Genomic DNA, 57671 nt, shown 5'->3' on the forward strand with positions numbered 1-57671 from the left:
ATCTGCTCGTGAACCATCGTGTGATAGGTCACGGTGTCGACGAATTCCTGCTTCTCCTTGACGTTCGGCAGCTCGCCCTTGAGCAACAGGTACGAAGTCTCGAGGAAGTCGCAGTTGGTGGCCAACTGCTCGATCGGGTAGCCGCGGTACAGCAGCTCGCCCTTGTCGCCATCGATGTAGGTGATGGCGGAATTGCACGACGCCGTCGACATGAAGCCGGGGTCATACGTGAACTTACCGGTCTGGCCGTACAGCTTGCGGATGTCAATCACATCCGGGCCCATCGTACCCTGATAAATCGGCAGCTCTACGCTGGGCGAATCGTCAGAGAAAGATAGGGTGGCTTTAACATCAGACGGAGTCATATCGCTTCCTCAAAAAATTTCTAAAACCCCTACACGGCACGCAAAAGCGCCAGCAGGCGCCGCACGTCCGGCCCGTCCAGATCCGCCTCGGGCTCTTTACGCGCTAGCAGCAGATCCATCAAATCGTTATCGCTCAAATCGAGCAACTTGGTGAGGGCGCCCACATCCCCGTCAGTCAGCGACGCTTCGTACTTGGCGAAGAATCGTTCGAGGATAAGGTCGTTTTCCAGCAAACCGCGGCGTGCCCGCCAGCGCAGGCGGGCACGTTTTACCGGATCGGACTGGTGAGTGGTATCCGGCATGATCGTCAGGTCAGACGGCGCGACGCACCATCAGCTCCTTGATCTTGCCAATGGCCTTCGTCGGGTTCAGACCCTTCGGGCACACATCCACGCAGTTCATGATCGTGTGGCAGCGGAACAGGCGGTACGGATCTTCCAGGTTGTCCAGACGCTCGCTGGTTGCCGTATCGCGGCTGTCAGCGATGAAGCGGTAAGCCTGCAGAAGACCGGCCGGGCCGACGAACTTGTCTGGGTTCCACCAGAAGCTCGGGCACGACGTGGAGCACGATGCGCACAGAATACACTCGTACAGACCGTCGAGCTCGTCACGCTGTTCGGGCGACTGCAGACGCTCCTTCTCCGGTGCCGGCTCGGGGTTGATCAGGTACGGCTTGATCGAGTGGTACTGGTTGAAGAAGTGCGTCATGTCGACGATCAGGTCGCGAATGACGGGCAGGCCCGGCAGCGGCTTCAGAACGATCTTGTTCGGCAGGTCATTCATGTTGGTCAGGCAGGCCAGACCGTTCTTGCCGTTGATGTTCATCGCGTCCGAACCGCACACGCCTTCGCGGCACGAGCGGCGGAAGGCGATGCCTTCGTCGATCTTCTTGAGCTTGACCAGGGCGTCGAGCAGCATGCGCTCGTGACCGTCGAGTTCGACCTCGTAGGTCTGCATGTACGGTGCAGCGTCCTTGTCCGGATCGTAGCGGTAGACTTCAAAAATGCGTTTCATGATCTTGCGAATCCCTTAGAACGTCCGCGCCTTGGGCGGAACCGAGTCGACGGTCAGCGGCTTCAACTGCACCGGCTTGTAATCCAGACGGTTGCCTTCGCTGAAGAACAGCGAGTGGCGCATCCAGTTGGCGTCGTCGCGCTCCGGATAGTCGCTGTGCGCGTGTGCCCCGCGGCTTTCCTTGCGGGCTTCGGCTGCGATCATGGTGGCCTTGGCCACTTCGATCAGGTTGTCGACTTCCAGCGCTTCCATACGCGCCGTGTTGAACACCTTCGACTTGTCCTTCAGGTGGACATGCGACACGCGCTCGGCCACTTGCTTGATCTCGTCCACGCCTTCCTTGAGCAGTTCCGAGGTACGGAACACGCCGGCGTGCTTCTGCATCGTCGCGCGGATATCGTTGGCGATGTCCTGTGCGTACTCGCCCGAGCTCGACCCTTCCAGACGCCCCAGACGCGCCAGTGCGTTCTCGCCGGCATCGGCGGGCAGCGGCTTGTGGTCGCCGTGATTCTTCACGAAGTCGACGATGTGGTTACCGGCAGCGCGGCCGAACACCACGAGATCGAGCAGCGAGTTCGTGCCCAGACGGTTGGCACCGTGGACCGACACGCACGAGCATTCGCCCACAGCGTAGAAACCATTGACGGGGACCGACGAGCCGTCCTTCTGCAGGACGACCTGACCGTTGTAGTTCGTCGGAATACCGCCCATCTGATAGTGGATGGTCGGCACGACGGGAATCGGTTCCTTGATCGCGTCGACGTTGGCGAACTTCAGCGCGATTTCGCGAATCGACGGCAGGCGCTTCATGATCGTCTCGGCACCGATGTGCGAGAGGTCGAGCAGCACGTAGTCGCCATTCGGGCCGCAACCACGGCCTTCCTTGATTTCCTGGTCCATCGAACGCGACACGAAGTCACGCGGCGCCAGATCCTTCAGCGTCGGGGCATAGCGTTCCATGAAACGCTCGCCGTTCGAGTTGCGCAGAATACCGCCTTCGCCGCGCACACCTTCGGTGATCAGCACGCCCGCGCCAGCCACGCCGGTCGGGTGGAATTGCCAGAATTCCATGTCTTCGAGCGGAATGCCTGCACGCGCAGCCATGCCCAGACCGTCACCGGTGTTGATGAACGCGTTGGTCGAAGCGGCGTACACACGGCCGGCACCGCCGGTCGCGAACAACGTGCACTTGCCTTCGAGCAGGTAGACGTCGCCGGTTTCGAGTTCCAGTGCCGACACGCCGAGGACATCGCCCTCTTCGTTGCGGATCAGGTCGAGCGCCATCCACTCCACGAAGAAGTGCGTCTTGGCAGCGACGTTCTGCTGGTACAGCGTATGCAGCAGCGCGTGACCGGTACGGTCGGCAGCCGCGCAAGCGCGCTGAACGGGCTTCTCGCCGTAGTTGGCCGTGTGACCGCCGAACGGACGCTGGTAAATCGTGCCGTCCGGGTTACGGTCGAACGGCATGCCGAAGTGTTCCAGTTCGTAGACGGCGTTCGGTGCCTGACGGCACATGAACTCGATCGCATCCTGGTCGCCGAGCCAGTCGGAGCCCTTGATGGTGTCGTAGAAGTGGTAATGCCAGTTGTCTTCGCTCATGTTGCCGAGCGAAGCACCGATGCCGCCCTGAGCAGCGACGGTATGCGAACGGGTGGGGAACACCTTGGACAGCACTGCCACCGACAGACCGGCCTTGGCCAGTTGCAGCGAAGCGCGCATGCCCGAACCACCTGCGCCCACGATGACTACGTCAAAGCGGCGGCGCGGCAGCGAATTTTTAATTGCAGCCATTCTTTACACTCTCCACAGAATCTGCGCGGCGTAGCCGGCACAAGCCAGCAGCCAGACGATCGTCAGCGCGTACAGCGCCAGTCGCACACCGACGGGCTTGACGTAGTCCATCCAGATGTCGCGAATGCCGACCCACGCGTGGTAGAACAGCGCGAGCAGCGTGACGAACGTGGCCAACTTCATCCACTGATGCGAGAAGATGCCGGCCCAGCCTTCGTAGGAGAAATCCTTGGCGGTGAAGAACCACACCAGCAGGATCACGGTGTACACGGCCATGATGACCGCGGTCATGCGCTGCGCAATCCAGTCGCGCAGGCCGTAGTGGGCCCCGACGACGAGGCGCTTCGAACCGATATTGTTCTGTGCCATCTTAGAACGCTCCGAACAGCTTGAGGGCGACGGCCAGCGTCAGTACCAGCGACACGGCCAGCACGACCACTGCCGAACTCTTACCGCCTTCCTTGCTCACTGCATCGTGATTGAAGTCCATGCGCAGATGGCGCACGCCGGCACAGAAGTGGTGCAGGAAGCCCCACGACAACGCCAGGATGACGAGCTTGACAAACCAGTTGGAGGCGACGCTTCGAAGCGTGTCGAAGGTCAGTTCCGACGTGAGGCTCTGTTCGAACAAGTACAGCGCGAACGGCAACAGAAGGAACAAGATTACACCGCTAATACGGTGCAGGATGGAAACGATACCAGCCGGCGGGAGACGGTACGAGACAATCTGTCCGATACCGATATTCCTGTAGACTGGCCGCTCTTTTTTTACCACTTCAGCCATGCTAGACCCCATGTAGTTACATCAGCTCCGGATTTTAGCGCCGATTCTAGTGCGTTGCACCATACCGGTTCCAATGCTCCGGAAATTCCTGCCAACGGCGCACGACACGCCGCCCCTCATGCTTCGACTCTCAGACACTCGCCGGCCACGACACCGGCTCGCTTCTGGGAAAGTCGCCCTACCCTCTCAACTCGAATTCAACTCAATTCGTTCTGATAATGATGTTCCGTGGTGACATACCAGCCCCGGCGCACTTCCACCGGTTTATCGCCGTAAGTGTACGAGACACGCTCCACACTCAGCAGCGGAAACCCCTTCGGCACTTTGAGCAGATCCGCGGTCATGTCGTCCGCGGCCACGGCGCGAACTTTTTCCACGGCGCGGATCATCCGCGTGCCGAATTCGTCTTCGAACAGGCCATACATCGGCCCCTTGTATTCGTTGAGCCTCTCCGCCGTCAACCCGCGGAACAGCGCCCCCGGCAGCCAGATTTCGTCGAGCACCGTGGGACGGTCCGAGAAATCCATCATGCGACGAATCAGAATCACGCCATCGCCCGCACGCAGATCGAGCTGACGCGCGATCTCTGCCGGCGCCCGCATGCGGCGGCACTCGATCAGGCGGCTGGGCGGGTGATGGGGTTCGCCCGAGTCGGGCGCAAGACGCAGGAACCGGAACTGCACCCGGTCCTCGTGATGGGTAGCGACGAACGTGCCGCGACCCTGACGGCGCACGAGCAGATTCTCGGCGGCCAACTCGTCGATGGCTTTACGTACGGTCCCCTGACTCACCTTGTAACGGGCGGCCAGATCGACTTCGCTGGGGATGATTTCGCCGGGCTTCCATTCGCCGGCCTGAAGGCTCTGAGTAATGAGCCCCTTGATCTGCTGGTACAGCGGGCTGAACGTCGGCGACGCTCCGGCGACGGTACCCTGCAAAGCCTGAGCGGCTGGTACTGCGTCGCGCGCGCTGTCCGATCGCTGCGGGGCATCGACAGGCGGCGTGGTGTTGGATGTGTCGCGAACGTTCGCATTCATGGCGGGGATTTGACCACAAATCAAGGCCTTCGTCCATCGAATAACAGCAATAATCCTATGTCTTATATAAGACATAAGATAGAGTTGACATTCGGTGTAGCGACTCCTACACTGGCGCGGGCTAACAGGGGCCTGCAGCCGCAGCACCGCAATCTTATAAGATAAGAGAGTCCGGTGCTTCGCACATGTCGACGGCAGCACACCCCGCGCAGCCCGCAAGCTTCCGTAGGTCAAGGAATTTTAGAAGCTTCATGTGACGCGGCGCTGTCAGCCTGGCAAAAAATGCCACCCGGACGGCGAGCCCATCCTGAGCTTCGCAGGAATTTGTACACGTCTGGAGAGATTCTCATGGCAAAACCCGCAATGCGTGTCGCCGTCACCGGCGCCGCTGGCCAAATCGGCTACTCCCTGCTGTTCCGCATCGCCAATGGCGACATGCTCGGCAAGGATCAGCCCGTCATCCTGCAACTGCTCGACCTCCCGCAAGCTCAAGCCGCCGTCAAGGGCGTCGTGATGGAGCTCGAAGACTGCGCGTTCCCGCTGCTCGCTGGCGTGGTCGTGACCGACGACCCCAAGGTCGCCTTCAAGGACGCCGACGTTGCCCTGCTGGTGGGCGCCCGTCCGCGCTCGAAGGGCATGGAGCGTAAGGATCTGCTCGAAGCCAACGGCGCAATCTTCACGGTGCAGGGCAAGGCCCTGGACGAAGTCGCCAGCCGTAATGTCAAGGTGCTGGTCGTCGGCAACCCGGCGAACACCAACGCCTACATCGCCATGAAGTCGGCCCCGAATCTGCCGAAGGAAAACTTCACCGCGATGCTGCGCCTGGACCACAACCGTGCCCTGTCGCAACTCGCCGCCAAGACCGGCAAGCCGGTCGCCAGCATCGAAAAACTGGCCGTGTGGGGCAACCACTCGCCGACGATGTACGCCGATTACCGCTTCGCCACGATCGACGGCCAGAGCGTCAAGACCCTGATCAACGACGACGTGTGGAACAACGACGTGTTCCTGCCGACCGTCGGCAAGCGCGGCGCCGCCATCATCGAAGCTCGCGGCCTGTCGTCGGCCGCTTCGGCTGCCAACGCCGCCATCGACCACATCCATGACTGGGTGCTGGGCTCGAACGGCAAGTGGGTCACGATGGGTATCCCGTCGGATGGCTCGTACGGCATTCCGGAAGATGTGATCTACGGCGTGCCGGTGATCTGCGAAAACGGCAAGTACAAGCGCGTGGAGGGCCTCGAGATCGACGCCTACTCGCGTGAAAAGATGAACTTCACGCTCAAGGAGCTCGAAGAAGAGCGCGCCGGCGTGGCACATCTGCTGGGCTAATTTCCCAGGAGTACCCCGGGGAATCGGCCCCACGCGATGCCAGAAGCGTCGCAACGGGCCGAAACTGCGCCGGCAGCTTACCCCCAGTGCCGGCGCAACTCCCCCTCGAAGCAAGCAGTGCCCGAACGTTCCTTGAAACCAGAGTGACGACATACCGCGCCCGCTCACCAGCCAAAGCGCTATGATCCTGCCACTAACTCACGCAACATCGAGCGATTTCTTGGCCAAGCGAATGCAGCGCCTCATTGCCGCCAGCAACGCACCGCTCCGGACAGCCCGTGCCGGCGCATTGCCCGCGGCGAGCGCACTGAGCGCCACTGCGCGCAGTCGCCCACGCAAACCCTCGCGTTCTCTTGGCCAAGCATCCCGCCCGCAGCGCCTCATGACCTCTCCCGGGAGCAGGCTCGTGACCCGGCGCCGTCCGATCCGGCGAGACGCCGAATTCCGCACCGCACCACAACTCGCAGCGACGCCGGTCCAGACCGCCGTCGCCGGACGTGCTTGTCTGAAAGGAATTGAAAAAATTTGTATGGTGACGTCGAACCACGCAGACTTCGTACGATAATCTGCGCTTTTGTCATTGTCCGCCCGTACCCTCGACTTTCTGGAGACTCACCATGAAAAAGCTTTGCCTGACTGCGCTGGTTGCCTTGTGCTCTGTCGCCCTTGCCCCGACGGCATTTGCCGCCGACACGACCACCAAGACAACGGCCAAGAAGCCTGCGCCGAAGAAGAAGGCACCGGCCAAGAAGAAGGCTGTCGCTGCCGCACCGGCGCAACCGGACGAAGGCTCGGAACTCTGGAGCTGCAAAGAGAACAATAACTTGTACATCAAGGGCGACATGAAGCGCGACCAGGTGTTGACGATGTTCTGGGAAGGTCGCAATTACAAGCTGCCGCGTCAACAGACGACCACGGGCGCTGACCGCTTCTATGACGCCGCGAGCGGCATGGATCTGGTCGTGATCCCGGCCAAGGCAATGCTGTTCACGCACCGCGATGGCGGCAGCCGTCTGGCTGACGAGTGCATGACGAAAGAGATGTCGGAGCAGAACAAGCTTGCCCCGACTCAGTCGAACGAACTGATCAAGATCACCAACTGAGCTCGCGCTCGGTGGATACCGATACCGACATCGTTCGCGTGATGCGCCAGCCGCTTTCCTGCCGCAGCTTCAGCATTATCTGTAGTACCCGGTACGCCGGACATTCGACGTACTGGCATCGCGGCGAGCACTCACGTAAGTGCCCGCGCGATGCCGGCCCCCGCTAATCGCATCACCACCGCTTTGTTTTTCTGTATCACTCAAGGAAAGATCATGGCCCACAACCTCCACAAAACGCTTAAAGAGTTCAAGCTCAGCGGCGACAAGAAAGGCAAGTTCTACTCGCTGCCCCAATTGGGTAAAGCCCTGGGTGTAAACGTCGACCGCCTGCCGGTGTCGATCCGTCTCGTTCTCGAGTCCGTTCTGCGCAATTGCGACGGCAAGAAAGTGACCGAAGAGCACGTCAAGCAACTGGCGAACTGGAAGCCGAACGCCGAGCGCACCGACGAAATCCCCTTCGTCGTGGCCCGCGTCGTGTTGCAGGATTTCACCGGCGTGCCGCTGCTGGCCGACCTGGCCGCCATGCGTAACGTCGCGGAGCGTCAGGGCAAGAACCCGAAGCGCATCGAGCCGCTCGTTCCGGTAGATCTGGTTGTCGACCACTCGGTCACGATCGATCACTTCCGCGAGAAGAAGGCGCTCGACCTGAACATGAAGCTCGAATTCCAGCGCAACAACGAGCGTTATCAGTTCATGAAGTGGGGTATGCAGGCGTTCGACACGTTCGGCGTTGTGCAACCGGGTTATGGCATCGTGCACCAGGTGAACCTGGAATATCTGGCGCGCGGCGTGCACAAGAAGGACAACGTGTTCTACCCGGATACCCTGGTGGGCACGGACAGCCACACGACCATGATCAACGGTATCGGCGTGGTGGGCTGGGGCGTGGGCGGTATTGAAGCCGAAGCCGGCATGCTGGGTCAGCCGGTGTACTTCCTGACGCCGGACGTCGTCGGTGTGGAACTGACGGGCCGTCTGCGCGAAGGCGTGACCGCCACCGACCTGGTGCTGACGATCACGGAAATGCTGCGTCGCGAGAAGGTCGTTGGCAAGTTCGTCGAATTCTTCGGCGAAGGCACGTCGAGCCTGGCGCTGCCGGACCGCGCAACGATCGCGAACATGGCGCCGGAATACGGCGCAACGATGGGCTTCTTCCCGGTCGACGAGAAGACGATCGACTACTTCAAGGGCACGGGCCGCACGAAGTCGGAAATCGACGCCTTCGAATCGTACTTCAAGGCACAGAACCTGTTCGGCGTGCCGAAGACGAACAGCATCGATTACACGAAGACGCTCTCGCTGGATCTGGGCACGGTGGCACCGTCGCTGGCCGGTCCGAAGCGTCCGCAGGACCGTATCGAAATCGGCAACGTGAAGGCAACGTTCAACGACCTGTTCACGAAGCCGGTCGCCGAGAACGGTTTCAACCTCACGCAGGAACAACTCGACTCGACGTACAAGACGGCCAGCGGCATCGACGTGAAGAACGGCGATGTGCTGATCGCCGCCATTACGTCGTGCACGAACACGTCGAACCCGAGCGTGCTGCTCGCCGCCGGTCTGCTGGCGAAGAAGGCGGTGGAAGCCGGCCTGAAGGTCGCGCCGCACATCAAGACGTCGCTCGCTCCGGGAAGCCGTGTGGTGACGGAGTACCTGGAAGCTGCCGGCCTGCTGCCGTACCTGGAGAAGCTGGGCTTCGGCGTGACGGCTTACGGCTGCACGACGTGTATCGGTAACGCCGGCGATCTGACGGCGGAACTGAACGAAACGATTACGAAGAACGACATGGTCGCGGCGGCGGTGCTCTCGGGCAACCGTAACTTCGAAGCGCGTATTCACCCGAACATCCGCGCCAACTTCCTGGCGTCGCCCCCGCTGGTGGTGGCCTACGCCATCGCAGGCAACGTGACGCGCGACCTGATGACCGAGCCGGTCGGCAAGGGTAAGAACGGCCGCGAGATCTTCCTGGGCGACATTTGGCCGACCAGCGAAGAGATCCACAAGCTGATGAAGTTCGCGATGAATGCGAAGGTCTTCAAGACCAACTACGACTCGGTGAAGGAACCGAGCCCGTTGTGGGCGAAGGTCAAGGGTTCGAAGGGCCAGGTCTACGATTGGCCGACGTCGACGTACATCGCCGAACCGCCGTTCTTCGACGGTTTCGCGATGGACCCGAAGGTCGACATCGAGCCGATCCACGGCGCACGCGCCCTGGGCGTATTCGGTGACTCGGTCACGACCGACCACATCAGCCCGGCCGGCTCGATCAAGGAAACCTCGCCGGCTGGCAAGTGGTTGCTCGAGAACGGCGTGCTGAAGGCCGACTTCAACAGCTACGGCTCGCGTCGTGGTAACCACGAAGTGATGATGCGCGGCACGTTCGCGAACGTCCGCATCAAGAACCTGATGATCCCGGCAAAGGCCGACGGTTCGCGCGTCGAAGGCGGCCTGACGATCCACCAGCCGAGCGGCGAACAGCTGTCGATTTACGACGCCGCAATGAAGTATGTCGGCGAAAACACCCCGACGGTGGTGTTCGGCGGTGAAGAGTACGGCACGGGCTCGTCGCGTGACTGGGCAGCCAAGGGCACGCAGCTGCTGGGCGTGAAGGCCGTCATCACGCGTTCGTTCGAGCGCATCCACCGCTCGAACCTGGTCGGCATGGGCGTGCTGCCCCTGCAATTCAAGGGTTCGGACAGCGTGGAATCGCTGGGCATCACGGGCGAAGAAACGTACGACATCGAAGGTCTGACGGCCGACATCAAGCCGCAACAGGATGTCACGCTGGTGATCCATCGCAAGAACGGTGAAACGCAGAAGGTGCAAGTCCTGCTGCGTATCGACACACCGATCGAAGTGGATTACTACAAGCACGGCGGTATCCTGCCGTTCGTGCTGCGTCAACTGCTTGCCGCTGCCTGATTCCGGCAGATGCTGTAGTGATGTTTGCTCCCGGGTGAAGTTTTTTCGTCACCCGGTGGCTCTGGAAACCCGGCCGCAGTGCCGGGTTTTTTGTTTACCCTTGAACACCCTCTGGCCGTCCTCGCCTTCGCCCTCCCACAACGCAGCGGGACAGCCGTCAGGCGGCACTTCCCGGCCCTCCACTAAAAGTCGCACCGGTAAGCGCCCCCTGACGGCTGCCTGTATTGCCCACGGCTTTAAACCATCCGCTTTGCTGCGCCTTTCTCTTTTCTTGTCATGTCCGAAAATGGCTAGCCGAACGTAGGGCTCGCGCGTAGAGTGACGGCAATGGTCTCCCCCTCTTCCACCTCTTCCACCTCTTCTCCCCCCATGACGCTCGATCCGGAAGTCTGCTACAAAGCCGTCTCCGCCCGCGACCGTCGCTTCGACGGCTGGTTTTTTGTCGGCGTTTCCTCGACCGGTATCTATTGCCGCCCGGTCTGCAATGTGCGCACGCCCCGCTTCGAGAATTGCTCGTTCTACAGCAGCGCCGCCGCCGCAGAAAAGGCCGGCTACCGGCCCTGCCTCAAATGCCGGCCGGAACTCGCGCCCGGCAGCGCACGCTTCGACGCCTCCCGCGAACTCGCCGACGCCGCCGCTGCCATGATCGACGAAGGCTTCCTCAATCACGCCACCCTCCCCGGTCTCGCCGCCCGCATCGGCATCACGGAACGACACCTGCGGCGCATTTTTGCCGACGAATTCGGCGTGTCTCCCGTCGAATACGCGCAAACGCAACGGCTGCTGCTCGCCAAACGTCTGCTCACGGACACCGCTTTGCCAGTGACGGAAGTGGCGCTCGCCTCGGGATTCGGCAGCGTCCGGCGCTTCAACGGCCTTTTCAAGTCGCGCTACGGCTTCGCCCCCGGACGCCTGCGTCTGAGCGCTCACAACGCCCGTATCGCCTCTATCGCCTCCCTGCCGGACGGCGATCTGGTGTTTCAACTCGCTTACCGCCCACCCTTCGCCTGGCACGCCCTGCTCGATTTCCTGGGCGATCGCGCTATCGAAGGGGTTGAGTTGCGCGAGGGCGATGTTTATACGCGCACGCTGAACATCGAGCGTCAGGACGGGCGGACGGTCGCAGGCTGGTGCCGCATTTCCCCCCTGCCGGAGCGCCACGCATTGCAGGTGACGCTTCCCCCCTCGCTCGCCGGCAGCGTGCCGCAGGTGCTGGGAAAGCTGCGTCATCTGTTCGACCTGGGCGCGCGTCCCGACGTGATCGACGCCCATCTCGGCGCCCTCGCCACCGCCACGCCCGGTCTTCGGGTGCCCGGCACGGTGGATGGCTTCGAGATCGCCGTGCGCGCCATCGTCGGCCAGCAAATCACGGTAAAAGGCGCCCGTCGCTTGCTCGGACGCCTCGCTCAGCGCTTCGGCACGCCGCTGCCCACGCCCGTTCACGCACTGACGCACACCTTCCCGAGCGCCGCACAGATGCTCGCGGTGCCCGCCGATTCGCTCGGCGAAGCCGGTATCATTCGCAGTCGCGTCGCCGCAATTCACGGCGTGGCGCAGGCGATTGTCGACGGCCGTCTGCGGCTCGATCCTCTGGCGCCGCTGGAAGCGACGATAGCAACGCTGCTCGCGATCAAGGGCATCGGCCCATGGACGGCGCAGTACATCGCGATGCGCGCCCTCGGCTCGCCCGACGCCATGCCGGTGGACGATCTGGTGCTGCGTCAGGCACTGGGCGTAGCCAACGCACGCGCTGTCGCCGCCCGCGCCGCGCGCTGGGCGCCCTGGCGCGCCTACGCCGCGCTGCATGTCTGGCGCGCGGCGGCGCAGGGACCGGCAGGCCAGCCGGTTCAGACTTTGCAGGAGGTATTTGCATGACTCACACCACGCGCGTGACTCGCTACGAGACGTTTTACGAGAGCCCGCTCGGCCAGATGCTGCTCGTCGCCAACGGCGATGCACTGACGGGCGTCTATTTCTCGCATCAGAAGTATTTCCCGCAAGACGGCGACGTGCGCCTGGGTGGCAGTGGTGTCGCTGTGCTGCAGGCGGCCAAGCAGCAGCTCGACGAGTATTTTCACGACGGGCGTCGCCTCTTCGAACTGGATCTGGCTCCGGATGGCACGCCGTTTCAGAAAAGTGTCTGGGAGGCGTTGCGCCGTATCCCGTTCGGCGAGACCCGCAGCTACGGCGACCTCGCCCACGCGCTGGGTGACGCGAACAAGTCGCGCGCAGTCGGCGCCGCTAACGGGCGGAATCCGATAACTGTCATCGTGCCGTGTCACCGGGTGATCGGCGCAGACGGCACGCTCACGGGCTATGCCAGCGGTGTAGAGCGCAAGCTCGCCCTGCTCTCGCTCGAAGGCGCCGCCCTGTCCCCCGTCAAGGGCGCAAGCGCAGCAACGACGCGCCATACGCGACTATCCGCCCCCGCGAATCTCGCCTTCGATTTCTGATTCGACACCCCATATCCCCTGTTCGCGAGCGCCGCTGGCATGGCCGCTCGCCGGGGCTTTCGAGGACCGGCGTCGACGCATTTGGCGAGACCATCCGTCTCCCGCGTTCACGCATGCCGTACAATCGTGAGTTCATGTATTTCTGCTTTGCACGACTATGCGCTCACGCACCGCTAAACGATTGACTTCCGACGCCGAAAAGCTGGTCGGCCACGCACTTGCGCTGGCCGCTTCGGGCAGCCGCATCGAAGACCGCTTCTGGGAAGCCCAGCTCGACACGCTGCTCGCGCGCGTGCTGCGCACGGGCAACCAGCCGGCGATCGACGCCGCCCTCGATCACCTTCAGGCCAACCATAGCGAAGCCTACGGCGCCCTCGCCGACCTGATCGAGTCGCAAAGCGAATCCGCCGAACCCGAGGCCGAAGGCCAGGTCTGGGACGGCCTGCTCATCGCCATCCCGATGCTTGCCTGGACCCGCTTCGCGATCCCCTCGGGCCCGGTGAAGCCGAACGCGCTGATGCCGGTGCGCGCGCATCTGCATGCTCACGTGCTGGCCGAATCGGCGCGTGTGGCGATTTCGCCCTACATCTACAGCATCGACCAGCTCCCGCGCACGCACTGCGAGTCGTGGAAGGTCACGCAGCAGCTCGTGCGCGCGGCCGTGGAAAACGCCGAGGTGAAGCAGCCCGGCAGCGATCTTCCGGAAACGGCGCCGATTCTCGCCGACCCGCGCTTTTTGCTCGCCGCGGTGGCCGTGCCGAAGGGTGCGCCGATGTTCCGCTGGCAGGAAGACGGGCCGCAACGCGCTGAGCGCGGTCAGTGCCAGGAAGCCTGGTCGGCGCAAGGTCATCCGAATCTGAAGGATCTGCTGCCGGGCTGCGAAATCGAATGCCTGTTGCCCGACGCGTACTACGCGAGCTGCCGCGAAGCAGACGAGCGTATCCGTCCGCATACGATTCGCACGGCGCTGCGCTATCTGGAAGACGTTCTGACACTCACGCCGGCGGAATTGCGTGCGGTGATCGCTGGCTTCGGCGAACAGAATATCGACGAGTACCGCATCGGCTTCACGCAGCGCGGCAGCAACGATGTGATCTACGGCGTCGTCTGGCCGCTGTACGGCCGTGAAAACGGCGAAGTCGAGGGCGGTGCACTCGACGAAATCACCGATCTGCTCAAGGCCGAAGGCGTCACCGAGATTCGCAAGCATCCGGAACGCTTCGTCCCCGAATATTGCGACGATTGCGGCGTGCCGCTGTATCCGAACCCGCTGGGCGAAGTCGTCCACGCGGAAATGCCGGAAGACGCGGAACCGAATCACCAGCACTTCCACTGATCGCTTACGCGCGGGCGTGGACCTCGACGTCGACGTCTGACCGAAAAAAACGGCCGTGCACTCACTCTGCACGGCCGTTTTTTCATGCTGCCCGTCACCTGCGCACGACGCCGTCGCGACACCTGCTGCGCCGGCAACCGCCGCTACCGAATCAGCGCGCCGGCAACGTAACGACGCATCGATGCAACCCATGCCCCGACGCCAGATACTTGCGCTCGAACGGCGTCATGGGCTCGTTATCGGTATTGGCGTTGGCGTTGGCGCTCGCATCGGCATTCGTCGGCCACACGCCACGATCACTGGCTTCGACAAGCGGACGCACGCCGCTCAGCCACTCGACCGCCTTCGCGAATTCGTCGATATAGATGTCCCAGTTGCTGCGGCACTCCAGCACGCCGCCCAACGCGACCACCGTCGGGAACACGGCATGCGCGTGCCAGCGACGCGCCAACTGGCCGATCTTCGGCCACGGATTCGGATAGAGGATGTAGTGCCGCGCCGGACGAATACCGGCGTCGAGAAGCTGCCGCCAGAAGTCCACGAGATCGGCACGCACCCACACGAAATTCTCGGGCCACACGCCGTCCCACCAATCTTTGCCGCGCACGATACGGCTTTCCGATTGATCGATGCCGATGACGAAGTGATCGGGAAATTGCGTGGCGAGCCGCAGCGTGCTCTCGCCCACGCCGCATCCGGCGTCGATGATGAGCGGCGCGGCGCCCGCGTCACGCCACGCGGCGATGGCCGCGTCGAACGCCGCCGCGCTGTAGGCCGCGAGCGGTTTGCGAAACGTTGCATCGCGATGACGATTCACGAGTTCCGCAAGTTTGTCGTGCGGGCCGGTTTGAGCACTGTCAACAGTGCGTGAATTTGCGAACATGCCGAAAAGAAAGAAACACGGATCTGCCGGGTGCGGTACCCGGACGCGCATCGCACAAACCGCCTGAAAAGCCGCGAAATGCGCCGTTATTCGAGCGATTGCACCGCTGCCGCAGATGACACAATGCGCCCCCCTACCTTTGCCGTACGGTCGTTGCAGACGCGAAATTCGCGAGGCGTTTTGCCACCGCGATGTCGGGTCGTGCCGCATGAAACGTCGCTCAGGCAGGCTCGCATTGTAGCGCGCTGTAACTTTACCGAGGCGCGCTGTTACGTCTGCGGGCTTACCCGGCGGGCGTCAGCGACTTTTTTTCGGTTAAGATGGATGTCGCTTTGCCGTTGTCTTTCGAAACGCGGTGAAGCTTCTTCGCGAGCGGTGCATGCAAGCAACTCATGAGATGAGTGAAATGAGTCAGCGCGTGCCCGCATTGCTCCGCAATGCTCAGAGCCAACTCATGCGAGCGGCTCTTACGCCCCCGAGAATACGTCAAGCAATGTCGAATCGATTTTTTCAACGCGCCGCAGGCGTCGTGATGCGAGCCGTGCGCCAGGTCGCAGGCATCGCAACCGTCGCTGCGCCGCTGTGCCTGTCGGCCTTCACGGCCCCCGCGCAGGCGTTCACCCTCGAACAGCATCGTGCGCTGGTCGAGCAGTTCATCAACACCCGTCACGCCGATCCGCTCGTGGCCGATTGCGCGGCGCACGCCAGTTTTGTCGTCGCCACGCTGCCCGGTTACGAGAGCGTGGAATACGGCGACACCGCGCTCGATCCCGAGCACGCGAAAATCGAACCGTGGAGTGGCCCGTTCGACGATCGCAAGCAACGTGTCGACGTCACACAGATGGTCGAACTCGATGGCGTCGGCAAGCGCACAAGCGGACAGACGGACAACATCCACATTCGCTGCGGTTACGCCGAAGGCCGCATGATGGGCTTCGACTATACGTCGCCACTGTCGCAGGTCGAGCAACCCGTGAAGCGCGCCACGCACGGCAACACGCGCGGCAAGGCCTCGCACGCCACGGCAAGATCGGGCAAGCACGGTACGGCGGCCAAATCGTCGGGGAGCAAGTCGTCGGCGAAATCGTCGTCTTCGAAGTCCAGCAGCACCAAGAAGAGCACGACGAAAAAGACGAACTGATCGCGTCATCGCGATCGGGGAAGCGGTGGAGCACGACGCAGAGCGCGTTGTGCTTTGTTGCGTCGGCAGGTGTGTGGACTAGGCCTGATCCGCCTGCATCTGCGCCCAGATCGCGGCGAGCATCGACGCGCCCAGCGCGGCACTTCGCGCGCCGCTCCACCCGACCTGCGGATCGGGCCGGTTGGCGTTGTCCTTGAACGGCATCTCCAGCGTGAGCGACAGGCAGCCAAAACGATGCGCGATCCACTTCGACGCGAGCTTGAGCGACTCCGGACCATGCTTGCCCGGCGGATAGCCGAACTTGTCCTGAAAGTCGAGACTCGCCGCCTTCAGACGCTCACCGAACGCCTTCTCGCGCACAAGCAACGCCTCGCTCGCCCACTCGACACCCTCGTTGCCCGCCAAAAACACGTAAGGCAGCGCTTCGTCGCCGTGGATGTCGAAGAACATGTCGCAGCCGATCGATTCGATGGCTGCACGCACGTGATGCACCTCGGGGCTGCGCACCAGGTCCGGCTCGAGCCACTCGCGATTCAGATTCGCGCCCGTTGCGTTGGTGCGCAGGTTGCCGCGCGCCGAGCCGTCGGGATTCATGTTCGGCACGATGTGGAACACCGCTTCATCGAGCACGGCCGTCGCGAGCGGATCGCCCGCCCAGTCACCGGCCCCAAGCAGACGGCGCAGCATCCCTTCCACGAACCACTCGGCCATCGTCTCGCCGGGATGCTGACGCGCGATCACCCAGATGTGACGCTTGCCCGCGCGCGGCTGCCCCACGGTAAGCAACGTCATATCGCGCCCATCGACGGTCTGCCCCAGTGAGCGCGAACTCACCAGCGGCGAATTCTGCGCGGTGCCCAGCAGCGCCAGATGACGCTCCTCCGCGTACGGCTCGAAATACGCCAGATAGACGCTGTCGTGCGCCGGCGTGAACGCCACCGTCATGACCTGCCCGTCGTACGAAGTCGGCACACGGAACCACGTCACGCGGTCGTAAGACGCCACGGCCCGGTAGTTCTCCCAGCCACGCGGATAGGACGTCTGCCCCGCGTTATCGAACACGATGCGGCACGGCGTGCCGGCCACGCCCTGCACGCGAAAATGAAACCACTGCGCGAACTCGGCAGCGCCGTCTTGCGCCACGCGCACGCGAATGTCGTCGGCACGCTCGGCACTCACCACCTGAATGGCGCCGCTGTCGAACCTGCTGCTGATGTGGACGGTCATGACTTGTCTCGCTGGCAGAAATGAAAAGCCCCGGGACATCGCCCCGGGCCGCAGATGAGCTGACGTCAGGCAACGCGACGGCGGAAGACCCAGAGCGAATCGTTCGATACGCTCTGGTCAAAGGCATAACCCTCGGTATCGAAGGCCTTGAGCTGCTGCACGTCGGTCACGCCGCGCTCGATCGCGTAACGCGCCATCAGGCCGCGCGCGCGCTTTGCGTAAAAGCTGATGATCTTGTACTTGCCGCTCTTCCAGTCTTCGAACACCGGCGTGATCACCGGCGCTTCGACCAGACGGCGCTTGACGACCTTGAAGTACTCTTCCGACGCCAGATTCACGAGCACACGGCGCGTCTCGCTATGTTCGGCCAGCGACGCATTGATCGTCTGCGTCACACGCTCGCCCCAGAAGGCATACAGATCGCGGCCGCGCTTGTTCACGAAACGCGTGCCCATCTCCAGACGATACGGCTGGAGCAGATCGAGCGGACGCAGCACGCCGTACAGGCCGGACAGAATGCGCAAATGCTTCTGTGCGAAATCGAGCTGCGTGGCGTTGAGCGTGCGGGCGGAGAGGCCTTCGTAGACATCGCCATTGAAAGCGAGCACGGCCTGCTTGGCGTTGTTCGTATCGAAACGCGGCGACCAGTCGGCGTAACGGGTGGCGTTGAGCGCGGCGAGCTGATCGGAGATGCTCATGAGCGAGCCGACCTGTGCCGGGCTCAATTCACGCAGACCCTCGATCAGTTCGGCAGCGTCGTCCACGAACTGCGGCACGGTGTGCGTGCTCACGTGCGGCGGCGTTTCGTAGTCGAGCGATTTGGCCGGCGAGAGAACAATTATCATATCGGGTGCAGCGTCCCTGCGAAAACGAGAAACCGCCATTCTATCCAATGCTTCAAAACGCTGTTGCCACGCCCGCCGAACGGGCCTTCGCCGAGCATCTCGATACGCTCGCCACGCCACCGCGCGTCGTGCTCGATACCAATGTCTGGATCGATCTGCTGGTGTTCGACGATCCGATTGCACGTCCGGTGCGCGACGCGCTCGTCGAGCGCCGCCTCATCGCGCTCATGGCCCCGCGCTGCCGCGACGAACTGGCGGTCGTACTCACGTACCCGCAATTCGCCTCGCGCGCAATCGATAACGACGCCGCCCTCGCCTGGGTCGACGCGCATACGCACCGCATCGTCATTCCGGAAAACGCCGCCCCGCCCGCCCAGTTGCCGCTGTGCCGCGACCGCGACGATCAGAAATTCCTCGAAGCCGCGCGCGACGGACATGCGCACTGGCTCGTCAGCAAAGACAAGGCCGTGCTCAAGCTGCGCAGTCGTGTAGCGCGCCAGTTCGGCTTTCGCATCGTGACGGCGAGCGCATTCACGTCGCTGCTGAGCGTGACCGGGTGAATTCCCAAATCGAGATAAGAAAATGCCGGCGAGCCATCTATCCAATGTCCGAAATTGACGGTGCAAGCGCACTTCCCGGCCCACAGGCTCGGCGTGACGGCGTTAGAATGGCGGCCTGATCACTGCTTCGTCCATCGTAAAAATGAACGCGCCTCACACTGGATCCACCACACCTGCGCTGGTCGCCCCGCCGCTCGCGTCGCGTCTGCCGAATGTCGGCACCACCATCTTCACCGTGATGTCGGCGCTGGCCGCCGAGAAGCAGGCGGTGAATCTGGGTCAGGGCTTCCCCGATTTCTCGTGCGATCCGAAGATCGTCGACGCCGTCTCGCGTGCCATGCGCGAAGACCACAACCAGTACCCGCCGATGGCCGGGGTGCCGGCACTGCGTCAGGCCATTGCCGGGAAGATCGGTGAGCTCTACGGGCAGCACTACGACTGGAACACCGAAATCACGGTGACGGCAGGCGCCACGCAGGCGCTGCTCACGGCGATTCTCGCGACCGTGCATCCGGGCGACGAGGTGATCGTATTCGAGCCTACGTACGACAGCTATGTCCCGTCGATCGAGTTGGCCGGCGGCAAGCCGGTGTTCATCACGCTCGAAGCGCCTGATTTCCGCATTCCGTTCGACAGGCTGGCCGCGGCGATCACGCCGCGTACGCGTCTGATTCTGTTCAACACGCCGCACAACCCGAGCGGTAGGGTGTGGCATGAGCAGGACCTCACGAAGCTGGCCGAGATCGTGGCGGGCACCGACATTCTGCTGATCTCGGACGAGGTCTATGAACACATGGTGTACGACGGCAAGCGCCACGAGAGCGTGGCACGTCACCCGGAACTCGCGCGGCGCAGCTTCATCGTGTCGAGCTTCGGCAAGACGTATCACGTGACGGGCTGGAAGGTCGGCTTCGTGGCGGCGCCCGTGGCGCTCACGGCCGAATTCCGCAAGGTACATCAGTTCAACGTGTTCACCGTGAACACCCCGATGCAGGTCGGTCTGGCCGACTATATGCGCGACTCCACCCCGTATCTTGAACTCGCGGGCTTCTATCAGAAGAAGCGCGATCTTTTCCGCGAAGGCCTCGCGGGCACTCGCTTCAAGCTGCTGCCGTGCGAAGGCACGTACTTCCAGTGCGTGGATTACAGCGCGATCAACAACATGAGCGAAGCCGACTTCGCGCTGTGGCTGACGGGGGAAATCGGCGTAGCAGCCATTCCCGTCTCGGCGTTCTATCACGAGCCGCACGAGTCCGGCGTGGTGCGCTTCTGCTTCGCCAAGAAAGACGACACGCTGCGCGAAGCGCTGACACGGCTCGCGAAGATCTGACGGGGTTCGTGGGCGTCATCCGTCATAGCGAATCGCATCATCGCCCGGCCCCTTCACCGCATTGCCGCGTTATCGCATTACCGCGTTATCGCGTCACCGCATTACCGCATTACCGCATTGCCGCGTTATCGCATTACCGCATTGCCGCGTTATCGCATTACCGCATTGCCGCATTACCGCGTTATCGCACTACCGCGATAACGCTTCACGTCTGCCAATAAAAACGGCCGCAATCCGAAAAATTGCGGCCGTTTCGTTACGGCATTGACGCGGACAACATCGCCCGATTTCCCCCGAACGCCGCTCGGCGAAATCGCGGTTGTTCGGTCCTAGGTCGGCCCCACGTCAGCGCCACGTCAGCGTGGATCGGGCTGACGCCGGCTGGCTTGGTCGCCGTCGGTCTACCCCTTCATCCCGTCATCCCGCCTTCTTCGCCTGTTGCGCCTGCTGATAAGCCTTCTGCTCGGCGCGCATGCGCTGGAACGACTCCCGCTCGGCAAGTCGCTTGCCGTAGGCCTTCCAGTCGATGCCGGCGGATTGCAGGAAGTCTTCGCCGTACACCGCTTGCGTGGCCATGCCGAGGATCGGCAAATGGATGCCCGCGACAATGTCGGCCATTGTGAACGTGTCCCCCGCCACATACGGCGCAAACTTGGCGAGCCGCTTGAACGCAACGATATTGCGGCGCAGGAGCTTCTCGGTGCGGTTGCGCGTGCCCTCGGAGACCGTCCCGCCGAAGAACGCCTGCGTGTACACCTCACGCACCACCAGCTCCAGATGCAATTCCAGCATCGTGAGCAATTCACGCTCCTTGGCCTGCCGCCACGGATCGGCGGAGAACAGCGCGGGCGTCGGGTGGGTCACTTCCAGAAAATCGCAGATCACCTGCGACTCGGCCAGAAAACCGTGCTCCGTTTGCAGATACGGCACCTTCCCCAGCGGCGAGCATTGCAGCAGCGGCTCGTCCTGACACGGAATGGATTCGGACACTTCGAAGGGCAAGCCCTTCTCGTACAGCACAACCTTGACCTTGTTGTAATAGTTGCTGACTGGAAAGCCGTACAGCTTCAACATGATGTCTCCCATGTGAGTGAGCCGGCAGACGCGACTGCCGGTTACCCGAAGTGTACCGGCACGACCTCGCGACTCGTGAATCGAATTCAACCGAAGACGTCCCGAATTCCTGCCGCGCGGACGATTCCCCGTCGCCCACGCCACCGGCCCACGTCCCTCCGACCGCGCAGCGGAACAAGCGCTGGCAACGGCGGCGAGATCAGCGACAATAGCCCGGACGCCTTCAGGGCATCGGTTTGCATCGCACGACAACACGGCAGGAAATTCATTTCCCGACCGACCGGTCGGACGATAGAATGACGAATCACCTGTGCGCTGCGTTTTTCCGCGACATGTCGCACGCCAACAAAACGATACCGATCGACGACAATCGACGCCAACTTCGAGACACTCCGAATGACTGAATCCCCTCGCTCGACCTCCTCCGTCAAAGCCATCGAAGTGCTGGGCATCGTCGGTGCTGGCGCCATGGGCCGTGGCATCGCTCAGATCGCCGCACAAGCCGGCCTGCGCGTGAAGCTGTACGACACCAATGCCCAGGCCGTCCAAGCGGCGCTGGACACCCTGCGCGACACACTGAACAAGCTCGCCGCCAAGGGGAAGATCGAGGCGTCGGGTGTCGAGGCGACGACGGGCCGGCTGCAAGCGTGTGACACGCTCGAAGCGCTGGCCGACTGCCACCTGGTCGTCGAGGCCATCGTCGAGAAGCTGGAAATCAAGCGCGACCTGTTCCGTTCGCTCGAAGGGATTGTCGCCGCCGACGCGATCCTCGCGTCTAATACGTCGTCGCTGTCGATCACGGCCATTGCCGCGGCGTGCGAGCGTCCGGCGCGCGTGGCTGGCTATCATTTCTTCAACCCGGTGCCGCTCATGAAGGTGGTCGAAGTCATCGACGGCCTGCGCACCGCACCGGAAGTCGGCGACGCCCTGCTCGCCCTCGGCCAGCGCATGGGTCACACGGCCGTGCGCTGCAAGGACATGCCGGGCTTCATCGTCAACCACGCCGGGCGGGGGATGAACACCGAAGGCCTGCGCGTAGCCGGCGAAGGCGTGGCGAGCTTTGCCGACATCGATCGCATCTTGCGCGAACAGGCGGGCTTCCGTCTGGGCACGTTCGAGTTGCTCGATCTCACGGCGCTCGACGTCTCGCACCCGGTCATGGAGTCGATCTATCACCAGTTCTACGAAGAAGCCCGTTTCCGTCCGTCGCCGATTACCGCCGTGCGCTTCGCGGGCGGACTGCTCGGGCGCAAGGTCGGCGAAGGCTTCTATCGTTATGTCGACGGCAAGCCGCAAGTGCCGCCCGAAGCGCCCGCGCCGGATACGCTACCCGAGAGCGTCTGGGTGAGCCGTGCCGATACGCGCGGCTTCGCTGCCGTGGTTGAACTGCTGGGCGCCACGGGTGTCCCCATCGAAAGCGGCGACAAGCCCTCCGAGACGGCACTGATCGTCGTCACCCCGCTCGGTTTCGATGCCACGACCTGTGCCGTCGAGCAGGCGCTGGACGCCACGCGCACGGTCGCCGTCGACACGCTGCTGCCGCTCGCGGGCGCGAAGCGTCATACGCTGATGACCACGCCGGTCACCACGGCCGACGCACGCAACGCCGCCCACGCGTTGTTTGCCCATGGCGGCACGCCGGTGACGGTGATCCGTGACTCGGCGGGGTTCGTTGCGCAACGGGTCATCGCCACCATCGTGAACATCGGTGCGGACATTGCGCAGCAACGCATCGCCACGCCGGGCGACATCGATCGCGCGGTCACGCTCGGCCTCGGCTACGCCAGGGGGCCGCTCGCCTTGGGCGACGCTGTCGGCGCGCGTCAGTTGCTCACGGTGTTGCGCAATCTTCAATCGTTCTACGGCGACCAACGTTACCGTCCGTCGCCGTGGCTTACGCGTCGCGCGCAGCTCGGCGTGTCGCTGCTCACCGAAGAACAATGATCCGGAGACCCGATCCATGGCCGCCGAACTGCTTGCCGAACGCGTTGACCACACGCTGGTCCTGACGCTATCCAATCCCGGAGCGCGCAACGCGCTGCATCCGGACATGTACGCCGCCGGGGTCGAAGCACTGGCCACGGCCGAGCGCGATCCGACGGTGCGCGCGGTGGTGCTCACCGGGGCCGACAACTTCTTTTGCGCGGGCGGCAATCTGAACCGTCTGCTCGACAATCGCCAGAAAGACCCCTCGGTGCAAGCGGCGAGTATCAACGCGCTGGCCGAATGGATCGAAGCCCTGCGCGCGTGTCCCAAACCGATCATCGCCGCCGTCGAGGGTGCCGCGGCCGGTGCGGGCTTCTCGCTCGCGCTCGCCTGCGACCTGCTCGTCGCGGCCGATAACGCCAAGTTCGTGATGGCTTACGTGAAGGTCGGTCTGACGCCCGACGGCGGGGGGTCGTGGTTCCTGGCGCAAGCGCTGCCCCGCGCGCTGGCCACCGAAATCCTGCTCGAAGGCAAACCGGTCCCGGCGACGCGTCTCGCGGCGGCCGGACTCGTCAATCGCGTGGTCGCACCGGGTCAGGCACGGGCCGAAGCGCTGAACTGGGCGACGGATCTCGCACAGCTTTCGCCGAACGCTGTGGGTCGCATCAAGTCGCTCATCGAGAGCGGCGCGAGCGAGACGCTCACCTCGCAACTCGCCGCCGAGCGCGATCACTTCGTGGCGTCGCTCCATCATGCTGACGGTCTGGAAGGAATCAGCGCCTTCCTGGAAAAACGTCCGGCAAAATACGCCTGACCGCATCACAGACGGACGGCCTGCGCGCCGCATCGGCGTGTACCGTCTGTCTGCGCCTTGCCGCAACGCTGCGAGCGTCTGCCGGCACCCGTTCAGGAGAATTACCGCATGAGCTCACTCGGCCACCTCGGCCCCGCCGCCGGTCCCTTGGCATTCGCCCCGCCGCAACGCCGCCGCATCTATCTGATGCGCCATGGCGACGTCACGTATTTCGACGACAGCGGCAAGCCCATCGACGCCGATGCCGTTGCGCTCAACGACCTCGGACGCTCGCAAGCCAGCGCCGCCGGGCGCGCGTTCGCGGCCGAGAACATCCGCTTCGACCGCGTGATCGTGAGCGGTCTGCCGCGCACGCGCGAGACCGCCGAACGGGTACTGACCGAGACGGGCCAGCAGATCGATATCGAGACGTGGACATGCTGGCAGGAAATTCGCGCAGGCAGCATCTCGCATCTGCCGCCCGCCGAGCTGGCGCAGGCGTTTCTCGGCGCGTTCGACGGTCTGGTGCCGGAAGACACCCGTTTCATGAACGGCGAATCGGTGCGCGAACTGCTCGACCGTGTCGTGCCGCCGCTCGCGGAACTGCGCGCGGACCCGTCGTGGGACACCGTGCTGCTGGTGTTGCACGGCGGCGTGAATCGCGCGATTCTCTCTCATGCCCTGCATCCGCTTGGACGCCTCTTTCTCGGCCAACTCGCCCAGACACCCGCCTGCATCAACGCACTCGATGTCGGCGACAAGCCCGAGGATTGGGTCGTGCGGCTGATGAATTTCGCGCCGCCGCAGCCTTTGCATCGCGATAACCGGCTCACCGTCATGGAGAAGATCTTCGCGTCGTTCCTGCGCACGCGCCAACGCGCCAGCGAGGCTTAGCCTGTCGCGCGGCCGGGAGAAGAATGAGCGCGCCCCGGCCCATCGACACACACGAAGTAGGGTCGAAGCCCGGCAACGCCGGCGAATCAGTCACGATCAACGCAACACCGGAAATGCAGGAGACAGCATGGCCGAGGAGCTTGTACAGGACTTTTCCGCATTCGCCGGCGAACGCGCATTGGGCGCTCGCCCCCCTTTCGACGCCGCAGCGCTGGAGCGCTGGCTCGCCGCGCATGTCGACGGTTTCGCCGGGCCGCTCACCATCACGCAGTTCAACGGCGGCCAATCCAATCCCACCTATCGTCTGACGACGCCCGCTGCCGCTTACGTACTGCGGACCAAGCCGGCGCCATCGGCGAAACTGCTCCCTTCAGCCCACGCCATCGAGCGCGAGTATCGCGTAATGGATGCGCTCGCCGGCACCGACGTCCCCGTCGCCCGCATGCGCGGCCTGTGCGAGGACGAAAGCGTGATCGGGCTCGCGTTCTACGTAATGGACTTCGTTGCGGGACGCGTGCTGTGGGACCCCGCACTGCCCGGCATGACACCCCCGCAGCGCGGCGAGATCTACGACGAAATGAACCGCGTCATCGCGGCGTTGCATCGGGTGGATTACCGCGCCATCGGCCTCGAATCGTATGGCAGGCCGGGCGATTACATCGCGCGGCAAATCGCCCGCTGGAGCAAGCAGTATCGCGCATCGCAGACGCAGACCATCGAGGCGATGGACCGGCTCATCGAGTGGCTGCCTGCGAATTTGCCCACGAGTACACCGGATATGCCCGAGCGCACGACCATCGTGCACGGCGACTTCCGGCTCGATAACCTGATCTTCCATCCGAGCGAGCCGCGCGTGCTCGCCGTGCTCGACTGGGAACTGTCGACGCTGGGCGACCCGCTCGCCGACTTCAGCTATCACTGCATGGCGTGGCACGTCAGCCCCGGCGTGTTTCGCGGCATTGCCGGACTCGACTGGAAAGCGCTCGGCATTCCCGAGGAAGACGTCTACATCCGCCGGTACAGCGAACGCACCGGCATCGTCCCCCCCGCGCAGTGGCACGTCTATCTCGCGTACAACATGTTCCGCATCGCCGCGATTCTGCAAGGGATCATGAAGCGGGCCAGCGACGGCACCGCCGCCAGCGAGCAAGCGCTGGATGCGGGCAAGCGCGCGCGTCCCATGGCGGAGCTTGCGTGGGAGTACGCGCAGCGTGCGCTGCGCGCGTCGAGTCACCCATAGCGCCAATAACGCAGCACCGTCCCGAGCAAGACAGGCAGTCACCGAACGGAGATCTCATGGATTTCAGCTACAGCCCGAAAGTCGAAGCGCTGCGTGCGCGTCTCTCGGCGTTCTTCGACGAGCACATTTTCCCCAACGAGCGGCGCTATCTCGAAGAGATCGACTTCGCCCGCCGCCAGGGCGACGCGTGGCAGCCGTCGCAAGTCATCGAGCGGCTCAAACCGCTCGCGCAACAAGCCGGATTGTGGAACCTGTTTCTGCCCGATTCCGGGCGCGGTGCGGGGCTCTCCAACGTTGAATACGCCCCGCTGTGCGAGATCATGGGACAGGTGCCATGGGCCCCGGAAGTCTTCAATTGCAACGCGCCCGACACCGGCAATATGGAGACGCTGGAGCGCTACGCCACTGCCGAGCAAAAGGCCCAATGGCTCGAACCGTTGCTGCGCGGCGAGATCCGTTCGGCGTTTCTGATGACGGAGCCGGACGTCGCGTCGAGCGATGCCACCAACGTGCAATGCCGCATCCGTCGTGACGGCGACGACTACGTGGTTAGCGGCCGCAAGTGGTGGTCGACGGGCGCGGGCGATCCGCGCTGCGCCCTCTATATCGTGATGGGCAAAACCGACCCGGACGCCCCGAAGCACGCCCAGCAGTCGATGATCCTCATCCCTTCAGATGCCAAGGGCATTTCGCGCGTGCGCCCACTGACTGTCTTCGGCTACGACGACGCCCCGCACGGCCACATGGAGGTCGTGCTCGACGACGTGCGCGTGAGCGCGAGCAACATCCTCCACGGGGAAGGACGCGGCTTCGAAATCGCGCAGGGACGCCTAGGCCCGGGCCGCATCCACCATTGCATGCGGCTCATCGGTCTGGCCGAACGCGCCCTCTCGCTGATGTGCCAGCGCACGCTCTCGCGAGTGGCGTTCGGCAAACCGATTGCGGCGCAGGGCGTCACCCGCGAGCGCATCGGCGAGGCGCGCTGTCTGATCGAGCAGGCTCGCCTGCTCACGCTCAAGGCGGCGTCTATGATGGATACGGTCGGCAACAAGGCCGCGCGCGCCGAAATCGCGATGATCAAGGTCGTCGCCCCGAATATGGCATGTCAGGTGATCGACTGGGCGATTCAGGCCCACGGCGCGGCGGGGCTGTCGGGCGACTTTCCGCTGGCGTATGCGTACGCGAGCGCCCGCACGCTGCGTTTCGCCGACGGCCCGGACGAAGTGCATCGCAACGCCATCGCCAAACTGGAACTGGCGAAGTACATGCAGGCAGACGGCGAATAAGGACGCTGGGGACGCCAGGGACGCACGTCAAATCGCCGGCAACCGCCACAGACCCCACGCCCGACAGGGAAAAACGTTCTGTGGTGTAATTTCCGGGCAATTTTCCCGACCGCTGCATCCACGAGGAGCCGCAATTGATTCAGGTCTATTCCTGGGCCACGCCCAACGGCCACAAAGTCCACATCATGCTCGAAGAGTGCGGGCTGGCCTACCATGCCCATGCCGTCGATATCGGCGCGGGCGATCAGTTCAAGGACGCGTTTCTTGCCATCTCGCCGAATAACAAGATCCCGGCCATCGTCGATGAAGACGGTCCGGACGGCAAGCCGATCTCGCTGTTCGAATCGGGCGCCATTCTGCTGTATCTGGCAGGCAAGACCGGCCGTTTCCTGCCCGAGGACGTCCGCGGCAAGTTCGAGACGCTCGAATGGCTGATGTTCCAGATGGGCGGCGTGGGGCCGATGCTCGGTCAGGCGCATCACTTCCGGATTTACGCGCCCGAGAAGATCGATTATGCGATCAAGCGCTACACCAACGAGGCGCGGCGTCTGTACGGCGTGCTCGACAAGCGCCTGGGCGACCATCCGTATGTGGCCGGTGATATGTATACCGTCGCGGACATCGCGATCTGGCCGTGGCTGCGCTCGTGGAAGAACCAGGGCGTAGAGCTGTCGGACTTCCCCAACGTGCAGAAGTGGTTCGAGGCGATCGAAGCGCGTCCGGCCGTGCAGCGCGGCATCAAGGTGCTGGCCGACGCACGCAAACCGTTGCAGGACGACAAGGCCCGCGAGATCCTGTTCGGCGCCACGCAGTACGCCCGACGCTAAGTCGAGCCGAGAGGGCAGCCGTCGCCAAGCCAGTTGCCCTTCCCCCGCCGTTTCCCGTGGGTCGCGGATTGCGCTTCTGCCGTGTATCCCGCATAGCGCCGTGGTTCGGTGGGGGGATGTGAAGTGGTTTACACTTCGAAACAAAGTGCGGTATCGCCGGAACGCTGGCAGTGCTACTCTATGCGCAATTCGCTTTGTACGTACGCGTCTCGCGTACATGCAGCGAATCCCCTTGCAAGACCGTTGTACCGATTTCTTCGACGCGGCGCTCTGCCGTCGTCACCTTGCAGTTCGCAGTCCCTCGCCGCTGGCTTTTGGAAGATCCGGGAGATCCACATATGTCAGGCAAGTTCGAACTCAAGCGTAGCCCCAACGGTGAATTCCACTTTCACCTGCTGGCCGACAGCGGGCACATCATTCTCTCCTCCGAGACCTACAAGGCGCGCGCTTCCGCGCAGAACGGTATCGAGTCCGTTCGCAAGAACTCGGGCGAGGATCACCGTTTCGAGCGCAAGACGTCGACCTCGGGTCGTCCGTACTTCGTGCTCAAGGCGCGCAACGGCGAGATCATCGGTCAAAGCCAGATGTTCTCCAATGCCGAGCAAATGGAAAACGGCATCACGCAGGTCAAGCGCGATGCGCCCGCAGCGTCCGTAAGCGATCTGTCGCACTGACGTCGCCGGGCGCACGCACAACACAACGGGGCCACTGCCGATGTCGACAGTGGCCCCGCGAGTGACTGCGCAGCGTAGCGTCTAGCATGGGTAGCGGCAACCGAGATGCGGGTGCGCCGTACGAAATTCCCGCTCAGACGTCAGACGGCCCGCTTCAGGTAAAGCCCCGTTCCCCGGAACCGGCACACCTCCTCGCCGTGCTGATTGGTCGCGGTCCAGAGCTGACGCACGATGCCTCGATCGGGACGACTCTTCGACGCACGCACTTCGAGCGTGCTGCTCGTTACCGAGACCGTATCGCCGGGACGCACCGGCTTGAGCCATTCGATCTGCTCCACTCCCGGCGATCCCATGCTTGCCGAGCGCGACAGCAGCTTGTCGACATTCATCCGCATCATGATGCTGCACGTGTGCCAGCCGCTCGCGACGAGTCCGCCGAAGTGGGATTCGCGTCCGGCGGCTTCGTCGACGTGAAAGGGCTGCGGATCGAATTGCCGGGCGAAGTGGACGATCTCGTCGGCCGTGAAGGTGTATTCGCCAAGGTCGAAGGTGTCGCCAACGGCGAAGTCTTCGAAGTAATACTCAAGCGTTGCCATCCCAACCTCCCGTTGTGCGAGCGATTCCTCGAACCTTATTGCAGGGTTTCCTTCACGCTGTCGGGCACCGGCAGCGACATGATGTCGATGCCCTCTTCGGCAAGCGCCTGCGCTTCTTCGCGCGAGGTCGTGCCCCGAATATTGCGCTCCGGCGCTTCCTGATAGTGCATCTTGCGGGCTTCCTCGGCGAAATGGGTCCCGACGTCTTCCGTATTCGCCATCACGTGACGCACGGCTTTCATCCACAACGTCTGCAATTCGCGGCGCGCTTCGATCGCTTCAGGGGGCGCGGCCTCGGTTCGCACGGCGGTGTTGGCCGGGGCCGCGGCCGGCACCGGTGCAGCATCGGCACGCGATGTCGCCCCCGAAAGATTCAAACGCGGAGCCGACGGCATGCGCACGACGGCCGTGTCGCCGCAGACTGGGCAAGACACCAGCCCCCGAGACTGTTGCGATAGGTAATCGTCCTCCGAGCCGAACCAACCCTCGAAGGTGTGCTGGTGTGCACAACGCAGATCAAAAACCTTCATGACGCAATGGATATACCCCTGCCCCGCCACTAGCGAGGCAAGGAAAGCAAAAAATGACCGTGAGACGGGGAATCAGCGCAGCGGCGAACGCTCGTTCGGCTGCCACACGCCCGATAATATCTTCTCCAGCCAAAACGCGCCGATGATCGATTTCACGTCCGTGACACGGCCGTCGCGCACCCATTGCAGCAATTCGGTGGCCGGCATCTTGAACACGTCGAGAAATTCGCCTTCGTCGAGTCGTCGCTCGCCCTGCGTGAGATCGCGCGCCAGCCAGATATCGATGAATTCCGTCGAATACGAAATCACCGGGTGAATGCGCGTGAGGTAGTCCCAGCGCTCGGCCTTGTAGCCCGTCTCTTCGAGCAATTCACGCTGGCCGCACACCAGGCCGCCTTCGGCTTCGTCGAGCTTGCCCGCGGGCAACTCCGTCATCACACGCCCGAGCGGATAGCGATACTGACGCTCCATGAGCACCTGACCGTCCTCGAACAGCGGGATCACCATCACGGCACCGGGGTGCGTGGTGTACTCGCGGATGGCGGTCTTGCCGTCAGGCAGACGCACGCGGTCACGCTTGATCGTCAGGAAAACACCGTCGTAGACGGTATCGCCTTCGATGCGCGTCTCAATCAGGTGCTGGTCGTCGTTTTGACGTTCGGACATAAGCCCTCCACGGCTGAAAATTGGCGAATCCAAATACAAAACGCCGCCTCAAGGGCGGCGTCTCGCGAAGCATGCATCTCAGGCGGCAGCCGCCGGTCGATGGCGCCACAAATACCGGTAGACGAAACCCGGAAACGCGAACACGACAAACAGGCTGGCCGTCACGGCATAAAACTCCCAGCCCTGCGCGAACACGTTGCCGATGCCCGATTCGATCAGGTAACCCAGCGCACCTACGACGAAGTACGCCACGACCATCTCGATCAGACGCAGCCAAAGCGGCTTGCTGCCCCGCTTGAGCGCAACGATACCGAACAAACGCTGGTTCACGAACGGCAGGTTCGCGCCCAGCACGGCCAGCAGAATCACCAGCGTACCTCCAGCCGACATGCCCATCGTTCGTCTCTCCTGCTGCGTTTCTCGAAAGCCGGGCAGATCGCATCGACCTGCCCTGCCCGTTTCCGGTGTTGTTCCGTCTGTCTGGCCGTTTAGCTGGCCAGCGTGAGCTTGATGGTACGCAGGCACCAGTCCATCAGCGAGCCCGGCATCAGGCCAAGATACAGCATTGCCAGACCGTTGATCGACAGCACGAAGCGCATCGTGCCGCTGCCTTGCAGCGCGTTGGTGTCTTCGGCCTTGTCGAAGTACATCAGCTTGACGACACGCAGGTAGTAGAACGCGCCGATCAGCGAGGCGACCACGGCCACGATAGCCAGCCACACCATGCCGGCGTTCACCACCGCTTGCAGCACGGCCAGCTTGGCGTAGAAACCTGCCAGCGGCGGAATGCCCGCCAGCGAGAACATCAGCATCAGCATGACGAAGGCAAACCACGGGCTGCGCTGGTTCAGGCCCTTCAGATCCGAAAGGTTCTCCGCCTCGAAGCCCTGACGCGAGAGCAGCAGCACGATACCGAACGTGCCCAGCGTCGTCAGCAGGTAGATCACGCTGTAGAACAGCGACGAACCGTAAGCGTCGGCGATACCGTCGATCTTGCCGCCCACCACGCCCGAGAGCATGCCCAGCAGCACGAAGCCCATATGCGAGATCGTCGAGTACGCCAGCAGACGCTTGACGTTGGTCTGCACGATTGCCGTCAGGTTACCGATCACCAGCGAGAGCACCGCCAGAATGATCAGCATCTGTTGCCAGTCGATCGCCAGCGGCAGCATGCCTTCGACGAGCAAGCGCAGCAGCAGCGCAAAGGCACCCAGCTTCGGTGCGCCGCCGATGAGCAGTGTGACCGGGGTCGGCGCGCCTTGATAGACGTCAGGCACCCACATGTGGAACGGAGCGGCGCCGAGCTTGAACGCCAGACCGGCGACCACGAACACCACGCCGAACACCAGCACGATCTTGTTCACGGCGCCCGAAGCGATCACTTCGAAGACCTTGGCCAGTTCGAGCGAGCCCGTCGCACCGTACATCATCGACATACCGTACAGCAGGAAGCCGGAAGCCAGCGCGCCCAGCACGTAGTACTTCATGGCCGACTCGGTCGCGTTCGTCGAATCGCGCCAGACGGCGGCGAGTGCGTACAGCGACAGCGACATCAGTTCCAGACCGAGGTACAGCGTCAGGAAGCTGTTGCCCGAGATCATCACCGACAGGCCCAGCAGCGAGAACAGGCTGAGGACGTAGAAGTCGCCACGGGCAAGCCCGCGGGCTTCAAGGTATTTCTGGCCGTAGATGAACGTGACGAACGTTGCCAGGCCGCTGAAGGCCTTGAGCAGGTTCGACATCGGGTCGGCAACGAACACATTGCCGAACAGGTAGTGCGACGCCGGATCCCCGGCGTTGCACGCCCACAGCACGGACACGACCGCGGTCGTGACGAGCGCCAGCACGTAGTTGAGCTTGCGCGTCTGGCCGAAGAACGCGTCGCACATCATGATCACGAGGATCATGAGCAGCAGGATGGCCTCCGGCAACGCAGGCAGCAGATTAATGTTTTGCATGATCTAGATTTCCTCCCCGATTACGGCAGCTTGGTCTGCGCCACGTGGGCGAGGAGGTTAACCACGGAGGTGTGCATCAGGTCCGTGAAAGGCTTCGGATAGATACCCATGAACAGCGTGAGGGCTGCCAGCACTGCCAGCATGAAGAACTCGCGCTTGTTGATATCGATCAGCTCGCGCACGTGATCGTTGGCGATGGCGCCGAAAATCACACGCTTGTACATCCACAGCGAGTACGCAGCACCGGTGATCAACGACGTGGCAGCCAGCAGGCCCACCCAGAAGTTGAATTTCACCGCGCCCAGAATCACCAGGAATTCACCCACGAAGCCCGACGTTGCCGGCAGACCGCTGTTGGCCATGGCGAACAGCATGAAGAACGCAGCAAACTTCGGCATCGTGTTCACGACACCGCCGTAGTCGGCGATGTTGCGCGAGTGCATGCGGTCATACAGCACGCCGATACAGAGGAACATCGCGCCCGACACGAAGCCGTGCGAGATCATCTGCACCAGTGCACCCTGCATGCCGATTTCGCTGAACATGAAGAAGCCGAGGATCGCGAAGCCCATGTGAGCAATCGACGAGTAAGCCACCAGTTTCTTCATATCCGTCTGCACCAGCGCCACGAGGCCGATGTAGACGACGGCGATCAGCGCGAGCGCGACCATGAAGCCCGACAGATAGTGGCTGGCATCCGGTGCGATCGGCAGCGAGAAGCGCAGGAAACCGTACGCGCCGAGCTTCAGCATGATGGCAGCCAGCACCACCGAGCCGCCCGTCGGCGCTTCCACGTGGGCGTCCGGCAGCCACGTATGCACCGGCCACATCGGCACCTTCACGGCGAAGGCCATGAAGAACGCCACGAACAGCAGTATCTGCACGTTCATCGGCAGCTTGGCCGCATACCAGTCGGTCAGCGTGAACGAGCCCGTCGCGTTGTACAGATAAATCAGTGCGACCAGCATCAGCAGCGAGCCGAGCAGCGTGTACAGGAAGAACTTGAACGCGGCGTAGACACGGTTCGGGCCGCCCCACACACCGATGATCAGATACATCGGAATCAGCGTGGCCTCGAAGAACACGTAGAACAGCAGGCCGTCCTGTGCGGAGAACACGCCGATCATCAGACCCGAGAGGATCAGGAACGCGGCCATGTACTGCGCAACGCGCTCGGTGATCACTTCCCAACCGGCGATCACCACGATCACCGTGATGAGCGCGGTCAGCACGACCAGCCACAGCGAGATGCCGTCGATGCCGAGGAAGTAGTTGATGTGGAAGCGTTCGATCCAGCTCGATTTCTCGACGAACTGGAACGAAGAGGCCTGGGCGTCGAATTTCGAGATCAACGGCAGCGTGACCAGGAAGCTCGCCAGCGAACCGATGAGCGACAGCGCGCGTGCGCCGCCTGGATTGCGGTCGTTACCCACCGCGAGGACGATGATCCCCGAAACGATGGGCAGCCAAATGGCCAGACTCAGAAGCGGTATCGATTGCATTGTTATTGGCTCCCCCTATTACTTGCCGTTCAACGTCACAAACAGCGTCAGGAGCCCGAGCATGCCGATGATCATGGCGAACGCGTAGTGGTAGATGTAACCGGACTGCATGAAGCGGATGACACCGGCGAACCAGCCCACCAGACGCGCGCTGCCGTTCACGACTGCGCCATCGATCAGGCCCTGATCGCCCGCCTTCCACAGGCCGCGACCGATCTTGAGCGCGCCCTTGGCGAAGACCACTTCGTTGATCTTGTCCATGTAGTACTTGTTATCGAGCAGCTTGTAGATGCCCGAGAACCTGTTCTTCAGCGCTTCCGGAATGTCCGGACGCTTGAGATAGAAGAACGCCGCGAGGATGATGCCCAGTGCCGACAGTGCGATCGGCAGCGTGCCGAACGAGTGCAGCGCCATGGCCACCCAGCCGTGGAACTCGTGGCCGAGCTCTTCCATCGCCGGGTGATTCTCGCCCACGAAGATCACGTCCTTGAACGCCACGCCTTGCTTGAAGAACTCGCCGAAGAGCATCGGGGCAATCGCAATGGCACCAATGATGACCGACGGGATCGCCAGCAGGATCAGCGGAATCGTCACGACAGCCGGCGACTCGTGGGGTTTCTGACCCGGTGCGAGACCGTGGTGCTCGCCGTGCGAATCCTCTTCTTCCTCGTGGTGCTCGTCGTGATGATCGTGCGCATGCGCCTGACCGAAACGCTCCTTGCCGTGGAAGACCAGGAAGTACATACGGAACGAGTAGAACGCCGTGACGAACACGCTCGCGACCACTGCGAAGTAAGCGAAGCCCGAACCCGGCAGATGCGAGGCAGCCACCGCTTCGATGATCGAGTCCTTCGAGTAGAAGCCCGCGAAGAACGGCGTACCGATCAGCGCCAGCGAGCCCAGCAGCGACGTGATCCACGTGATCGGCATGTACTTCCACAGGCCGCCCATGTTGCGCATGTCCTGATCGTGATGCATGCCGATGATGACCGAGCCCGCACCGAGGAACAGCAGCGCCTTAAAGAACGCGTGCGTCATCAGGTGGAAGATGGCGACCGGGTAGGCCGACACGCCGAGCGCGACCGTCATGTAACCGAGCTGCGAGAGCGTCGAGTAGGCCACGACACGTTTGATGTCGTTCTGGATCATGCCCAGGAAGCCCATGAACAACGCTGTGATCGCACCGATGATCGTGATGAACGACAGCGCAGTGTCCGAGAGTTCGAACAGCGGCGACATGCGGCTCACCATGAAGATACCCGCCGTCACCATCGTCGCCGCGTGAATCAGCGCCGAGATCGGGGTCGGGCCTTCCATCGAGTCCGGCAGCCAGACGTGCAGCGGGAACTGCGCCGACTTGCCCATCGCGCCGATGAACAGGCAGATACAGGCCACGGTAATCAGGCGCCAGTCGGTGCCCGGGAACGACAGGGCCGCGACATCGTTGGCCTTGGCGAACACTTCACCGTAGTTCAGCGTGCCGGTGAAGGCCAGCAGCAGGCCGATACCGAGCAGGAAGCCGAAGTCACCGACACGGTTGACCAGGAACGCCTTCATGTTGGCGTAGATCGCGGTCGGACGCGTGTACCAGAAACCGATCAGCAGGTACGAGACCAGACCCACCGCTTCCCAGCCGAAGAACAGTTGCAGGAAGTTGTTGCTCATCACGAGCATCAACATCGAGAACGTGAACAGCGAGATGTACGAGAAGAAGCGCTGGTAGCCAGGATCTTCCGCCATGTAGCCGATGGTGTAGATGTGCACCATCAGCGAGACGGAAGTGACCACGCACATCATCGTCACGGTGAGTGTGTCGACGAGGAAACCGATCTCGAGCTTGAGCTCGCCGATGCGCGCCCATTCGTAGACCGTGGCGTTGAAGCTCGCCCCGTTCAGCACGTCGATAAAGGTCATGACCGACAGGACGAATGCGATCAGTACGCCGAGGATCGTGACCGTGTGGGCGCCCGCGCGTCCGACTTGCTTGCCGAACAGGCCGGCAATCATGGAGCCGACGAGCGGCGCCAGCGGAATCGCGAGCAGCAGGTTGGGATTCAATGTGGATGCCATAACAGCGTTCGCTTTTGTTAACCCTTAAGGCGGTCGAGATCTTCGACGTTGACCGTTTCGAGCTTACGGAACAACGTGACCAGAATGGCCAGGCCAATCGCAGCTTCTGCGGCGGCCACCGTAAGGATGAAGAACACGAATACCTGGCCGGCGATGTCGCCCAGGTAATGCGAGAACGCGACGAAGTTCAGATTGACCGCGAGCAACATCAGCTCGATGGCCATGAGCAGCACAATCACATTTCTGCGGTTGAGGAAGATACCCGTAATGCTGATCGCGAACAGAATCGCGCCCAACACCAGGTAATGCGCTAGCGACAACGACATCATGCTGTCTCCTTATTCCGCCGCCGGCGTGTCGGCGCCGGTGGATTGCTGCCGGGCTTCGGCGGGCATCGACACCAGACGCACGCGGTCGCGCTTCTTCACGCGCACCTGCTTGCTCGGGTCGGTCTGTTTGTGGTCCTTACGGCTACGCATCGTGAGCGCAACAGCTGCCACGACGGCCACCAGCAGGATCAGACCTGCCACTTCGAAGGCGAAGATGTAGTCGGTGTACAGCGCGATACCGAGCGCCTTGGTGTTCGACACGTCCGGCGCAGACACGGCCTTGACCGGGGCGCGCGTGGCACCGTAACCGCGCATCAGCACGAGCGCCGCTTCGACGATCATGATCGCGCCGACGGTACTCGCCAGCGGAATGAACTTGCCGAAACCGCGTCGCAGTTCGTCGAGATTGATGTCGATCATCATCACCACGAACAGGAACAGCACCATCACCGCGCCGACGTAGACGAGCACCAGCATGATCGCCAGAAACTCGGCTTCGAGCAGCATCCAGATTGCCGCAGCGTTGAAGAAGGCCAGCACCAGGAACAGTGCCGACTGTACGGGGTTGCGCGAGGTCACGACCTTAAGGCCGGAGACCACGAGGATCAGCGCAAACACGTAAAAAAGAAAGGTTGTGAATTCCATAATCACCGGGTGTGCCGAGAATTAGCCAACGTCAATTGCCGTACCGGGCGCGATCACCATGCACCGCGCCCTGCCCTGCTTTAACGGTACGGCGCATCGGCCGCCTTGGCCGCCGCGATTTCGTTTTCGTAACGATCGCCCACCGCGAGCAACATCTCCTTGGTGAAGTACAGATCGCCACGCTTCTCGCCGTGATACTCGAGAATGTGCGTCTCGACGATCGAGTCCACCGGGCAGCTTTCTTCGCAGAAACCGCAGAAGATGCACTTGGTCAGATCGATGTCATAACGCGTGGTACGACGGGTGTTGTCGTCACGTACGTCCGACTCGATCGTGATGGCCATTGCCGGGCACACCGCTTCGCACAGCTTGCAGGCGATGCAGCGCTCTTCACCGTTCGGATAACGGCGCAGCGCGTGCAGACCGCGAAAACGCGGCGACAGCGGCGTCTTCTCTTCCGGAAACTGCACCGTCACCTTGCGAGCGAACGTGTAACGCCCCGTGAGCGCCATGCCCTTGAGCAGTTCCAACAACAGGAAACTGCCGAAAAAGTCCTTGATTGCCCTTACCATGGGATTCCTCTACTCCGTTCGCCTCAGCCCCAGATGTTCCAGGGCGACATGATCCAGCCCCCAACCACGATCACCCAGAGGATCGTCAACGGCAGGAACACCTTCCAGCCCAGACGCATGATCTGGTCGTAGCGGTAGCGCGGGAACGTCGCACGCACCCAGATGAACACCGACAGCAGCAGGAACACCTTGAACGCCAGCCAGAACACACCCGGGATGAACGACAGGAAGCCGAACGGCGCACTCCAGCCCCCCAGGAACAACACCGCAGCCAGCGCCGAGATGATGATCATGTTGATGTACTCGGCCAGGAAGAACAGGGCGAAGCCCATGCCTGAGTATTCGATCATGTGACCGGCCACGATTTCCGACTCGCCTTCCACCACGTCGAACGGGTGGCGGTTCGTTTCCGCAATGCCCGAGATGAAGTACACGACGAACATCGGCAGCAGCGGCAGCCAGTTCCACGACAGCAGGTTCAGCCCCATGCCGGCGAACATGCCGTGCTCTTGCGAGCGCACGATGTCCGACAGGTTCAGCGAGCCGGCCGTCATCAGTACCGTGACCAGCGCGAAGCCCATGGCGATTTCATACGAAATCATCTGCGCCGATGCGCGCATGGCGCCGAGGAAGGCGTACTTCGAGTTCGATGCCCAGCCGGCGAGAATCACGCCGTACACACCGATCGACGAAATCGCCATCGCGTAGAGCAGACCGGCGTTCACGTCGGCCAGCACGGCGCCCGGCTGGAACGGAATCACCGCCCAGATCGCGAAAGCCGGCAACACGGCCATCACCGGGGCGATGGCGTAAATGCCCTTGCTGACTTGCGACGGCGTGATCACTTCCTTGAGCAGAAGCTTGAGCACGTCGGCGATCGGCTGGAGCAAACCGGCCGGACCCACGCGGTTCGGACCGAGACGCACGTGCATCCAGCCGATGAGCTTGCGCTCCCACAGAATCAGATACGCCACGCACAGCAGCAGAATCACGGCGACGACGAGAATGCGGACCAGCGCCCACACCGTCGGCCAGGCAACGCCCAGCAGTTGCGTGCCGTATTGATTGATGACTTCGTTCAGGCTCATTTACGCCTTCTCCACCGAAATTTCACCGAACATCGCGCCAAGCGCGGCGGACGCCGGCGTGGCTGCCGGAACGCGCACCACATTGGCAGGCAGCGTTTCCGAACGAGCGGCCGGCAGCGTCACCACGGCGTCGCCCTGACGCACGCGCACCGCGTCGCCCTTGGCGAGACCCAGGCTGTCGAACAGCGCAGCCGGCAGCGTGGCACGCAGCGCAGCCTTGGCGTCGTTGGTCAGTTGCAGCGACGGCGCACGGCGCACCAGCGCGTCGGCGGCGTAGATCGGCACATCGGCCAGACGCTCCAGTCCCTGCCCCGCAGCCTTCGGTGCCGTGACGGCAGCCTTGGCGCGATTATCGAGCGACGCTGCCGAGAAACCGGCGAGCGCTTCGTCACGCACCTGTTCGGCGGTGTCCTGCTCGAAACCTTGCAGCTTCAGGAGGTTGCCCAGCACGCGCAGCACCTTCCAGCCCGGACGCGTTTCGCCCAGCGCGCGCACCACACCGTTGAAGTGTTGCGGCTTGCCTTCGGCGTTGACGAACGTACCGGCCGTTTCCGTGAACGGCGCGATCGGCAGCAGCACGTCGGCGTACTCGAGGCCGTGCTTGAACGGCGAGAGCGAGACGACCATCTTCGCAGCGGCCAATGCCGTGAGTGCTTGCTTCGCGTCGGCCGAATCGAACTCCGGTTCGGCGTTAAGCAGCAGGTACGCCTGACGCGGCTGTGCAAACAGCGCAGCCGCGCCCTTCGCATTCGTTGCCTTCACTGCGTAGCCGCCAACCGTGTTGGCGCCTTCGGTCAGGAAGCCCAGCGTAGCGCCGGTGATGTCAGCGATCACTTGCGCGATAGCGTGCAATTGCGCGAACTGCGGGTGCTGCACGACGGCGTTGCCCAACAGAATGGCGCGACGCTCACCGTTGATCAGCGATGCGGCGATGGCCTTGGCGGCGTCGCTGGCGCTCACACCGGCCAGCTCGGCCGGGGCGGCAACGCCCTTGGCAGCCGCAGCGGCCACGGCGATACCGGCCAGCTCGCTCACCCAGGCGCTCGGCGCGGCAATGATCTTGTTGGCGAGTTTCACCAGCAGATCGTCGTCCGAGCCGTGCAGCAGGTTCAGTTGACCACCGGCCTTCACTGCCGTGCGCAGACGCGAGGCGAACAGCGGGTGATCCTTGCGCAGGAACGAGCCGACGACGAGCGCGCTTTGCAGCGTGTCCAGTTCGGTGATCGGCAGACCGAGCCACGGTGCGCCTTGAGTGCCGCCCGACACGTCCGTCTGACGCAAACGGAAGTCGACGTTGTCGCTACCCAGTGCACGAACGAACTTCTGCAACAGGTGCAGTTCTTCGATCGTGGCGTGCGGCGAGGCCAGTGCGGCAACGGCATCGGCGCCGAAGTCGCGAATGATGTCCGTCAGACCGTGACCGACGTACTCAAGCGCCGTTTGCCAGTCGACTTCGTGCCACTCGCCGCCCTGCTTGAGCATCGGCTGGGTGAGGCGTTCGTCGCTGTTCAGGCCTTCGTACGAGAAACGATCCTTGTCCGAGATCCAGCACTCGTTGACCGCTTCGTTTTCGAGCGGGACAACGCGCATGACCTTGTTGTTCTTCACTTGCACCACGAGGTTCGCACCCACGCCGTCGTGAGGACTCACCGACTTGCGGCGCGACAGCTCCCACGTACGGGCGCTGTAACGGAACGGTTTCGAGGTGAGTGCACCGACCGGGCACAGGTCGATCATGTTGCCCGAGAGCTCGGAGTCGACCGTCTTGCCGACGAACGACGTGATTTCCGAGTGCTCGCCGCGACCCAGCATGCCGAACTCCATGACGCCGGCCACTTCCTGACCGAAACGCACGCAGCGCGTGCAGTGGATGCAGCGCGACATCTCTTCCATCGAGATGAGCGGGCCCACGTTCTTGTGGAACACCACGCGCTTCTCTTCCTGATAGCGCGAGGCCGACTTGCCGTAACCGACAGCCAAGTCCTGAAGTTGGCACTCACCGCCCTGATCGCAGATCGGGCAGTCGAGCGGGTGGTTGATCAGCAGGAACTCCATCACCGATTGCTGTGCCTTCACAGCCTTCTCGGAGTTCGTACGCACGATCATGCCGTTGGCCACCGGCGTCGCGCACGCCGGCACTGCCTTCGGGGCCTTCTCGACCTCGACCAGGCACATGCGGCAGTTCGCAGCGATGGACAGCTTCTTGTGGTAACAGAAGTGGGGAATGTAGGTGCCGTTTTTCTTGGCAGCCTGGATCACCATGCTGCCTTCGGGCACCTCGACCTTTTGGCCGTCAATTTCGATTTCAACCATAGCGGTTCAATGCCAAGCGTCAAAAGGGATTAGTGAGCGCCGACCAAGCAATGCTTGTGCTCGACGTGGTAGGCGAACTCGTCCCAGAAGTGTTTGAGCATGCCGCGCACCGGCATCGCTGCGGCATCGCCCAGCGCGCAAATGGTACGGCCCATGATGTTCTCGGCCACCGAGTTGAGCAGGTCCAGATCTTCCTTGCGGCCTTCACCGTGCTCGATACGATTGACCACGCGCCACAGCCAGCCAGTGCCTTCACGGCACGGCGTGCACTGACCGCACGATTCTTCGTAGTAGAAGTACGACAGACGCAGCAGCGACTTCACCATGCAGCGCGTCTCGTCCATCACGATCACCGCGCCCGAACCCAGCATCGAACCCGCCTTCGCGATGCTGTCGTAGTCCATCGTGGTTTCCATCATCAGCCCGGCCGGCACGACAGGTGCCGACGAGCCGCCAGGAATCACTGCCTTGAGCTTCTTGCCGCCGCGCATGCCGCCGGCCAGCTCGAGCAGTTCGGAGAACGGCGTGCCCAGCGGCACTTCGTAGTTACCCGGCAGCTCGACATCGCCCGATACCGAGAAAATCTTGGTGCCGCCGTTGTTCGGCTTGCCCAGTTCCAGATACTGCTGCGGGCCGGTGGCCAGCAGGAACGGAACCGCTGCAAACGTTTCGGTGTTGTTGATGGTCGTCGGCTTGCCGTACAAACCGAAGCTCGCCGGGAAAGGCGGCTTGAATCGCGGCTGCCCCTTCTTGCCTTCGAGCGATTCGAGCAACGCGGTTTCTTCGCCGCAGATGTACGCACCATAGCCATGGTGACCGTGCAACTGGAACGAGAAGTCCGTGCCGAGAATGTTGTCGCCCAGATAACCGGCAGCACGCGCTTCTTCCAGGGCCTCTTCGAAGCGTTCGTACACTTCGTAGATTTCGCCGTGGATGTAGTTGTAACCGACGGTGATCCCCATGGCGTAACCGCCGATGGCCATCCCCTCGATCAGCGCGTGCGGGTTGTAGCGCAGAATGTCGCGGTCCTTGAACGTACCGGGTTCGCCTTCGTCCGAGTTACAGACGAGGTACTTCTGACCCGGGAACGCGCGCGGCATGAAGCTCCACTTCAGGCCCGTCGGGAAGCCTGCGCCTCCACGACCACGCAGGCCCGACGCCTTGACGTCGGCAATGACCTGCTCCGGCGTGATGCCCTCTTTCAGAATACGTGCGAGCTGCTGGTAACCACCGCGCTTGACGTAGTCTTCGAGGTGCCAGTTCTCGCCGTTCAGATCGGCAAGAATCAGCGGTTTGATGTGACGGTTGTGCAGTGACGTCATGCTTTTTCTCCTGCAGCGCCCTTGGCCGTCAACTCGTTGATGAGCGTGTCGACCTTCTCTTCGTTCATGAAGCCGCACATGCGATGGTTATTCACCAGCATGACGGGAGCGTCGCCACAAGCGCCCATGCACTCGCCTTCCTGAACCGTGAAGAGACCGTCGGGCGTGATGTCGCCATACTCGACGCCCAGCTTCTCCTTCAGGTACTTGGCCATTTCTTCGCCACGCGTGAGCTGGCAAGGCAGGTTCGTGCACACGGTCAACTTGAACTTGCCCACCGGGCTCGTGTTGAACATGGTGTAGAAGGTTGCGACCTCTTGCACCGCGACTGCGGGCATCTCGAGGTAGTCCGCCACGAATTGCATCACTTCGGGCGACAACCAGCCTTTTTCGACCTGCGCTACGGCAAGGGCGTGCATCACCGCCGACTGCTTCTGTTCGGCAGGGTATTTGGCAACGGCACGGTCGATTTTCTTCAGGGCTTCGGGAGAAAGCATTTCCGATCCGACTGTTCTCTAAAACGTTATCCCCGCTCGTGCCAGCGCGGGCGAGTCGATCTTGTCGACTGCCCTCGCACTACCGGCACGGCAACTGGAACGGCAACGGTTTCGACCTACAAAACCCCACCGAAATAAAACCCGCGGGCGCCTGGGGCGCCCGCTACGCATTTAGCGATCGATCTCGCCGAACACGATGTCCTGGGTACCGATGATCGCCACAGCATCTGCAATCATGTGACCCTTTGCCATCTCGTCGAGCGCAGAAAGGTGGGCAAAGCCCGGCGCACGAATCTTCAGGCGGTACGGCTTGTTTGCGCCGTCCGACACCAGATAGATGCCGAACTCGCCCTTCGGATGCTCGATAGCGGCATACGTCTCGCCTGCGGGCACGTGGAAGCCTTCGGTGAAGAGCTTGAAGTGGTGAATCAGCTCTTCCATGTTCGACTTCATTTCGACGCGCGACGGCGGTGCCACCTTATGGTTGTCGGTAATCACCGGCCCCGGGTTGGCACGCAGCCACTTCACGCATTGGCGGATCAGGCTGGCCGACTGGCGCATTTCTTCCACGCGCACCAGATAGCGGTCGTAGCAATCACCTTCCTTACCCACCGGAATATCGAATTCGAGGCGGTCGTACACTTCGTACGGCTGTTTTTTGCGCAAGTCCCAGGCAATGCCCGAACCGCGCAGCATCGCGCCGGAGAAGCCGAGCTGCATGGCGCGCTCGGGCGACACCACGCCAATGCCCACCAGACGCTGCTTCCAGATACGGTTGTCGGTGAGCAGCGTTTCGTACTCGTCGACACACTTCGGGAAGCGAATGGCGAAATCTTCGATGAAGTCGAGCAACGAGCCTTCGCGTGCTTCGTTCATCTTCTTGATCGCGCGCTCGTTGTGGAACTTCGACGCACGATACTTCGGCATCGTGTCCGGCAGGTCGCGATACACACCGCCCGGACGGTAGTAAGCCGCGTGCATACGGGCACCCGAGACGGCTTCGTACACGTCGAACAGGTCTTCGCGCTCACGGAAGGCGTACAGGAACACCGCCATCGCGCCCACGTCCAGGGCGTGCGAGCCGATCCACATCAGGTGGTTCAGCACGCGCGTAATTTCGTCGAACATCACACGGATGTATTGTGCGCGAATTGGCACGTCGACGCCGAGCAGCTTCTCGATCGCCATGACGTAGGCGTGCTCGTTGCACATCATCGACACATAATCGAGACGATCCATGTACGGCACGGATTGCAGGAACGTCTTCGACTCGGCGAGTTTTTCGGTCGCACGATGCAACAGGCCGATGTGCGGATCGGCGCGCTGGATCACTTCGCCGTCCAGCTCGAGCACCAGGCGCAGCACGCCGTGCGCTGCCGGGTGCTGCGGACCGAAGTTCAGGGTGTAGTTCTTGATGTCTGCCACAAGGCCACCTTAATGTTTCAGACCGGCGTAATGCTCTTCGCGGATGATGCGCGGCGTAATTTCGCGCGGCTCGATCGTCACCGGCTGGTAGATCACTCGCTTCTGCTCCGGGTCGTAACGCATTTCGACATAGCCCGACGTCGGGAAGTCTTTGCGGAACGGGTGACCGATGAAACCGTAGTCCGTCAGAATACGGCGCAGGTCCGGGTGACCTTCGAACACGATACCGACCAGATCGAAGGCTTCACGCTCGAACCAGTTGGCCGAGCTCCACACGTCGATCAGCGATGCCACGACCGGCAGATCGTCTTCCGGTGCGAACACGCGCACACGCAGACGCCAGTTGTGGGTGAGCGAGAGCAGATGTGAGACGGCGGCGTAGCGCGGGCCGTCGTGGGCGCCATCGCCGTAAGCCGAATAGTCCAGGCCGGCAACGTCCATCAGTTGCTCGAACTTCAGCTCGGGATGATCGCGCAGCGTGTGCGCCACTTCGAGATAATCGCTCGCCTTGACGGTGAGCGTGAGCTCGTCGAGGGCTTCCACCAACTGCTCGGCACGGGTGCCAAGCACGTTTTGCAGGGTGGTCTTGAGTTTTTCTAATGTAGACATGGGCGGTAGCGGTTATTTACGCGCGATCGTCGCAGTCCGCTTGATCTTCGACTGCAACTGGATGATGCCGTAGACCAGCGCCTCGGCCGTCGGCGGACAGCCTGGCACGTAGACATCGACCGGCACGATGCGATCGCAACCGCGCACCACCGAGTAGGAATAGTGATAGTAGCCGCCGCCGTTGGCACACGACCCCATCGAGATCACCCAACGCGGCTCGGCCATCTGGTCGTACACCTTGCGCAGCGCGGGCGCCATCTTGTTGCACAGCGTGCCGGCCACGATCATGACGTCCGACTGACGCGGGCTCGGGCGGAACACCACGCCAAACCGGTCCAGATCGTAACGCGCCGCGCCCGCGTGCATCATTTCGACGGCACAGCAGGCGAGACCGAACGTCATCGGCCACAGCGAACCCGTACGCGTCCAGTTGATGAGTTTGTCAGCCGTGGTGGTGACGAACCCTTCGCGCAAAACCCCTTCGATGCTCATATGCTTACCCTGAATCCTTCTGCAATGCTGCCAATTACGTTATCGGTCCTATTCCCAGTCGAGCGCACCGCGCTTCCACAGGAAAACGAAACCGACGAGCAGTTCAAGCAGGAAACCCATCATGGAGATAAAGCCCACCCAGCCGATATCGCGCAGGGCGACGCCCCACGGAAACAGAAATGCCGTTTCAAGATCGAACAGGATGAAAAGGATGGCGACGAGATAGTAGCGCACATCGAACTTCATGCGCGCGTCTTCGAATGCCTCGAAGCCGCACTCGTACGGAGAGAGTTTTTCGCTGTCGGGATTGTTGGGGCCGAGGAATTTACCGACGCCAATCAGTACCGCCCCAAGACCGCCACCTACCAGAAGAAACAGCAGGACGGGATAATAGGTTCCGAGGTTCAACTCTACCCTCTTTCGGTTAGTTCAAAGAACCGCTCTCGTCGATGGTGTGGGGACCGGAAAGCGGATGAACGGTGAGCACAAAATAAAATGCCAGCCAAAGCATAAACGCAAGGCTGGCATCGTAGAACTGTGGTGCCGACGGCGAGACTCGAACTCGCACAGCTTTCGCCACTACCCCCTCAAGATAGCGTGTCTACCAATTTCACCACGTCGGCATTCATAGTCTGCAATCCGCTGTCACTTACGAATCGCTTCAAGACCGCTATAGTAGCGCTCTTCAGCATTTTGTTCAATGCACAAATCGATTTTTTTTCAACTTTCTTTACAACGTATTACTTGTCACAAGCATGCCGCGAATTACTTCGGCACGTCTTGCGGATTCGCAGCCGAAGCCGGTGCCGCAGCACTCGCAGCCGCCGGCACGGATGCCGTCACCGGGGCAGTCGCCGCAGGCAAATTACCAAGGACACCGATATTTGCTGCCGGCTTGTACGAACCGAGATAAGTGAGGCCCAGCGTGGTCACGAAGAATACGGCAGCCAATACAGCCGTGGTTCGCGACAGAAAGTTGGCGGAGCCCGAAGCCCCGAAAAGACTACCCGACGAACCACTGCCGAATGCCGCGCCCATGTCGGCGCCCTTGCCATGCTGCAACAACACCAGACCGATGATGCCCAGCGCGGAAAGCACCTGCACCACGATCAACAACGTTTTCAACAACCCCATCTCATCACCCGTATAGAAGAATCCAATTTGCCGCGCAATTTGATGCGCCGCGTCATGACTATTTCACGCCGTTACAACGAACGGCACCGGCATCAGCGCGACAAACCTGCCTCGCAAATCGCCAGAAAATCGGCCGCCTTCAATGCCGCACCGCCGATCAGACCCCCATCGACGTCCGCCATCGAGAACAGCTCGGCTGCGTTATCCGGCTTCACACTGCCGCCGTACAACACCGCCACATCCGTAACCGCCTCGCCCTTCGCGCGCAGCAGCGAACGCAGGTGAGCATGCACCTCCTGCGCTTGCGCCGACGTTGCCGTCTTGCCCGTGCCGATCGCCCAGACCGGCTCGTAAGCGACAACGATCTGCGTCGCCTGTTCGACCGTCAGCGATGCCAGCACGGCGTCGAGCTGACGCGAGACCACTGCAGTCGTTTCACCGGCTTCGCGCTCGGCCAGCGTTTCACCGACGCACACGATCGGCGTCATCCCCGCGTCGAGCACGCGCACCGTCTTTGCCGCGACGCTCGCATCCGTCTCACCGTGATACGCGCGACGCTCCGAGTGCCCCACGATCACGAACCGCGCGCCGAACTCGGCGATCATCGGTGCAGCGACTTCACCCGTGAAGGCACCACTCACTTGCGCCGACACATCCTGTGCGCCGAAACTCAGCACCTGCCCCGAGAGGCGGGCCTGGCATTGTGCGAGATAGGGGAACGGCACACATACGGCCGCGCTCACGCCCGGTGCGCTGAGCACAGGCGACGCGAGCAGGCCGCCCAGCAGCGCCTCATTGCCGGCCAGACTGCCGTGCAGTTTCCAATTACCCACGACGAGCTTGCCAGCCTTACGGCTAATGGTGCGAGCCGAAGCTGCGGTACCAGTTGTCACGCCTTATCCCCCAATGCGTATGGACGAAAAACCTCTCATTCTAGTGCGTCCGGGGCATGGGGGTCAATTTCACCGGTTTTCCGGCGAGCGAAACCGCACGAAACGGGAATTTCACGCAGTTTCGCCCGGCGAACCGGAACGACAACGCTTACCAGGTCAATACGATCTTGCCCACGTGCGTGCTCGTTTCCATCAGGGCATGGGCTTTGTCTGCTTGTTCGGCCGGGAAAGTCTGATAAATCACCGGACGAATCTTGCCAGCGGCGAACAACGGCCAGACCTTGTCGTGCAGGTTTTGGGCAATCGCCGCCTTGAACGCCACCGAGCGCGGACGCAGCGTCGAGCCCGTCACCGTCAGCCGGCGACGTAGCAGCGCCCCCATATCCAGCGTGGCCTTGCTGCCGCCGAGCAGCGCGATGATAGCGATGCGTCCGTCGAACGCGAGCGCCTGCACTTCACGCGGCAGATAGTCGCCAGCCACCATGTCGAGCACCACGTCCACGCCGCGATCCTGCGTGAGTGCTTTCGTGAGCTCGACGAAGTCTTCGGTCTTGTAGTTGATGCCGCGTTCTGCGCCGAGCGCTTCGCAGGCGCGGGCCTTGTCGTCCGAGCCGGCCGTCGCGAACACACGATGACCGAGCGCCACCGCCAACTGGATGGCCGTCACGCCGATCCCGCTCGTGCCACCCTGCACGAGCAGCGTTTCCTTCTCGCCCGTCTCGGTCTCGCCCAGACGCGCCCGATCGAAGACATTGCTCCACACCGTGAAGAACGTCTCGGGCAGCGACGCCGCCTCGACATCCGACAGCCCTTCCGGCACCGGCAGCACCTGCGCGAGCGGCGCGGCGCAGTACTCCGCATAGCCGCCGCCCTGCACAAGCGCGCAGACGCGCGAGCCGACTTTCAGTCCCCAGCGATTATCGGGACCATCCAGTGCCCCCTCGACGATCTCGCCCGCCACCTCCAGCCCCGGCAGATCCGACGCCCCCGGCGGCACCGGGTATTGCCCGATGCGCTGAAGCACGTCGGGACGGTTCACGCCCGCCGCGCTCACCTTGATGAGCACCTCGCCCGGCTTGAGTTCGGGACGCGGCCGCTCGGTGAGCCTGAGCACTTCGGGTGCGCCATATTGGGTGATCTCGATCGCCTTCATCGTGTCTGTCCTCGGTTCTCCGGGCCACACTCCGCGCCTGCACGGGGCTGCCCGTCTTCATTGGGATCGTGATGGCAATGCCCGGACGCGCGAGCCGAACCCGGCTCATCGTCATGACACTCACCATCCGTGAAAATTATGTCGAGCCAGCACCTTATCACCGACAGCGCGATCGCGTTGGCGCGCAATGCAAGCGCCGCCCATCGGCAGGATCATTCGGAAATATTCGGGACGTGCGGGGGTGTACGGAACGCGCAGGATGTGCAAGACATGCAGGACGTATGAGATGGTGACGGGCGCGCCGCGAAGATCGCAAGACCATTCGCAACGCGCCGGGTTGACGTGCAATGTGAGGACCGGCTTCGCGCAACGACACTCAGGCGACGCCCTCCCCCCCTTCGTCGATCAGCCCATGCCGGATGGCATAACCGATCAGCTCCGCGCTATCGTCGAGCGCGAGCTTGTACAAAATATGTGCGACGTGTGAGGCGACCGTCCGCTCGCTCGAATGCAGCGCATGGGCGATCTCGTTGACGGCCAGGCCGTCGACCAGCATATGAAACACTTCGTTTTCGCGCACCGACAAACTGCGATGCTTCACGTCGTCTTCGCGCCCATCGGTCCCCTGCCGCGCCCGCGGCCTCCGATGCGATGCCCGCGGTGGATCACGGCGCGCCGCCTGCTCACCTGCCTGACCTGAATCGCGCCACCCTGCGTCAGAAGCCGCCCGCGTGCCAGCCCGGCCTCGTCCGCTCTCAAGTTTCATGCCCACCTCCTCTGAGTAGACTTCCCCACCCCCGAACCGCCGACGACACCACGCATCGCCAACGACGGGTGTCACTCATTGTGCGTCAGATAATTTACGCTCGTAACTTCAGGGAAGATGATCGCCGTGGCGCTTTCGATTGAGGACGGCTAACGCGCGCGCATGCACCCCCCTCTCACGACACACGCATCGAGCGTTGGAAGAGACCAGAAGGGACGGGCACCTCACCGTGACGGCGGACTACCCCGGTGAGCACCCGCTTACGCGGAACGCCCGTAATGGCCGGAATGGCCGAAATGGCCGCCACTGAGAACGAAGCGCCCGCGCCCGCCGTGTTTGGCTTCGTAGAGTGCGCGGTCGGCAGCGTCGAGCAGCATGTCGGGCGTTTTGTCCTCACCGCTCGCCACCATCGCAACGCCCACGCACGCCCCGACTGTGACCTCGCCGACCGAGAGCACCATCGGCCGCGACGCCGCACCGAGAATCGACATCGCCGCGCGCTCGACATCCTGCCAATCCTGAACGTCGCGCATGATGACGGCGAACTCGTCGCCACCGAAGCGGGCAATCACATCTCCTTCGCGCACGCTCGCGACGAGCCGCTTGGACAGACGCCGCAGCAGCTCGTCGCCCAGCGCATGCCCCCACGTATCGTTGACGACCTTGAAGCGATCCAGATCGACGAACAGCAACGCCTGCGCGCCGGCCCCTTCATGCGCGCGGCGTACCGCGCCCGCGAGTGCCTGATCGAAGCCCTTGCGATTGAGCAGCCCCGTGAGGTGATCCGTATGCGACTCGCGCCGCCAGCGCCGCTCGTTGGCGCGCTCGATCGTGATGTCGCGCACGAACACGTGAACGCCGGCGAGCACGTTATGCGTTGCCCACTCGGGCTGATAGCGCATTTCGAAACACCGATAGGCGGCGTCTTCGCCGAAGTCCCAGACAAACGTCGCAGCCTCACCCGCCAGCGCACGCGCAAGATACGGTGCGAATTCGCGATAGAGCGATGGCCCGAGCAACTCGCGCACCGTCGCCCCGAGAATGCGCTCGCGCGGACGACGCAGTCTGACTTCGCACGCCCGGTTCACGAACGCGAGCCGTTCGTCGCCATCGACGAACGCCACGAGATACGGCACACGGTCGGCCACTTCCTGCATGCGACGCACGTTCGCCCGCGCCGCCTCACGCGAAATTTCGAGCGCCTCGGTGCGATCGCTCAGTTGCGCCATCATGCTGCGAAAGGTGTTCGCCAACGCGCCGATCTCGTCGGCGCGCTGCACGGGCAGCGACTGCACCGCGCGCAGGTCGCCCGCGCTGCGCTCGACCAGATCGCGCAGCGTGTCGAGCGGGCGCAGCAAGCGCCGTGCAACCCACCACATCACGAGCGCGGCAACACCGATGGCGACAATCGCGAGCAGAATCACGCGACGTCTCACGCGTGCAATCGGATCGAAGGCCTCCTCCCCAGGCACCACGGCCACGACGTACCAGCCGGTCGTCACCATCGGCTCACGGGCCACCAGCGGATGCATGTGGACGATATCGTTCGAGCCGGGGTCGCGCACACCGCACAACGTCTGTGAAGCGCCGACCGGCGTGAGCACCTTGGTGATGTCGGTCTGAACCACATAGCGCGGCGGATTTTCGTTCGAAATCAGGCAATAGCGCCCCGTCTCGCCCACGGTGTTGCTGGCCAGATCGACGATGAAGTTCTGCCGCAGCAGATTGAGCGCCCCGCCCACCACCGCAATCACCTCGCCCTGGGCATTCTTCACGGGCACGGCGAGCACGATGCCCGGCGAGCGGGTGATCTTGCCGGCAATCACACCGGACACCGCCTGGGGCGCACCGGCGAGCAACTGCTGGAAATAGTCCCGGTCGGCGATGCTGATGGGCGTGGTGGAGAAGGTCGAGTCGTAGAGCATGTGACCGTCGGGCGCGGCCACGAAAATCGTGTTGAACGTCTCCGGCATCGACACCGAGAGACTGACGAAGGCCCCGAGCTGCTTGCTCGTCATGGCACCCGGATCGCCGATATTGCGGGCCATGCGATGCAAGGCGAGAAACTTGTCGCGCAATTTGTCGTCGAGCTGATCGGCGGCGAGCTTCACATGCGTGTCGAGCTGCGCCTGCATCGAGTTTCGCAATTCACCGTAGACGAAAAACTCGATCCCGACGGCCAATCCGACGATCACGATCATCGAGACGAGTGCTGTCGCCACCGCGACCCGTCCCTTCAACGACTTCACCATACCGGCCCGTGCGAGAGTAGCTTTTGTGCTGCTTTTGGTAATTTTTGCGAGAGCTTACCACCCGAAACGACACATTTTCGGGAAACTTGAGCAAAATTATCCACCGCTGCGCACCATACTCATCCCCCTTTCGAGTGACGTCGACCGGCAATCGATAACGGCATATGCCGAACCCGTCGTAAAATTGCGCATCCAACGCGCCACGATGGTGCGAACCGGCAAGTTTCGCGCCGGCTCACCGCGAGATGCGCTTGACGGGAACGTCCCATCAGCGCTCATCGTGACCCGACTCGCCCGACCCGTATTCATTCATGACGAGCACCCAAGCCACTCCCGCCCCCGCGAAAGCATCAGATGCACCCGCAGCCCCGGCCGCCACGCCAGCCATCGCAGGCATGACGCCGATGATGCAGCAGTACACCCGCATCAAGGCCGAGCATCCGAACATGCTCGTGTTCTATCGCATGGGCGATTTCTACGAGCTCTTCCATGACGACGCCGCCAAAGCGGCGCGCCTGCTCGATCTCACGCTCACTGCCCGCGGCCAGTCCGGCGGACAGCCGATCCGCATGGCCGGTGTGCCGCACCACGCCGTGGAGCAATATCTCGGCAAGCTGGTCAAGCTCGGCGAATCCGTCGCCATCTGCGAACAGATCGGCGATCCGGCCACGTCCAAGGGACCGGTCGAGCGCAAGGTCGTGCGCATCGTCACGCCCGGCACCCTCACCGACGCCGCCCTGCTCAGCGACAAGCTCGACCAGTACCTGCTCGCCGTACAGATACCGCCCGCACGACGCGCCAGCGAACGCGTCGCCGGTCTCGCGTGGCTGTCGCTCGCCAGCGGCGAACTGCGATTGATGGAAGTGGCCGCCGACAAACTGCCGCGCGAGCTCGAACGCATCCGCCCTGCGGAAACGCTCGTGCCGGACAGCGCCGTCGAAGCCTTCGGCGGCTTCTCCCTCGGCACCACGACGCGCGTGCCCGACTGGCATTTCGACACGGCAGCCGGCACGCAGCGTCTGCGCGATCAACTCGGCGTCGCCAGTCTGACGGCCTTCGGCTGCGACGGCCTCGCCCCGGCACTGGGTGCCGCGGGTGCGTTGTTGCAGTACGCAGCCGCTACGCAGGGCCAATCGCTGCGCCATGTGCAAAGTCTGAACGTGGAGCGGGAAGCGGCCTATATTGGCCTGGACGCCGCCACCCGCCGCAATCTGGAACTCACTGAGACGCTGCGCGGCACCGAATCGCCAACGCTGCTCTCGCTGCTCGACACTTGCGGCACCACGATGGGCAGCCGTCTCATGCGTCACTGGCTGCATCATCCGATACGCGATCAGCAGGTGCCGCAGTCCCGTCAACTGGCCATCGCCACGTTGCTCGAAGGCCCCGGCGCGTGGCGCGCGCTCAACAGCGAACTGCGTCATGTGGCGGACGTCGAGCGCATCACGGCACGGCTGGCGCTGCTTACGGCGCGTCCGCGCGATCTGTCGAGTCTGCGCGACGCGCTGCGCCGTCTGCCCGAACTGCACACCACGCTACGCGCCGTCGAAGCCAGCTCGCCGTTGCTGGCGATGCTGCACGAAGATCTCGCGATTCCGGACGACGCTCTCGCTCTGCTCACGAGCGCTGTGGCCGAAGAACCCGCGGCCATGCTGCGTGACGGCGGGGTCATCGCGCGCGGCCACGACGCCGATCTCGACGAACTGCGCGACATCTCCGAGAACTGTGGCCAGTTTCTCGTCGATCTGGAAACGCGCGAACGCGCCCGCACCGGCATCAACAATCTGCGGGTCGAGTTCAACAAGGTGCACGGGTTCTATATCGAAGTCACGCGCGGCCAGACGGACAAGGTGCCCGACGACTATCGCCGCCGTCAGACACTCAAGAATGCCGAGCGCTACATCACGCCGGAACTGAAGACGTTCGAAGACAAGGCACTGTCCGCGCAGGAGCGCTCGCTCGCGCGGGAAAAGATGCTGTACGACGCGCTGCTGCAATCCCTGCTGCCGCACATCATCGAGTTCAAGCGCATTGCGCAAGCGCTCGCGCAACTGGACGTGCTCGCGTCGCTGGCCGAGCGCGCCGAAACGCTTGGCTGGGTCATGCCCGAGCTGGTACACGATCGCGTGGTCGATATCCGTCAGGGCCGCCATCCGGTCGTCGAGCAGCAAGTGGAGCGCTTTATCGCCAACGACTGCTCGCTGGGCGACCCGCGCCGTCTGCTGCTCATCACTGGCCCGAACATGGGCGGTAAGTCGACGTTCATGCGTCAGACCGCGCTCATCGCGCTGCTGGCTTACGTGGGCTGCTACGTGCCCGCCGAGGCCGTGCGTCTGGGCCCGCTCGACGCGATTTTCACGCGCATCGGCGCCTCGGACGACCTCGCGGGCGGACGCTCGACGTTCATGGTCGAGATGACCGAGTCGGCCGCGATTCTGCACACGGCGACCGATCAGAGTCTTGTGCTGATGGACGAGATCGGGCGCGGCACCTCGACCTTCGACGGTCTGGCGCTGGCGTGGGCGATTTCCCGTCATCTGCTCGGCCACAACCGTTGCTACACATTGTTCGCCACGCACTACTTCGAACTGACGCAACTGCCCGACGAGTTCCCGCAATGCGCGAACGTGCACCTGTCGGCGGTCGAGCACGGCGAAGGGATCGTGTTTCTGCATGCGGTTCAGGATGGCCCCGCGAGCCAGAGTTACGGCTTGCAGGTGGCACAACTCGCGGGGGTGCCCATGCCGGTCATTCGCGCCGCACGCAAGCACCTCGCGCTGCTCGAACAGCAAGCGCTCGATCCCGCGGCGCCGCAACTCGATCTGTTCGCGCCGCGCGCGGCCGCTGAGACGATGGAGCCCGACGTCGGTGACAATGCGTCGGACGATGCCATCGCGCAGCACGCTGTCAGCGCAGGTCATCACAACACCACCGCACGTGATCCGGCCGCTGAAGCAGCGCTGGCCCGATTGGCGCAAATCGATCCGGACGACTTGCGCCCTCGCGAGGCGCTCGATCTGCTTTACGAACTGCGAGGCCTGATGAACGGCCGCGCGAACCCCTGACCCCTCTATGTCGAGCCCGCCTCGCCTGAGCGCTTTCCGTCACCCCGGCATCGGCCTGCTGGCCGCATGCCTCGTGACGTTCGCGCTAGCGATCGGCTCGGCAGGCGTGTCAGCAACGCCCGCGAGCGCGAAGTCACCCGCGAAGGCCGCCGCCCAACCACCACCCAAGTCGACCAAACCGCCATCGTTCGAGTTCGCGGTGCTGGGCAATACGCCGTTTAGCAGCACCGAAGTGCCCGTGGTGCGTAGCGTGCTGGCTAACATCGGTGACAGCCAGGCGGCGTTCGTCGTACATGCGGGTAATCTCAAAAACGTGACCGAGTCGTGCCGCGACGAGCTCGTCACGCAACGTCTGAGTCTGCTCGCCAGTTCGCCCAAACCGATGATTTACGTGCCGGGCGCGAACGATTGGGCGGATTGCGAGCGAGCGAAAGACGGCAGCTACAACCCGGTGGAGCGTCTGGACTTTTTGCGCGATCACGCCTTCGACGACGAGGCGCTGCTCGGCCCCGGCCCCGTCGGCTACTCGCAGTTCGACCTCACGCGTCAGAGCGAGATGGCACGCTTTCGGCAATATCACGAGAACGTGCGATGGTTCTATCGCGGCGTGGTCTTCGTCGGATTGAATATTCCCGGCAACAACAATAACTACCGCTCCGCCGGGGGACGTAACGGCGAGTACGAGGACCGGGTGATTGCCACGCGCGTGTGGTTACAGCACGCGCTCGTCTATGCACAGCAGAAAGATGCCCTCGGCATGGTCATCGTTGCGCAGGCAGATCCGGAGTTCGAACCGGCGCGCAGTGGGGGACTAAGCGGCCTCTTTTCGGACCGCGGCGCACGCCATGGTGTGGACGGCTACAAGGATTTCCGCACGCAGTTGCAGCGGCTCGCAAGCCGCTTCAAGGGGCCGATTCTGCTCATCGACAGCGGCAAGGCCATGCGTCACGGGCAACCGCTGCGCGATATGCGTGGCGCGCCGGTGAAGTCCTTTACGCAACTGACCACGTTCGGCTCACCGAGCGTCAACCGATGGGTTCGCGTGAAGGTCGATCCGCGCAGCCCGCAACTCTTCCACTTCGAGAACGTGGCGCTGCCGCCGAACAGCCCGACGCCCCCCGCTGCCAGCGCTACGCGCAACAGCAACGGCACGGCGTCTGCCCAGAGCCAGGCGACGAATGCCGATCAGGGACGAACGCCTGTCGGTGGGGTGGCGTCCGCGCCGGGGAGCGCCTCTGTGGCAGTGCCATCCGCCGCGCCGGGGGCCGCCAATCCGGTCAACGCGGCGAATGGGCCTAATGCGCCTAATGCACCCTACGCGCCCTACTCAGTGCTGTACCCCGCCTCAGGATTGTCGACCAACAATTCGGTCAGCTCGGACCCGAATCAGGGCGTCATGCCCATCGGCCCCGCCCTGCTCCCGAGTGCGGCCGCACTCGGCGCGACGCACGGCCACTGATTTCTGCGAAGCAGCGTCGAGGAACGCCCCGACCCGCCTGCCGGGAAGCGATCAACGCCCCCCATCTCAAAACGCAAACGCCGGGTCGGCGCATCACCTGTTGCGATGCGCCGACCCGGCGAATGTCTGACACAGCTCGCGCGCTGCGCGTCACCTGCCTCACCTTATGGCGATCAAGTCACGCACAACCGCGCTCCGATTAGTGCAGCGTGGGAGCGTCGTCTTCGTCTTCGTCTTCGTCGACGATTTCGAGACCCGATGCGCCGTGCGCATGCTGGTGCTCGACTTCTTCTTCCGTAGCCTGACGCACGTCAGTGACCTTCAATTCGAAGCGCAGCGCCATGCCCGCGAGCGGGTGGTTGCCGTCGAGCACGACCTTGTCGTCGGCAACGTCCGTCACCGTGTAGATCAACGTGTCGGCCTCTTCGTCGCCATCTTCCGGCGTGCCTTCGAACTGCATGCCGACTTCGAGCGGGTCCGGGAAACGGCCGCGCTCTTCGATCTTGATCAGCTCGGAATCGTAGTCGCCGAACGCGTCGGCCGGTTCCAGTTGCAGTTGCGTTTCATAGCCGACGTCCTGGCCATCGAGCGCTTCCTCGATCTTGGGGAACGTGCCATCATATCCGCCGTGCAGATAAACCATCGGCTCGGCGCCGCTTTCTTCGATCAGGTTGCCCTGAGCGTCCGACAACTTGTAAGTCACCGAGACGACGGTATTCTTTTCGATCTTCATCAAACTCTCCGAAAAACAGCCCGCATTATACGCGTAGCTGCCTGACAACGACCCGGCACCGACATCAAGGCGCGTGAGCAGGTTGCGGCACCCGGTCCCGACACACGCCAGAATGCGCCCGAGCACCTCGTGCAGCAGGCGGCATTCAGGCTTGCGGACAAGGGGCCGACACGCGCCATGTCACCTCACTTGTCACGCCGGCCGTCGCCCAAGACGTCACCTTTAAACGCATCGATCTACGCATGACGACATCTCGCCCCACCCTGCCGTTGCTCGGCGGCCTCGACCCCGACGCGTTCATGAAGCGCTATTGGCACAAGCGCCCGCTGCTCATCCGTCAAGCCATCCCCGGCTTCACCGCACCACTCTCGCGCGATGCGCTGTTCGCGCTCGCCGCGCAAGACGATGTCGAATCGCGTCTTATCAGTCACGCCCGCAAACGCTGGCAACTCGATCACGGCCCGTTCGAAGCCGACGACCTGCCGCCGCTCACGCGCAAACAGTGGACGCTGCTCGTGCAAGGCGTGAACCTTCACGCGCCGGCCATCGACGCCCTCATGCAACAGTTTCGCTTCATTCCCGATGCGCGTCTGGACGATGTGATGATCAGCTACGCGACCGACGGCGGTGGCGTCGGTCCACATCTGGATTCTTACGACGTGTTTCTGCTACAAGCCCACGGCAAACGCCGCTGGCGCATCGGACCGCAACGCGACACGACGTGGCTCGAAGACGTGCCGCTGCGCATCCTGAAGCACTTTGAAG

General features: G+C 62.7%; 54 protein-coding genes and 1 tRNA gene (2 of these 55 cut by a window edge). 19 read left to right on the top strand and 36 right to left on the bottom strand.

What is annotated here, in order from left to right:
* The 7 genes from gltA to ACIPHM_RS04260 all read right to left on the bottom strand — a co-directional run.
* On the bottom strand, positions 1-365 hold the beginning of the coding sequence (gene gltA / locus ACIPHM_RS04230; RefSeq protein WP_400324834.1) for a citrate synthase. The gene continues 937 nt to the left of window position 1, outside the view; only the first 365 of its 1302 coding nucleotides appear in the window; the start codon lies at positions 363-365; its stop codon lies off the left edge, out of view.
* Between the two features lie 29 nt (positions 366-394).
* Positions 395-667 carry a succinate dehydrogenase assembly factor 2 gene (locus ACIPHM_RS04235; protein WP_400324835.1) on the bottom strand — a complete coding sequence of 91 codons (273 nt, stop codon included), beginning with the start codon at positions 665-667 and terminating at the stop codon, positions 395-397.
* Between the two features lie 10 nt (positions 668-677).
* On the bottom strand, positions 678-1382 hold the full coding sequence (locus ACIPHM_RS04240) for a succinate dehydrogenase iron-sulfur subunit (protein WP_039368514.1): 705 nt from the start codon (positions 1380-1382) through the stop codon (positions 678-680).
* A gap of 12 nt (positions 1383-1394) precedes the next feature.
* Positions 1395-3170, bottom strand: a complete 1776-nt coding sequence (sdhA, locus tag ACIPHM_RS04245) for a succinate dehydrogenase flavoprotein subunit (RefSeq protein ID WP_400324837.1) — start codon at positions 3168-3170, stop codon at positions 1395-1397.
* A gap of 3 nt (positions 3171-3173) precedes the next feature.
* Positions 3174-3539, bottom strand: coding sequence for a succinate dehydrogenase, hydrophobic membrane anchor protein (sdhD, locus tag ACIPHM_RS04250; RefSeq protein WP_400324838.1), 366 nt, complete (start codon positions 3537-3539; stop codon positions 3174-3176).
* A 1-nt stretch (position 3540) separates the two neighbouring features.
* Positions 3541-3954: a succinate dehydrogenase, cytochrome b556 subunit gene (gene sdhC, locus ACIPHM_RS04255; protein ID WP_400324840.1), complete on the bottom strand. Its 414-nt coding sequence runs from the start codon at positions 3952-3954 to the stop codon at positions 3541-3543.
* A 197-nt stretch (positions 3955-4151) separates the two neighbouring features.
* Positions 4152-4991: a GntR family transcriptional regulator gene (locus tag ACIPHM_RS04260; protein ID WP_400324842.1), complete on the bottom strand. Its 840-nt coding sequence runs from the start codon at positions 4989-4991 to the stop codon at positions 4152-4154.
* A gap of 348 nt (positions 4992-5339) precedes the next feature.
* Here ACIPHM_RS04260 and ACIPHM_RS04265 point away from each other — a divergent pair, with 348 nt between their 5' ends.
* The 6 genes from ACIPHM_RS04265 to ACIPHM_RS04290 all read left to right on the top strand — a co-directional run bounded on the left by ACIPHM_RS04265 (position 5340) and on the right by ACIPHM_RS04290 (position 14137).
* Positions 5340-6323: a malate dehydrogenase gene (locus tag ACIPHM_RS04265; protein WP_400324844.1), complete on the top strand. Its 984-nt coding sequence runs from the start codon at positions 5340-5342 to the stop codon at positions 6321-6323.
* Positions 6324-6940: 617 nt separating this feature from the next.
* The gene (locus tag ACIPHM_RS04270) at positions 6941-7426 is read left to right on the top strand and encodes a hypothetical protein (protein WP_400324847.1); all 486 of its coding nucleotides are present in this window, start codon (positions 6941-6943) and stop codon (positions 7424-7426) included.
* Positions 7427-7639: 213 nt separating this feature from the next.
* On the top strand, positions 7640-10348 hold the full coding sequence (gene acnA, locus ACIPHM_RS04275) for an aconitate hydratase AcnA (RefSeq protein ID WP_400324854.1): 2709 nt from the start codon (positions 7640-7642) through the stop codon (positions 10346-10348).
* Between the two features lie 369 nt (positions 10349-10717).
* Positions 10718-12223, top strand: coding sequence for an AlkA N-terminal domain-containing protein (locus ACIPHM_RS04280; protein ID WP_400325329.1), 1506 nt, complete (start codon positions 10718-10720; stop codon positions 12221-12223).
* Positions 12220-12801, top strand: a complete 582-nt coding sequence (locus ACIPHM_RS04285; RefSeq protein ID WP_400324856.1) for a methylated-DNA--[protein]-cysteine S-methyltransferase — start codon at positions 12220-12222, stop codon at positions 12799-12801. The genes ACIPHM_RS04280 and ACIPHM_RS04285 overlap by 4 nt, the downstream gene beginning before the upstream one ends.
* A 157-nt stretch (positions 12802-12958) precedes the next feature.
* Positions 12959-14137 carry a DUF2863 family protein gene (locus tag ACIPHM_RS04290; protein WP_400324858.1) on the top strand — a complete coding sequence of 393 codons (1179 nt, stop codon included), beginning with the start codon at positions 12959-12961 and terminating at the stop codon, positions 14135-14137.
* Positions 14138-14288: 151 nt separating this feature from the next.
* On the opposite strand, the gene ACIPHM_RS04295 is transcribed toward ACIPHM_RS04290, so the two are convergent.
* Complete coding sequence (locus ACIPHM_RS04295; protein ID WP_400324860.1) at positions 14289-15020, bottom strand: tRNA (guanine(46)-N(7))-methyltransferase TrmB; 732 nt, start codon at positions 15018-15020, stop codon at positions 14289-14291.
* 493 nt (positions 15021-15513) lie between these two features.
* On the opposite strand from ACIPHM_RS04295, the gene ACIPHM_RS04300 reads away from it, so the two are divergent.
* Entirely contained in the window at positions 15514-16161 is a 648-nt protein-coding gene (locus ACIPHM_RS04300; protein ID WP_400324862.1) for a BspC domain-containing protein, read from the top strand.
* A gap of 78 nt (positions 16162-16239) precedes the next feature.
* Here the strand turns inward: ACIPHM_RS04300 and ACIPHM_RS04305 are convergent, their stop codons facing one another.
* Positions 16240-17388, bottom strand: a complete 1149-nt coding sequence (locus tag ACIPHM_RS04305) for a M14-type cytosolic carboxypeptidase (protein WP_400324864.1) — start codon at positions 17386-17388, stop codon at positions 16240-16242.
* A gap of 65 nt (positions 17389-17453) precedes the next feature.
* Positions 17454-18233 carry a peroxide stress protein YaaA gene (gene yaaA, locus ACIPHM_RS04310; protein ID WP_400324866.1) on the bottom strand — a complete coding sequence of 260 codons (780 nt, stop codon included), beginning with the start codon at positions 18231-18233 and terminating at the stop codon, positions 17454-17456.
* Between the two features lie 47 nt (positions 18234-18280).
* On the opposite strand from yaaA, the gene ACIPHM_RS04315 reads away from it, so the two are divergent.
* Together ACIPHM_RS04315 and ACIPHM_RS04320 are read left to right on the top strand one after the other, a co-directional pair.
* On the top strand, positions 18281-18793 hold the full coding sequence (locus tag ACIPHM_RS04315; RefSeq protein ID WP_400324868.1) for a putative toxin-antitoxin system toxin component, PIN family: 513 nt from the start codon (positions 18281-18283) through the stop codon (positions 18791-18793).
* 142 nt (positions 18794-18935) lie between these two features.
* Positions 18936-20123, top strand: a complete 1188-nt coding sequence (locus ACIPHM_RS04320) for a pyridoxal phosphate-dependent aminotransferase (protein ID WP_400324870.1) — start codon at positions 18936-18938, stop codon at positions 20121-20123.
* Between the two features lie 417 nt (positions 20124-20540).
* Here ACIPHM_RS04320 and ACIPHM_RS04325 read toward each other — a convergent pair whose 3' ends face one another.
* On the bottom strand, positions 20541-21197 hold the full coding sequence (locus ACIPHM_RS04325; protein WP_400324872.1) for a glutathione S-transferase: 657 nt from the start codon (positions 21195-21197) through the stop codon (positions 20541-20543).
* 396 nt (positions 21198-21593) lie between these two features.
* On the opposite strand from ACIPHM_RS04325, the gene ACIPHM_RS04330 reads away from it, so the two are divergent.
* The 7 genes from ACIPHM_RS04330 to ACIPHM_RS04360 all read left to right on the top strand — a co-directional run bounded on the left by ACIPHM_RS04330 (position 21594) and on the right by ACIPHM_RS04360 (position 28837).
* Positions 21594-23141: a 3-hydroxyacyl-CoA dehydrogenase gene (locus ACIPHM_RS04330; RefSeq protein WP_400324874.1), complete on the top strand. Its 1548-nt coding sequence runs from the start codon at positions 21594-21596 to the stop codon at positions 23139-23141.
* 16 nt (positions 23142-23157) lie between these two features.
* Entirely contained in the window at positions 23158-23937 is a 780-nt protein-coding gene (locus ACIPHM_RS04335) for an oxepin-CoA hydrolase, alternative type (RefSeq protein ID WP_400324876.1), read from the top strand.
* A 147-nt stretch (positions 23938-24084) separates the two neighbouring features.
* Complete coding sequence (locus ACIPHM_RS04340; RefSeq protein ID WP_400325331.1) at positions 24085-24810, top strand: histidine phosphatase family protein; 726 nt, start codon at positions 24085-24087, stop codon at positions 24808-24810.
* 127 nt (positions 24811-24937) lie between these two features.
* The gene (locus ACIPHM_RS04345; protein ID WP_400324878.1) at positions 24938-26050 is read left to right on the top strand and encodes a phosphotransferase; all 1113 of its coding nucleotides are present in this window, start codon (positions 24938-24940) and stop codon (positions 26048-26050) included.
* A 56-nt stretch (positions 26051-26106) separates the two neighbouring features.
* Entirely contained in the window at positions 26107-27336 is a 1230-nt protein-coding gene (locus ACIPHM_RS04350) for an acyl-CoA dehydrogenase family protein (protein WP_400324880.1), read from the top strand.
* Positions 27337-27470: 134 nt separating this feature from the next.
* Positions 27471-28163 carry a glutathione binding-like protein gene (locus ACIPHM_RS04355; RefSeq protein ID WP_400324882.1) on the top strand — a complete coding sequence of 231 codons (693 nt, stop codon included), beginning with the start codon at positions 27471-27473 and terminating at the stop codon, positions 28161-28163.
* Between the two features lie 338 nt (positions 28164-28501).
* Entirely contained in the window at positions 28502-28837 is a 336-nt protein-coding gene (locus tag ACIPHM_RS04360; RefSeq protein ID WP_400324884.1) for a YegP family protein, read from the top strand.
* A 140-nt stretch (positions 28838-28977) separates the two neighbouring features.
* On the opposite strand, the gene ACIPHM_RS04365 is transcribed toward ACIPHM_RS04360, so the two are convergent.
* The 24 genes from ACIPHM_RS04365 to ACIPHM_RS04480 form a co-directional block, all read right to left on the bottom strand.
* Positions 28978-29433, bottom strand: coding sequence for a MaoC family dehydratase (locus ACIPHM_RS04365; protein WP_400324886.1), 456 nt, complete (start codon positions 29431-29433; stop codon positions 28978-28980).
* 35 nt (positions 29434-29468) lie between these two features.
* Complete coding sequence (locus ACIPHM_RS04370) at positions 29469-29963, bottom strand: DUF1178 family protein (protein ID WP_400324888.1); 495 nt, start codon at positions 29961-29963, stop codon at positions 29469-29471.
* 72 nt (positions 29964-30035) lie between these two features.
* On the bottom strand, positions 30036-30629 hold the full coding sequence (locus ACIPHM_RS04375) for an NUDIX domain-containing protein (RefSeq protein WP_400324890.1): 594 nt from the start codon (positions 30627-30629) through the stop codon (positions 30036-30038).
* Between the two features lie 78 nt (positions 30630-30707).
* Complete coding sequence (locus ACIPHM_RS04380; protein ID WP_400324892.1) at positions 30708-31019, bottom strand: DUF2818 family protein; 312 nt, start codon at positions 31017-31019, stop codon at positions 30708-30710.
* 98 nt (positions 31020-31117) lie between these two features.
* Positions 31118-32587: an NADH-quinone oxidoreductase subunit NuoN gene (gene nuoN / locus ACIPHM_RS04385; RefSeq protein ID WP_400324893.1), complete on the bottom strand. Its 1470-nt coding sequence runs from the start codon at positions 32585-32587 to the stop codon at positions 31118-31120.
* Positions 32588-32607: 20 nt separating this feature from the next.
* Entirely contained in the window at positions 32608-34089 is a 1482-nt protein-coding gene (locus ACIPHM_RS04390; RefSeq protein ID WP_400324895.1) for an NADH-quinone oxidoreductase subunit M, read from the bottom strand.
* Positions 34090-34107: 18 nt separating this feature from the next.
* Positions 34108-36159 (bottom strand): NADH-quinone oxidoreductase subunit L, encoded by a 2052-nt coding sequence (gene nuoL, locus ACIPHM_RS04395; protein ID WP_400324896.1) that lies wholly within the window; start codon positions 36157-36159, stop codon positions 34108-34110.
* 17 nt (positions 36160-36176) lie between these two features.
* On the bottom strand, positions 36177-36488 hold the full coding sequence (gene nuoK, locus ACIPHM_RS04400; protein ID WP_023596640.1) for an NADH-quinone oxidoreductase subunit NuoK: 312 nt from the start codon (positions 36486-36488) through the stop codon (positions 36177-36179).
* Positions 36489-36497: 9 nt separating this feature from the next.
* Positions 36498-37133: an NADH-quinone oxidoreductase subunit J gene (locus ACIPHM_RS04405; protein ID WP_400324899.1), complete on the bottom strand. Its 636-nt coding sequence runs from the start codon at positions 37131-37133 to the stop codon at positions 36498-36500.
* Between the two features lie 80 nt (positions 37134-37213).
* Positions 37214-37705 carry an NADH-quinone oxidoreductase subunit NuoI gene (gene nuoI, locus ACIPHM_RS04410; protein ID WP_046291526.1) on the bottom strand — a complete coding sequence of 164 codons (492 nt, stop codon included), beginning with the start codon at positions 37703-37705 and terminating at the stop codon, positions 37214-37216.
* Between the two features lie 23 nt (positions 37706-37728).
* The gene (gene nuoH, locus ACIPHM_RS04415; RefSeq protein ID WP_400324901.1) at positions 37729-38793 is read right to left on the bottom strand and encodes an NADH-quinone oxidoreductase subunit NuoH; all 1065 of its coding nucleotides are present in this window, start codon (positions 38791-38793) and stop codon (positions 37729-37731) included.
* Positions 38794-41106 carry an NADH-quinone oxidoreductase subunit NuoG gene (gene nuoG, locus ACIPHM_RS04420; RefSeq protein WP_400324903.1) on the bottom strand — a complete coding sequence of 771 codons (2313 nt, stop codon included), beginning with the start codon at positions 41104-41106 and terminating at the stop codon, positions 38794-38796.
* 29 nt (positions 41107-41135) lie between these two features.
* Positions 41136-42428, bottom strand: coding sequence for an NADH-quinone oxidoreductase subunit NuoF (nuoF, locus tag ACIPHM_RS04425; RefSeq protein WP_400324905.1), 1293 nt, complete (start codon positions 42426-42428; stop codon positions 41136-41138).
* A complete protein-coding gene (gene nuoE / locus ACIPHM_RS04430; protein ID WP_400324907.1) occupies positions 42425-42925 on the bottom strand; it encodes an NADH-quinone oxidoreductase subunit NuoE in 501 nt (166 codons plus the stop codon). Before nuoE ends, nuoF begins: the two co-directional genes overlap by 4 nt.
* A 171-nt stretch (positions 42926-43096) precedes the next feature.
* Positions 43097-44350, bottom strand: coding sequence for an NADH-quinone oxidoreductase subunit D (locus ACIPHM_RS04435; protein ID WP_400324909.1), 1254 nt, complete (start codon positions 44348-44350; stop codon positions 43097-43099).
* Between the two features lie 9 nt (positions 44351-44359).
* Positions 44360-44959 (bottom strand): NADH-quinone oxidoreductase subunit C, encoded by a 600-nt coding sequence (locus tag ACIPHM_RS04440; RefSeq protein WP_400324911.1) that lies wholly within the window; start codon positions 44957-44959, stop codon positions 44360-44362.
* 12 nt (positions 44960-44971) lie between these two features.
* On the bottom strand, positions 44972-45451 hold the full coding sequence (locus tag ACIPHM_RS04445) for an NADH-quinone oxidoreductase subunit B family protein (RefSeq protein WP_010807413.1): 480 nt from the start codon (positions 45449-45451) through the stop codon (positions 44972-44974).
* Positions 45452-45499: 48 nt separating this feature from the next.
* Positions 45500-45859, bottom strand: a complete 360-nt coding sequence (locus tag ACIPHM_RS04450) for an NADH-quinone oxidoreductase subunit A (RefSeq protein WP_039368621.1) — start codon at positions 45857-45859, stop codon at positions 45500-45502.
* Positions 45860-45989: 130 nt separating this feature from the next.
* Positions 45990-46074, bottom strand: a tRNA-Leu gene (locus ACIPHM_RS04455).
* A gap of 142 nt (positions 46075-46216) precedes the next feature.
* Positions 46217-46585: a preprotein translocase subunit SecG gene (secG, locus tag ACIPHM_RS04460; RefSeq protein ID WP_400324914.1), complete on the bottom strand. Its 369-nt coding sequence runs from the start codon at positions 46583-46585 to the stop codon at positions 46217-46219.
* Between the two features lie 92 nt (positions 46586-46677).
* Entirely contained in the window at positions 46678-47445 is a 768-nt protein-coding gene (tpiA, locus tag ACIPHM_RS04465; RefSeq protein WP_400325333.1) for a triose-phosphate isomerase, read from the bottom strand.
* Positions 47446-47626: 181 nt separating this feature from the next.
* Positions 47627-48631: an NAD(P)H-quinone oxidoreductase gene (locus ACIPHM_RS04470; protein WP_400324916.1), complete on the bottom strand. Its 1005-nt coding sequence runs from the start codon at positions 48629-48631 to the stop codon at positions 47627-47629.
* A 376-nt stretch (positions 48632-49007) separates the two neighbouring features.
* A complete protein-coding gene (locus tag ACIPHM_RS04475; protein WP_400324918.1) occupies positions 49008-49397 on the bottom strand; it encodes a response regulator transcription factor in 390 nt (129 codons plus the stop codon).
* Between the two features lie 260 nt (positions 49398-49657).
* Entirely contained in the window at positions 49658-51649 is a 1992-nt protein-coding gene (locus ACIPHM_RS04480) for a diguanylate cyclase domain-containing protein (protein ID WP_400324920.1), read from the bottom strand.
* Between the two features lie 395 nt (positions 51650-52044).
* On the opposite strand from ACIPHM_RS04480, the gene mutS reads away from it, so the two are divergent.
* Together mutS and ACIPHM_RS04490 are read left to right on the top strand one after the other, a co-directional pair.
* On the top strand, positions 52045-54714 hold the full coding sequence (gene mutS, locus ACIPHM_RS04485; RefSeq protein WP_400325335.1) for a DNA mismatch repair protein MutS: 2670 nt from the start codon (positions 52045-52047) through the stop codon (positions 54712-54714).
* Positions 54715-54721: 7 nt separating this feature from the next.
* On the top strand, positions 54722-56173 hold the full coding sequence (locus ACIPHM_RS04490) for a hypothetical protein (protein WP_400324922.1): 1452 nt from the start codon (positions 54722-54724) through the stop codon (positions 56171-56173).
* A gap of 199 nt (positions 56174-56372) precedes the next feature.
* Here ACIPHM_RS04490 and ACIPHM_RS04495 read toward each other — a convergent pair whose 3' ends face one another.
* Complete coding sequence (locus ACIPHM_RS04495; RefSeq protein ID WP_400324924.1) at positions 56373-56906, bottom strand: peptidylprolyl isomerase; 534 nt, start codon at positions 56904-56906, stop codon at positions 56373-56375.
* A 242-nt stretch (positions 56907-57148) separates the two neighbouring features.
* Here ACIPHM_RS04495 and ACIPHM_RS04500 point away from each other — a divergent pair, with 242 nt between their 5' ends.
* Positions 57149-57671, top strand: partial view of a JmjC domain-containing protein gene (locus ACIPHM_RS04500; RefSeq protein WP_400324926.1) — the beginning only. Its footprint extends 698 nt past the window's final position; only the first 523 of its 1221 coding nucleotides appear in the window; its start codon is at positions 57149-57151; the stop codon falls past the right edge of the window.

It is taken from the genome of Pandoraea sp. NPDC087047 (genome assembly GCF_044745225.1).
Taxonomy (GTDB): Bacteria; Pseudomonadota; Gammaproteobacteria; order Burkholderiales; family Burkholderiaceae; genus Pandoraea.

What these genes read in the sequence shown, in the direction of transcription:
- ACIPHM_RS04235 (WP_400324835.1), bottom strand. Translation starts at nt 667, where the DNA reads ATGCCGGATACCACTCACCAGTCCGATCCGGTAAAACGTGCCCGCCTG.
- sdhA (WP_400324837.1), bottom strand. Translation starts at nt 3,170, where the DNA reads ATGGCTGCAATTAAAAATTCGCTGCCGCGCCGCCGCTTTGACGTAGTC.
- sdhD (WP_400324838.1), bottom strand. Translation starts at nt 3,539, where the DNA reads ATGGCACAGAACAATATCGGTTCGAAGCGCCTCGTCGTCGGGGCCCAC.
- sdhC (WP_400324840.1), bottom strand. Translation starts at nt 3,954, where the DNA reads ATGGCTGAAGTGGTAAAAAAAGAGCGGCCAGTCTACAGGAATATCGGT.
- ACIPHM_RS04260 (WP_400324842.1), bottom strand. Translation starts at nt 4,991, where the DNA reads ATGAATGCGAACGTTCGCGACACATCCAACACCACGCCGCCTGTCGAT.
- ACIPHM_RS04265 (WP_400324844.1), top strand. Translation starts at nt 5,340, where the DNA reads ATGGCAAAACCCGCAATGCGTGTCGCCGTCACCGGCGCCGCTGGCCAA.
- ACIPHM_RS04270 (WP_400324847.1), top strand. Translation starts at nt 6,941, where the DNA reads ATGAAAAAGCTTTGCCTGACTGCGCTGGTTGCCTTGTGCTCTGTCGCC.
- acnA (WP_400324854.1), top strand. Translation starts at nt 7,640, where the DNA reads ATGGCCCACAACCTCCACAAAACGCTTAAAGAGTTCAAGCTCAGCGGC.
- ACIPHM_RS04280 (WP_400325329.1), top strand. Translation starts at nt 10,718, where the DNA reads ATGACGCTCGATCCGGAAGTCTGCTACAAAGCCGTCTCCGCCCGCGAC.
- ACIPHM_RS04285 (WP_400324856.1), top strand. Translation starts at nt 12,220, where the DNA reads ATGACTCACACCACGCGCGTGACTCGCTACGAGACGTTTTACGAGAGC.
- ACIPHM_RS04290 (WP_400324858.1), top strand. Translation starts at nt 12,959, where the DNA reads ATGCGCTCACGCACCGCTAAACGATTGACTTCCGACGCCGAAAAGCTG.
- ACIPHM_RS04295 (WP_400324860.1), bottom strand. Translation starts at nt 15,020, where the DNA reads ATGTTCGCAAATTCACGCACTGTTGACAGTGCTCAAACCGGCCCGCAC.
- ACIPHM_RS04300 (WP_400324862.1), top strand. Translation starts at nt 15,514, where the DNA reads ATGTCGAATCGATTTTTTCAACGCGCCGCAGGCGTCGTGATGCGAGCC.
- ACIPHM_RS04305 (WP_400324864.1), bottom strand. Translation starts at nt 17,388, where the DNA reads ATGACCGTCCACATCAGCAGCAGGTTCGACAGCGGCGCCATTCAGGTG.
- yaaA (WP_400324866.1), bottom strand. Translation starts at nt 18,233, where the DNA reads ATGATAATTGTTCTCTCGCCGGCCAAATCGCTCGACTACGAAACGCCG.
- ACIPHM_RS04315 (WP_400324868.1), top strand. Translation starts at nt 18,281, where the DNA reads ATGCTTCAAAACGCTGTTGCCACGCCCGCCGAACGGGCCTTCGCCGAG.
- ACIPHM_RS04320 (WP_400324870.1), top strand. Translation starts at nt 18,936, where the DNA reads ATGAACGCGCCTCACACTGGATCCACCACACCTGCGCTGGTCGCCCCG.
- ACIPHM_RS04325 (WP_400324872.1), bottom strand. Translation starts at nt 21,197, where the DNA reads ATGTTGAAGCTGTACGGCTTTCCAGTCAGCAACTATTACAACAAGGTC.
- ACIPHM_RS04330 (WP_400324874.1), top strand. Translation starts at nt 21,594, where the DNA reads ATGACTGAATCCCCTCGCTCGACCTCCTCCGTCAAAGCCATCGAAGTG.
- ACIPHM_RS04335 (WP_400324876.1), top strand. Translation starts at nt 23,158, where the DNA reads ATGGCCGCCGAACTGCTTGCCGAACGCGTTGACCACACGCTGGTCCTG.
- ACIPHM_RS04345 (WP_400324878.1), top strand. Translation starts at nt 24,938, where the DNA reads ATGGCCGAGGAGCTTGTACAGGACTTTTCCGCATTCGCCGGCGAACGC.
- ACIPHM_RS04350 (WP_400324880.1), top strand. Translation starts at nt 26,107, where the DNA reads ATGGATTTCAGCTACAGCCCGAAAGTCGAAGCGCTGCGTGCGCGTCTC.
- ACIPHM_RS04360 (WP_400324884.1), top strand. Translation starts at nt 28,502, where the DNA reads ATGTCAGGCAAGTTCGAACTCAAGCGTAGCCCCAACGGTGAATTCCAC.
- ACIPHM_RS04365 (WP_400324886.1), bottom strand. Translation starts at nt 29,433, where the DNA reads ATGGCAACGCTTGAGTATTACTTCGAAGACTTCGCCGTTGGCGACACC.
- ACIPHM_RS04370 (WP_400324888.1), bottom strand. Translation starts at nt 29,963, where the DNA reads ATGAAGGTTTTTGATCTGCGTTGTGCACACCAGCACACCTTCGAGGGT.
- ACIPHM_RS04375 (WP_400324890.1), bottom strand. Translation starts at nt 30,629, where the DNA reads ATGTCCGAACGTCAAAACGACGACCAGCACCTGATTGAGACGCGCATC.
- ACIPHM_RS04380 (WP_400324892.1), bottom strand. Translation starts at nt 31,019, where the DNA reads ATGTCGGCTGGAGGTACGCTGGTGATTCTGCTGGCCGTGCTGGGCGCG.
- nuoN (WP_400324893.1), bottom strand. Translation starts at nt 32,587, where the DNA reads ATGCAAAACATTAATCTGCTGCCTGCGTTGCCGGAGGCCATCCTGCTG.
- ACIPHM_RS04390 (WP_400324895.1), bottom strand. Translation starts at nt 34,089, where the DNA reads ATGCAATCGATACCGCTTCTGAGTCTGGCCATTTGGCTGCCCATCGTT.
- nuoL (WP_400324896.1), bottom strand. Translation starts at nt 36,159, where the DNA reads ATGGCATCCACATTGAATCCCAACCTGCTGCTCGCGATTCCGCTGGCG.
- nuoK (WP_023596640.1), bottom strand. Translation starts at nt 36,488, where the DNA reads ATGATGTCGTTGTCGCTAGCGCATTACCTGGTGTTGGGCGCGATTCTG.
- ACIPHM_RS04405 (WP_400324899.1), bottom strand. Translation starts at nt 37,133, where the DNA reads ATGGAATTCACAACCTTTCTTTTTTACGTGTTTGCGCTGATCCTCGTG.
- nuoI (WP_046291526.1), bottom strand. Translation starts at nt 37,705, where the DNA reads ATGGTAAGGGCAATCAAGGACTTTTTCGGCAGTTTCCTGTTGTTGGAA.
- nuoH (WP_400324901.1), bottom strand. Translation starts at nt 38,793, where the DNA reads ATGAGCCTGAACGAAGTCATCAATCAATACGGCACGCAACTGCTGGGC.
- nuoG (WP_400324903.1), bottom strand. Translation starts at nt 41,106, where the DNA reads ATGGTTGAAATCGAAATTGACGGCCAAAAGGTCGAGGTGCCCGAAGGC.
- nuoF (WP_400324905.1), bottom strand. Translation starts at nt 42,428, where the DNA reads ATGACGTCACTGCACAACCGTCACATCAAACCGCTGATTCTTGCCGAT.
- nuoE (WP_400324907.1), bottom strand. Translation starts at nt 42,925, where the DNA reads ATGCTTTCTCCCGAAGCCCTGAAGAAAATCGACCGTGCCGTTGCCAAA.
- ACIPHM_RS04440 (WP_400324911.1), bottom strand. Translation starts at nt 44,959, where the DNA reads ATGTCTACATTAGAAAAACTCAAGACCACCCTGCAAAACGTGCTTGGC.
- ACIPHM_RS04445 (WP_010807413.1), bottom strand. Translation starts at nt 45,451, where the DNA reads ATGAGCATCGAAGGGGTTTTGCGCGAAGGGTTCGTCACCACCACGGCT.
- secG (WP_400324914.1), bottom strand. Translation starts at nt 46,585, where the DNA reads ATGGGGTTGTTGAAAACGTTGTTGATCGTGGTGCAGGTGCTTTCCGCG.
- ACIPHM_RS04470 (WP_400324916.1), bottom strand. Translation starts at nt 48,631, where the DNA reads ATGAAGGCGATCGAGATCACCCAATATGGCGCACCCGAAGTGCTCAGG.
- ACIPHM_RS04475 (WP_400324918.1), bottom strand. Translation starts at nt 49,397, where the DNA reads ATGAAACTTGAGAGCGGACGAGGCCGGGCTGGCACGCGGGCGGCTTCT.
- ACIPHM_RS04480 (WP_400324920.1), bottom strand. Translation starts at nt 51,649, where the DNA reads ATGGTGAAGTCGTTGAAGGGACGGGTCGCGGTGGCGACAGCACTCGTC.
- mutS (WP_400325335.1), top strand. Translation starts at nt 52,045, where the DNA reads ATGACGCCGATGATGCAGCAGTACACCCGCATCAAGGCCGAGCATCCG.
- ACIPHM_RS04490 (WP_400324922.1), top strand. Translation starts at nt 54,722, where the DNA reads ATGTCGAGCCCGCCTCGCCTGAGCGCTTTCCGTCACCCCGGCATCGGC.
- ACIPHM_RS04495 (WP_400324924.1), bottom strand. Translation starts at nt 56,906, where the DNA reads ATGAAGATCGAAAAGAATACCGTCGTCTCGGTGACTTACAAGTTGTCG.